At 43.6% G+C, this 57671-nt stretch carries 43 protein-coding genes and 1 tRNA gene (2 of these 44 running past the window's edge); 25 read left to right on the top strand and 19 right to left on the bottom strand.

What is annotated here, in order from left to right; all coding sequences use genetic code 11:
• From BDD43_RS09805 to BDD43_RS09790, 5 genes are all read right to left on the bottom strand, one after another.
• Nucleotides 1–264, bottom strand: partial view of an ISAs1 family transposase gene (locus BDD43_RS09805; protein WP_121195558.1) — the 5' portion only. 858 nt of this gene lie to the left of the window's left edge; 264 of the gene's 1122 nt are visible here — the first part of the coding sequence; the start codon lies at nt 262–264; its stop codon lies off the left edge, out of view.
• A 101-nt stretch (nt 265–365) separates the two neighbouring features.
• The gene (locus BDD43_RS30570; RefSeq protein WP_246001517.1) at nt 366–779 is read right to left on the bottom strand and encodes a hypothetical protein; all 414 of its coding nucleotides are present in this window, start codon (nt 777–779) and stop codon (nt 366–368) included.
• A complete protein-coding gene (locus BDD43_RS30565) occupies nt 757–1266 on the bottom strand; it encodes a nicotinamide phosphoribosyltransferase domain-containing protein (protein WP_246001515.1) in 510 nt (169 codons plus the stop codon). Before BDD43_RS30565 ends, BDD43_RS30570 begins: the two co-directional genes overlap by 23 nt.
• A gap of 4 nt (nt 1267–1270) precedes the next feature.
• Nucleotides 1271–2167, bottom strand: a complete 897-nt coding sequence (locus BDD43_RS09795) for an NUDIX domain-containing protein (protein ID WP_121197507.1) — start codon at nt 2165–2167, stop codon at nt 1271–1273.
• A gap of 86 nt (nt 2168–2253) precedes the next feature.
• Nucleotides 2254–2940, bottom strand: a complete 687-nt coding sequence (locus tag BDD43_RS09790) for an NUDIX hydrolase (protein ID WP_121197506.1) — start codon at nt 2938–2940, stop codon at nt 2254–2256.
• 178 nt (nt 2941–3118) lie between these two features.
• Between BDD43_RS09790 and BDD43_RS09785 the strand changes: the two genes are divergently transcribed.
• The 4 genes from BDD43_RS09785 (at nt 3119) to prfH (ending at nt 7334) form a co-directional block, all read left to right on the top strand.
• The gene (locus BDD43_RS09785; RefSeq protein ID WP_121195558.1) at nt 3119–4240 is read left to right on the top strand and encodes an ISAs1 family transposase; all 1122 of its coding nucleotides are present in this window, start codon (nt 3119–3121) and stop codon (nt 4238–4240) included.
• A gap of 336 nt (nt 4241–4576) precedes the next feature.
• Complete coding sequence (locus BDD43_RS09780) at nt 4577–5308, top strand: hypothetical protein (protein ID WP_121197505.1); 732 nt, start codon at nt 4577–4579, stop codon at nt 5306–5308.
• A gap of 5 nt (nt 5309–5313) precedes the next feature.
• Nucleotides 5314–6714, top strand: a complete 1401-nt coding sequence (locus tag BDD43_RS09775; protein WP_121197504.1) for an RtcB family protein — start codon at nt 5314–5316, stop codon at nt 6712–6714.
• A 2-nt stretch (nt 6715–6716) separates the two neighbouring features.
• On the top strand, nt 6717–7334 hold the full coding sequence (gene prfH, locus BDD43_RS09770) for a peptide chain release factor H (protein ID WP_121197503.1): 618 nt from the start codon (nt 6717–6719) through the stop codon (nt 7332–7334).
• A gap of 418 nt (nt 7335–7752) precedes the next feature.
• Here prfH and BDD43_RS09765 read toward each other — a convergent pair whose 3' ends face one another.
• Genes BDD43_RS09765 through BDD43_RS09755 form a run of 3 tightly spaced genes read right to left on the bottom strand, consistent with a single transcriptional unit; the run spans nt 7753 to nt 14591 of the window.
• On the bottom strand, nt 7753–10290 hold the full coding sequence (locus BDD43_RS09765) for a hypothetical protein (protein ID WP_147425600.1): 2538 nt from the start codon (nt 10288–10290) through the stop codon (nt 7753–7755).
• A gap of 47 nt (nt 10291–10337) precedes the next feature.
• On the bottom strand, nt 10338–13244 hold the full coding sequence (locus BDD43_RS09760; protein WP_121197501.1) for a DUF6493 family protein: 2907 nt from the start codon (nt 13242–13244) through the stop codon (nt 10338–10340).
• Between the two features lie 6 nt (nt 13245–13250).
• Complete coding sequence (locus tag BDD43_RS09755; protein WP_121197500.1) at nt 13251–14591, bottom strand: SWIM zinc finger family protein; 1341 nt, start codon at nt 14589–14591, stop codon at nt 13251–13253.
• Nucleotides 14592–14967: 376 nt separating this feature from the next.
• Here BDD43_RS09755 and BDD43_RS09750 point away from each other — a divergent pair, with 376 nt between their 5' ends.
• The 12 genes from BDD43_RS09750 to BDD43_RS09690 all read left to right on the top strand — a co-directional run bounded on the left by BDD43_RS09750 (nt 14968) and on the right by BDD43_RS09690 (nt 34773).
• Complete coding sequence (locus BDD43_RS09750) at nt 14968–15675, top strand: RNA ligase family protein (protein WP_121197499.1); 708 nt, start codon at nt 14968–14970, stop codon at nt 15673–15675.
• Nucleotides 15662–16768 carry an AAA family ATPase gene (locus BDD43_RS09745; RefSeq protein ID WP_121197498.1) on the top strand — a complete coding sequence of 369 codons (1107 nt, stop codon included), beginning with the start codon at nt 15662–15664 and terminating at the stop codon, nt 16766–16768. Before BDD43_RS09750 ends, BDD43_RS09745 begins: the two co-directional genes overlap by 14 nt.
• Nucleotides 16769–17009: 241 nt before the next feature.
• The gene (locus BDD43_RS09740; RefSeq protein ID WP_121197497.1) at nt 17010–17642 is read left to right on the top strand and encodes a hypothetical protein; all 633 of its coding nucleotides are present in this window, start codon (nt 17010–17012) and stop codon (nt 17640–17642) included.
• Nucleotides 17635–18786, top strand: coding sequence for an AAA family ATPase (locus BDD43_RS09735; protein WP_121197496.1), 1152 nt, complete (start codon nt 17635–17637; stop codon nt 18784–18786). The genes BDD43_RS09740 and BDD43_RS09735 overlap by 8 nt, the downstream gene beginning before the upstream one ends.
• Entirely contained in the window at nt 18786–19484 is a 699-nt protein-coding gene (locus BDD43_RS09730; protein ID WP_121197495.1) for a hypothetical protein, read from the top strand. The genes BDD43_RS09735 and BDD43_RS09730 overlap by 1 nt, the downstream gene beginning before the upstream one ends.
• Entirely contained in the window at nt 19477–21843 is a 2367-nt protein-coding gene (locus BDD43_RS09725; RefSeq protein WP_121197494.1) for a hypothetical protein, read from the top strand. Before BDD43_RS09730 ends, BDD43_RS09725 begins: the two co-directional genes overlap by 8 nt.
• Before the next feature lies 1 nt (nt 21844).
• Entirely contained in the window at nt 21845–24571 is a 2727-nt protein-coding gene (locus BDD43_RS09720) for a hypothetical protein (RefSeq protein ID WP_121197493.1), read from the top strand.
• A gap of 194 nt (nt 24572–24765) precedes the next feature.
• A complete protein-coding gene (locus BDD43_RS09715; protein ID WP_121197492.1) occupies nt 24766–26577 on the top strand; it encodes an AIPR family protein in 1812 nt (603 codons plus the stop codon).
• 393 nt (nt 26578–26970) lie between these two features.
• Nucleotides 26971–27177 carry a plasmid mobilization relaxosome protein MobC gene (locus BDD43_RS09705; protein WP_121197491.1) on the top strand — a complete coding sequence of 69 codons (207 nt, stop codon included), beginning with the start codon at nt 26971–26973 and terminating at the stop codon, nt 27175–27177.
• Nucleotides 27162–27989 (top strand): relaxase/mobilization nuclease domain-containing protein, encoded by an 828-nt coding sequence (locus BDD43_RS09700; protein WP_121197490.1) that lies wholly within the window; start codon nt 27162–27164, stop codon nt 27987–27989. Before BDD43_RS09705 ends, BDD43_RS09700 begins: the two co-directional genes overlap by 16 nt.
• Nucleotides 27986–28420, top strand: coding sequence for a hypothetical protein (locus tag BDD43_RS09695; protein ID WP_121197489.1), 435 nt, complete (start codon nt 27986–27988; stop codon nt 28418–28420). Before BDD43_RS09700 ends, BDD43_RS09695 begins: the two co-directional genes overlap by 4 nt.
• A 164-nt stretch (nt 28421–28584) precedes the next feature.
• Nucleotides 28585–34773 (top strand): alpha-2-macroglobulin family protein, encoded by a 6189-nt coding sequence (locus BDD43_RS09690; RefSeq protein WP_162847016.1) that lies wholly within the window; start codon nt 28585–28587, stop codon nt 34771–34773.
• Nucleotides 34774–34867: 94 nt separating this feature from the next.
• Here the strand turns inward: BDD43_RS09690 and BDD43_RS09685 are convergent, their stop codons facing one another.
• On the bottom strand, nt 34868–35257 hold the full coding sequence (locus BDD43_RS09685; RefSeq protein ID WP_121197487.1) for a helix-turn-helix domain-containing protein: 390 nt from the start codon (nt 35255–35257) through the stop codon (nt 34868–34870).
• A gap of 98 nt (nt 35258–35355) precedes the next feature.
• Here BDD43_RS09685 and BDD43_RS09680 point away from each other — a divergent pair, with 98 nt between their 5' ends.
• On the top strand, nt 35356–36828 hold the full coding sequence (locus BDD43_RS09680) for a HEPN domain-containing protein (RefSeq protein ID WP_147425599.1): 1473 nt from the start codon (nt 35356–35358) through the stop codon (nt 36826–36828).
• Between the two features lie 199 nt (nt 36829–37027).
• Here the strand turns inward: BDD43_RS09680 and BDD43_RS09675 are convergent, their stop codons facing one another.
• The 4 genes from BDD43_RS09675 to metG all read right to left on the bottom strand — a co-directional run bounded on the left by BDD43_RS09675 (nt 37028) and on the right by metG (nt 41261).
• Nucleotides 37028–37570: an ORF6N domain-containing protein gene (locus tag BDD43_RS09675; RefSeq protein WP_121197485.1), complete on the bottom strand. Its 543-nt coding sequence runs from the start codon at nt 37568–37570 to the stop codon at nt 37028–37030.
• Nucleotides 37548–38777, bottom strand: coding sequence for a site-specific integrase (locus BDD43_RS09670; protein WP_121197484.1), 1230 nt, complete (start codon nt 38775–38777; stop codon nt 37548–37550). The genes BDD43_RS09675 and BDD43_RS09670 overlap by 23 nt, the downstream gene beginning before the upstream one ends.
• A 252-nt stretch (nt 38778–39029) precedes the next feature.
• A tRNA-Arg gene (locus BDD43_RS09665) sits at nt 39030–39101 on the bottom strand.
• A 93-nt stretch (nt 39102–39194) separates the two neighbouring features.
• A complete protein-coding gene (metG, locus tag BDD43_RS09660) occupies nt 39195–41261 on the bottom strand; it encodes a methionine--tRNA ligase (protein ID WP_121197483.1) in 2067 nt (688 codons plus the stop codon).
• A 154-nt stretch (nt 41262–41415) separates the two neighbouring features.
• Here metG and BDD43_RS09655 point away from each other — a divergent pair, with 154 nt between their 5' ends.
• The 3 genes from BDD43_RS09655 (at nt 41416) to lnt (ending at nt 44707) form a co-directional block, all read left to right on the top strand.
• On the top strand, nt 41416–42315 hold the full coding sequence (locus BDD43_RS09655; protein WP_121197482.1) for a S66 peptidase family protein: 900 nt from the start codon (nt 41416–41418) through the stop codon (nt 42313–42315).
• Between the two features lies 1 nt (nt 42316).
• Nucleotides 42317–42724, top strand: coding sequence for a DoxX family protein (locus BDD43_RS09650; protein WP_121197481.1), 408 nt, complete (start codon nt 42317–42319; stop codon nt 42722–42724).
• 357 nt (nt 42725–43081) lie between these two features.
• Nucleotides 43082–44707, top strand: coding sequence for an apolipoprotein N-acyltransferase (gene lnt, locus BDD43_RS09645; RefSeq protein ID WP_121197480.1), 1626 nt, complete (start codon nt 43082–43084; stop codon nt 44705–44707).
• Between the two features lie 75 nt (nt 44708–44782).
• Here the strand turns inward: lnt and BDD43_RS09640 are convergent, their stop codons facing one another.
• Genes BDD43_RS09640 through BDD43_RS09615 form a run of 6 tightly spaced genes read right to left on the bottom strand, consistent with a single transcriptional unit; the run spans nt 44783 to nt 52109 of the window.
• Nucleotides 44783–45634 (bottom strand): N-acetylglucosamine kinase, encoded by an 852-nt coding sequence (locus tag BDD43_RS09640; protein WP_121197479.1) that lies wholly within the window; start codon nt 45632–45634, stop codon nt 44783–44785.
• Between the two features lies 1 nt (nt 45635).
• Nucleotides 45636–46016 carry a response regulator gene (locus BDD43_RS09635; RefSeq protein WP_121197478.1) on the bottom strand — a complete coding sequence of 127 codons (381 nt, stop codon included), beginning with the start codon at nt 46014–46016 and terminating at the stop codon, nt 45636–45638.
• 41 nt (nt 46017–46057) lie between these two features.
• Nucleotides 46058–47407: a TolC family protein gene (locus BDD43_RS09630; protein WP_246001513.1), complete on the bottom strand. Its 1350-nt coding sequence runs from the start codon at nt 47405–47407 to the stop codon at nt 46058–46060.
• 11 nt (nt 47408–47418) lie between these two features.
• Nucleotides 47419–50553: an efflux RND transporter permease subunit gene (locus tag BDD43_RS09625; protein WP_121197477.1), complete on the bottom strand. Its 3135-nt coding sequence runs from the start codon at nt 50551–50553 to the stop codon at nt 47419–47421.
• Nucleotides 50554–50559: 6 nt separating this feature from the next.
• Complete coding sequence (locus BDD43_RS09620) at nt 50560–51633, bottom strand: efflux RND transporter periplasmic adaptor subunit (RefSeq protein ID WP_121197476.1); 1074 nt, start codon at nt 51631–51633, stop codon at nt 50560–50562.
• A gap of 2 nt (nt 51634–51635) precedes the next feature.
• Nucleotides 51636–52109, bottom strand: a complete 474-nt coding sequence (locus tag BDD43_RS09615; RefSeq protein WP_121197475.1) for a MarR family winged helix-turn-helix transcriptional regulator — start codon at nt 52107–52109, stop codon at nt 51636–51638.
• A 181-nt stretch (nt 52110–52290) separates the two neighbouring features.
• Here BDD43_RS09615 and BDD43_RS09610 point away from each other — a divergent pair, with 181 nt between their 5' ends.
• From BDD43_RS09610 to BDD43_RS09590, 5 genes are all read left to right on the top strand, one after another.
• A complete protein-coding gene (locus tag BDD43_RS09610) occupies nt 52291–54042 on the top strand; it encodes a M61 family metallopeptidase (RefSeq protein ID WP_246001511.1) in 1752 nt (583 codons plus the stop codon).
• Nucleotides 54043–54166: 124 nt separating this feature from the next.
• On the top strand, nt 54167–54322 hold the full coding sequence (locus tag BDD43_RS09605; protein ID WP_121201942.1) for a lmo0937 family membrane protein: 156 nt from the start codon (nt 54167–54169) through the stop codon (nt 54320–54322).
• Nucleotides 54323–55061: 739 nt separating this feature from the next.
• Nucleotides 55062–55694 (top strand): RNA polymerase sigma-70 factor, encoded by a 633-nt coding sequence (locus tag BDD43_RS09600; RefSeq protein WP_121197473.1) that lies wholly within the window; start codon nt 55062–55064, stop codon nt 55692–55694.
• A gap of 87 nt (nt 55695–55781) precedes the next feature.
• The gene (locus tag BDD43_RS09595) at nt 55782–56972 is read left to right on the top strand and encodes a FecR family protein (protein WP_121197472.1); all 1191 of its coding nucleotides are present in this window, start codon (nt 55782–55784) and stop codon (nt 56970–56972) included.
• A 350-nt stretch (nt 56973–57322) separates the two neighbouring features.
• Nucleotides 57323–57671, top strand: the 5' end (the start) of a protein-coding gene (locus tag BDD43_RS09590; RefSeq protein WP_121197471.1) for a SusC/RagA family TonB-linked outer membrane protein. Its footprint extends 3716 nt past the window's final position; 349 of the gene's 4065 nt are visible here — the first part of the coding sequence; it begins with the start codon at nt 57323–57325; the stop codon falls past the right edge of the window.

The raw sequence follows: 57671 nt of genomic DNA, 5'->3' as shown, positions 1-57671 counted from the left end.
ACACTGTTCAAAAAGCGCCGAATCGATCAGCATAAAAACCCGGTTGATCGTGTCATGACTGGGTATGCCGTTTTCAAGAGGCAGCAACTGCTTTAAAAAATCTTCTTTCTCCTTCCCGAATTCTTCCATCTCGTACCAGCTTTCTGCACCACATAGAACGGCCAATACCGACAAAATGATAACTTCCAGTAAATTGTGTTTCTTATTATTACCTGTACGAGGATCAGGTATCCATCTAAAATGATTGTGAAGTGAAGTCGTCATATGCTTTTACAAAGAAAAAACGCTAACCCGACTCTAATCCTCCCGAAACCACAAAAGTTATACCTACGTTTCCAACACTTTGTTCATAACCATATCAACTTTTAACTATTCTTATGCGTCAGCCCTGGGGTACCCTGGCGATTTAGAATCTCTTCTTTCAGCTCACCACCCCAGTATTCTTTACAAGCTCTGAAAATGTTGAAGCTATCAGATACGCAAGCAACGGTGCCAGTTGGGAAAGTACGGATCACATGTTTAAAGATCTCCAGTTCGCCATCGCGACCTAATAAAGTACAAATGCTATGTTCGGTTGCAGGGATGCTTAGTCCGTAAACTTTGGTAGCATCGTAGTAATTAATAGTCATCCCGCTGCCGGCCAAATTATCGCTTCCGCTAAAGTTGATCAGGTGAGCCGCTCCGCCAATTTTGGCGCTTTCCACGCTGCTCACCCCACGGAAACCAAAATCATTCAGTACAAAATCAATCCCGGCTTCAGCACCTTCTGTAGCATTCATTGTAGAATCGGGTTACTACCTTTCGTATCTGATTGCTTAGGGTTGCTACTGTACAGGGGTACCATACCTGCATCAATAGGGTTTCCAAAAAATTGGTGAGCCAGTAGCATTCAGGGTCGGTATTTTCAATGGTCATCAGCACATTACTAGTTGGAACGGCAATACCCTCGGCTACGGCTTTTATTTTTACGGGCAGGTGGCCGTTGTATTTATCAAGGATGTATTGAAATTTTGATTTATCGAACACATCATCGCGGCCAAATACCTGTTGCAGAAAGCCATCGGCTTCGTCCAGGTCTTGCTGAGTAAATGCCGGACCTTGCAGGTATTCCTTTAGGAAATATTGCAGACCAAAGAAGATGGTGTCATCAAACATGCCGCCCCTGCTTTCCAAATAACTGTAAATTTGGGTGGTACCGGGGTAGTAAAATTTATGGTGAGCGTATTTGTAGGCGTCGGCCAGTAGGATCAAATTTTCGCGTTTCATGGTATTAGTTTTTAAGGTATTTGGTAATAATTACTTTAAACATATCTAAATGCTCAGGGCTAATGGTTTGGTTCTCCATCATCTTTGGCAAGTCAGCCACCGGGAACCAGTCCAGATCAATAATGTCATCCTGAGCAGCAGGCGAGCCGCTGATAAAATCGCAACTAAATAATAAAGTGATAATCTTATCAGCTTCGTTACGGTAACGCCAGTCGTTTATTTTTGCAGATATTTCGTAGCTCATTTCACCGACTTCCATGTCACCACATTCCTCCATGAGTTCACGTTTAGCCGCTGCTTCATAACTTTCATCTTCAGGGTCGGCAAAGCCACCTATAAAGCGCCATTTGTTGTTCGTAGCTTTTTTGCCTAACAGTATTTCCGTTTTGCTATTCCTGAAACAAGCAATATCAACTGTCGGATATACCTTGGTGTACTGGTTATACAAGGCATATAGGATACCTGCACGGAAATCGTTGGAATCGAATACCTTATCCGCATATTGTTTGCGTAACTCGGTGGCGTTATAATCGCCATGTTCTGGTAATTCAATCGTTTCAAACCTGCCTGAGTAGTAAGGAATGAAACTATCCCGGCTGCCAAACAGGCTAAAGTGCTCATTCGGGAAAACGCCTTTCAATAAGCTATCAATACTATCCGACCAGGTTTTATCGCTTGGATGATCGCTTATCGGTAACACAATTACTTCCGGATAATCTTTCTTGATCATCTTTTCGCGGGTATAATAATCATAAGGGTTTTTGCGGCTGCCGACCAAAGGACTTACACCTAATAAGATAATCAGTTTTACATGGTTCTCTTTAACCATACTGATCAATTGCTTGTGGCCCTCGTGCAGATATGGGGTTTGAAAGCGTGCGATGATTACTGCTGTCTTCATGACTATTTGCGTTAATTATACGCAAATATAAATATGCGTTTTAAATACGCAAATTATTTTTTTCATTTATTTTAATTTTCAAAGATTTATATCTCGAAGTTGATACCTTCTTTTTGTTGCTGGAAGTATTTTTGCTCGTTAAAGCGGAAAAGATTACCGGGGCGGCCGGCACCGTATAAGGCTTGTTTTTCGGTAGTTTCCTCTAAAAAACCAAATTTTGTTATTTTCTTTTTAAAGTTACGCCGATCAATGGGTCGGTCGAGCACAGCCATATACAGTTTTTCCAGTTCTGAGAAGGGGAATCTTTCGTCCAGCAGTTCAAAGCCCACCGGTTGGTAAAGCATTTTGCTTTTCAGACGCTCATGCGCGGCATTTAAGATTTCCTGATGATCAAAAGCCAGTGGAGGAAGCTTTTTTATATTGAACCAGCCGACGTCCGCAGCATCGGTATCGGCATGCAGTTCAAAGGCATCAGGTTTAACCAAACCATAATAAGTGATTGAGATTACCCGGTTACGCGGATCACGCCCTGGCTTGCCGAAGCTGTAAAGTTGCTCTAAGTAGTTGATGTTAACGCCTGTCTCCTCTTTCAGCTCACGCTGAATAGCGTCTTCTAATGCTTCATCGTCACCAACTAACCCTCCGGGAAGGGCCCAAGTATCTTTAAACGGCTGTATATTACGTTTGATGAGAAGTACAGACAAGCCTTCTTTGGATGTGTATCCAAATACGACGGCATCAACGGCTACTTTAATATTTTGCTTGGTGGGCATATTGCAAAGTTATCAATCTGTGTAAAGCAGGCAAGTAAAGCCTAATTGAATCAGGGCTGACGCATAAGAATAGTTAAAAGTTGATATGGTTATGAACAAAGTGTTGGAAACGTAGGTATAACTTTTGTGGTTTCGGGAGGATTAGAGTCGGGTTAGCGTTTTTTCTTTGTAAAAGCATATGACGACTTCACTTCACAATCATTTTAGATGGATACCTGATCCTCGTACAGGTAATAATAAGAAACACAATTTACTGGAAGTTATCATTTTGTCGGTATTGGCCGTTCTATGTGGTGCAGAAAGCTGGTACGAGATGGAAGAATTCGGGAAGGAGAAAGAAGATTTTTTAAAGCAGTTGCTGCCTCTTGAAAACGGCATACCCAGTCATGACACGATCAACCGGGTTTTTATGCTGATCGATTCGGCGCTTTTTGAACAGTGTTTTCGTGCCTGGACAGCGGAACTTAGCCGGGGTCTTGAGGAGTCGGGCCTGTCTGGCGAAAAGGAGTTGATCGCTATCGATGGAAAGAGCATCTGTAACAGCGCCTGCAAACACCAGGGGTTGGGGGCCTTGCATTTGGTAAGCGCCTGGTCGGGTCGTAACCAGTTGGTACTGGGGCAACAAAAAGTGGATGACAAGAGCAATGAGATTACGGCGATCCCAGCATTGTTATCGCTATTGAACATCAAAGGGGCGGTAGTAAGCATCGACGCAATGGGTACACAGAAAGCGATTGCTGAACAGATTGTCGAAAGCCAGGGCGATTATATCCTTGCTTTGAAACAGAACCAGGAAACACTTTATGAACAGGTAATCAATCAGTTCAACTTTAAAGAAGACAGTTACAGCCAGCACCTGGATAAGGGCCACGGGCGGGCGGAGATCAGAGACTGCAAAGTCATTCATGAACTTAACTGGGTTGACGAAAAGGAAAATTGGAAGGGAATAAAGACCATCATCAAAATAACCTCGGAAAGGATAATAGGTGACAGCCACTCCATACAAGACCGCTACTATATCTCCAGCCTCCGTGCTGATGCTGCCTATTTTAACCAAGCCATCCGCGCACATTGGGGCATTGAGAACCAATTGCACTGGCAGTTGGATGTCGGATTTGGCGAAGATTACAATACCACACGGAACAAACAGACCGCCCAAAACCTTGCCGTAGTCAGAAAGATAGCCCTAAATATCCTAAAAGCCGACAAAACCAGTAAGGCCAGCCTGAAAGCAAAAAGAAAAATGGCCGGGTGGAACCATAAATTTCTTCTTTCATTAATCGCTAAAACAAATTCCTAATGCGTCGGCCCTGCTAATTGAATATTTTAGGTGAATTAAATTAAAATTCTATCTTTGCATCCAATTCCTGATTTGTTAATCTTTTAAATATCGAGGAATCATGACAGAGCTACGCTACATATCGCCCCTTTCGCTCATTGCCCATTAGGTAGGCAAACACTATGCTTTTTTATTAAAAATAAGTTGAGGCCGCTTTAGCTGCCACATTGTTTGTTTTTGCCTGCCGAATTAATTTATTGGGTTTTTTGTTGAGCGCTCATAAAAAGGGTATATCCTTATTCAAGGACGAAACGGAGATCCAATAACATTTCAAAGCAAAATTAAATACCAAGTGTGATGAACACACATGAATGGCCGCGCTGTATCAAAACGGCACGGCGCAAAAGGCGGCTCGTAAAAACAGATCGTGATAAGCAACTAATCCAGCTGGACAAACGGCGCGATGAATTATGGGAGCAAAAAAGGCTTTTGCCAATGGTTCCGCTTGAACACCCGTATCAACGTGGCTGGAAACGTTTTTTTGTATTGCGGGATGACGTGAAGCATAGTCCAAGGAAGGACTTTTATGAAGCCTTGTTACCGAAAATCAATACAGTTGAATATCATCAGGACAGATCCTTCAAACGGAAGAAACGACGCAAACAACGCTACGTTTACCATGTAAAAGCGCAGATGCTGCGTGAGTTATCGCAGCATAGCTGGGATGTAAACAGGATAACTTTAACCGAAGAGGAAAAGGTTTGCTTTACCCGTGTTGAAACCTTTGATGTTAAAACCTACCGTACCGAGGTAAAATACGTGTTTGCCGAGCCCTGGCGATATGTGCTGAAGGTAGCGCCGCATATGGTAACGCATACCAAAATGTTGGATGCGGATATTGAAAGGGAGCTATCGTACATCGACGACCATATCGATAACCATAACCTGGCACCACGTATCGATTTACTGACGCGTGGCAGGGGCTATCACTGGAACGGCTGGTATTACGAGCGCGCCAAATACATTAACAAATTTAAAAACATACCCAGGAATAGCCCTAAAGAAGCTTACCTGGAATTAGAAACATAACCCACATGGGCAATTTAAGAACAAAAGATTTAAGTAAAATAGGTTACCATAACGATCAGCTGCGAAGCCTGGTTATTGGCATAGCCTCTAAAAATTTCAAACACCATAGTAAACAGCAATTGCTTGACCTGCTGGTGAGTATTAAGAACGATCCGGAAGCATTTCTGGATGATGAATTAACAAGCAAGATAGCCGAAAAGGTGATCGGCAAAACGGATGCGCCATTGTTTAAGACGTATGAACTGCGGGATGAACCGGTGTTTTGTAAAACTTATGGCGGAAAGGGTATTGAGCAATCAGCCAAAAAGCAAATGGAGCTGGCTAATCTTCTGCCCGTAAGTGTACAGGGTGCATTAATGCCCGATGCGCATATGGGGTTCGGTTTGCCTATCGGTGGCGTTTTAGCTACAGATAACGCAGTAATTCCTTACGCGGTAGGTATGGACATTGGTTGCCGCATGGCGTTGTCCATTATCGATGAGAGCGACGGCTTTTTGAAACGGTTTGAATACCAAATCAAACAAGCCATAAAAAATCACACTCATTTTGGTATGGAAGGTGGTTTAGATGTAAGACAGGAGCATGAAGTGCTGGACAGCCCTGTATTTAGCGAGATCCCATTTTTGAAACCGCTCCGAAGTAAAGCGGTTAGGCAATTGGGCACATCGGGCAATGGCAACCACTTTGTGGAGTTTGGCGAAATAGAATTATTAGCTGATAATACTTTAAGTTTACCCGCTAAAAAGTACACGGCTTTGTTAACACATTCAGGTAGTCGTGGATTAGGATCGGCAATAGCAAGGCATTATACGCAGATTGCCATGAATACTTGTAAACTGCCGCGCCATGCACAGCAATTGGCATGGCTGGATATGAACAGCGAGGCGGGTCAGGAATACTGGTTAACCATGACTTTGGCTGGCGATTATGCCAAAGCCTGTCATGAACGTATTCATGCTAACCTGCTAAAAGCATTAGGCTTGAAAGCTTTGCATGTGGTAGAGAACCATCACAACTTTGCCTGGAAAGACCAGTTGGCAGATGGCCGGGAAGTGATCATCCACCGAAAGGGAGCAACACCTGCTCATAAGGGCGAATTAGGTATTATCCCCGGTAGTATGACCACTCCCGCTTACCTGGTATCGGGCAAAGGAACCGGTGATGCTTTATATTCCGCGTCGCATGGCGCGGGGCGAGCCATGAGTAGGCAAAAGGCTAAGGACAGTATGACGGTGTCTGCTATGAAAAAAATGCTGACCAATGCCGGCGTTACCCTAATTGGCGGCACGGTCGAAGAGAACCCCTTAGCTTATAAGGATATCGAAACCGTGATAGCAGCGCAAAGCGATCTGGTTGATATCGAAGGCAAATTTTATCCACGTATTGTTAGAATGAATAAGGAGTAGTGATGAAAAAGATGATGATACAGATCACCTCAGGTAAAGGCCCTGCAGAATGCTGCCGGGTTGTAGCCTGCGTGCAAAACTTGTTGATGAAGCAGGCCAAACAGCAAGCCATTCAAATTGAAGTACTGGAAAATAAAGCCGGCGAATTAAATGGCACCTTACTATCTGCAACCATGATGGCAACCGGCCATAACCTGGATGCATTTGTAAAGGATTGGACTGGCACAGTACAATGGATAGCACAAAGCCCATATCGCAAATACCACAAGCGGAAAAACTGGTTTGTGGGCGTAGCCGCTTTTGATGTGAAGGAACTGATGCAATGGAACGTTAAAGATGTAAAGCTGGAAACCTGCCGCTCATCCGGCCCTGGTGGGCAAAATGTAAACAAGGTGGAAACTGCTGTGCGGGGAACCCATTTGCCATCGGGCTTACAAGTTATGGCGATGGACACCCGATCTCAGTTAGAAAACAAGAAACTTTGCCTGGCCAGACTGGAAGCAAAAATAAAGGTTTGGCAAACAGAACAACTGATAGCACAACAGCAGAGCCAGTGGCAGGAACATAATGCCTTAGAGCGGGGTGGTCCGATTAAAACGATAAAGCAAGATTTGTTTTAGCCAGACCTCAGTTAAGTTATTTTTAAAAACGAGAAAATGTCATTATATATTTAGATAGGCCGAAAAAAGAATAATCTTTTAGATATTACTAAGTAAGTCACTAGTCAAGAATAAATTAGAATCTATGATACAATATAGCTTTCTAGATTTACATAAGTGTAGACTTATGTAAATCTAGAAACTTAGAAATACAGATTTCTGTATTTCTAATAATTGAGTTGAAAGATAGATATGCAGGAGATTACTCTCCAAGAGCAACTAAGGTGTCAAATTGCTATTGTTTTTCTTGAGCCACGCCCAAAATTCTTATAGTACTATCTTTTTTATATACACGTATTGAGGAACTTGATGAAGAACTATTGCAAAAATTAATTAGGTTCTATTTTTAGCGTCATACATTTTGTATCCATGTTGATTTTCATTTACCGGGTTGTTGTTTTTTCTTGCTGGTGTGAGCCGAAGCTAAGAAATCACGGAAATAACTGCATTCATGCACGGCGACTTGATAAAACCGGGTTCGGGAATAGCTTTTGCGAAGCTCTGTAAAATAGGGGTTTCTTCTAATCTCATCTTGGTATGGATCGGCATGTCCCTGGAAGTATTTATGGTGCACAAATTCATCGTCCGCGCCCTTATAGCGATTTTGTTTACACTTGGCAGCCATAAAGGTGCATTGGCCTTTGAACTCTGGATCATTGCTCAGCTGTCTTGCCTTTAAGAAAAGCTTTTCGGCATCGATGGTTTTATTCAGATCTTGGTCGTAATAAAGTGGCTCCCTGCGGTTTTTTTCAATCCAGGAATCAGAATAGGCATAGGCGATCATGAACCAGGCATTGCCATAACGCGAGGTGTTGTACAAACCCGTAGCCATCGCAAATGTATACCGGGCAGCTTTTTGAGGATTACGCTTAACTGCCATTTGAAGATTATACATTGTTTTGGCAAAGCGGTATTTGGAATAGCCTCCCCGTTTTCCCTGATGATAGTTTTTAGGGTAATCATTGAGTTGCACCACAAAAGGATTGCTTTTTAGTCTTGGGCCATTATAGTATTCAAGGGGGAAGTCCTTCGGGGAATACTTTTTGATTTGGCTCAGCACCGAAACGGCCTGCTGGTAGTTATGCTCGCGCAAGTAGGCTGTTCCCAGTAAATTGTATAAGCAGTCAAAGGATGTCCGCTTTAATCCGGACGTCAGAATTTTGGCGTATGGGGTATTCTCTCCCTTTTTCTTGTATTTCTTGTAGGAAATAAGCTGGCGGAAATTAGAAGAATGCAGGTAATTCTGCCAAAAATTGATGGTCGTGTAATCATTCCAATAGTTCTGGTGATAGCATGCCAAGGTATCTTCGTGCAGCTTGGGCATGCCTTTCAGCATCGACAGCGCTGCCTTAGTTGTATCGTGCCGCGATAAATACATTGGGGCCAATAATTTTTGATAGACATCCCGTGCCGACCAGGTGAATCTTTGCAGCCTGCGCTCTCCCCCGTAGTCCTGGAATGCTTTTATCCGCTCACCGTTGGTGATGGATTCCTGTTTAACCTTTTGATCCAGCCAGGACAGGGAGGGCGCTAATTCCTGCTCAGCAGCACTATCGAGTCGCTTAATCTTTTGCGTTATCAGTAGCAGCTTAACCAGTTGCTTTTGGTCATGCATCTTGATAGCTAATCCGGCATCATCTACCTCGTTGATGGCGGTAAACCCGGCTGCATTTTTACCGGTCATCCATTCCAGGTAGGCTTTTGTGATCATCCCCAGCTGTGGATTTCTGCATTTTTTTTCTTTGGCTATCATCGTGCAGAAGCTTCCAAGCTCGCTGATGTATTTGCCCATGTTTTTGGCTTTTTTTAAGGAATCGTTCCAGCCATAATAATCACCATCCAAGTTGTCATAAGGTAGATGATCGGTTAGCTTAGGTGTCAAGTATCCGGCCTCCAGCTTGTTTACCTCGCGTGCCAGTAAAATCTCAACAAAGGGTGAGCGGGGAGCGGTTTGGTAAACCTTTTTCAAATACTTGGTGCTGAACCGGGGTGTATAAAAACCGTTCATGGCATAGACAACAGCTTTCTCGTCATTACTCCTGGCGAAAGCGATCACCTCGCTTTCGGGCACCTTATTAGCTACATAATTTTGATAGGCCTGAATGCGCCTTTCTGGGAACCCTGTGAAAAGCTTGGAGAATTGATACGCGGACTTAGCGGGATCGCCCGTTCTCCACTCTTCACCGGCCCTTAATCCAAGCGTTAAGCCTTTGATATAGTAGCTGGTTCTGGCATTGGCTATCTGTTTCTCGTAGATGTCAATCGCCCGTTTATTTTGTCCGGTGTAATGGAACAAACGCTGCGCCTGGTAATAATACCTTGTCTTTAAGAATTGATCCTTTACAGAAGACGCTTCCTTTAAAGCATAGGTCGCATTTTTGAGCAGATAGGCGGTATCCGCAGGTTCAGATCTCCAGGGATCTTTATAGCTTACGGCCGGTTCGATAATTTTAACGAACCGATAATATAGCAGGGCTGCCTTGTTTTTTCTTAATGCAGGCAGAAAAGTGTTCCGCTTGAGGCTGTCCGGTAGCCCTCTGTTTAAATTCAGGTATCCTTGCAATAAAACACTGTCCGCTGGATGATTGAGCTGATACATCACTTTCTTCACGTCGGAAGCTTTTACTCTACCTTTTAAATAGGAAGCCCATTCCCAAGCATTAACGTCCTGTTCATTGACCGGCTCATCCACATCGTATAAGGACTGGCTGCTTGTAAAATAAAAAGCGCGATACGCTTTGCCCCCGGAAATGTTATTGTGAAAGAAAGACACGCCATAGTCATAAGGATCGGGCTCGGGGCCGCAGGCCAGGATAATCATCACGGCGGAGCAGGTCAGGATTAACAAGCATAAAAAGTAAAGAAGCGCTTTTTTCCAGGGAGACATTGGTATCAATACCTGTTGGTTCAGGTTCAATAAATATAATTATTTTTAATCCTTCCGCGCAAAACAAATAAAGATAATTAGCTTTCGGTAGTTTGCAGCTTTTGAATGATTTTTTTTAGGGCCTCAGTGGCTTCCCAGGCTTTGAATCGCTTCATGACCAGTTCATTATTTACTTTATTTTTGTTGACAGATAACACTTCTGCATAGATCTCCAAGAGCTTTTTACATCCATTTATCGGAACATAACTCATCTGTTCGATGGAGCATTCTAACAGGATCTCCAATGCACGGTTATGCTTTTGGGATATCTGGAACATATGGGCTATGACAAGATCTGTAAAGCGCTTTAAAGGAGCCAGTTCTATTTGCTCGTGCTTGCCGATGATCCTGCCAAGTGCCCCGCTATCCATGCTTCCCTCTGTTACGCCTTTGATCCATGATTCAGCGGCATAAGTCCGTACGGTTTTATCACTGCTGATCATACAGGATGCTACAAATAAATCAGTAATAGAACTATTACTGTAATTTAAAGTTAATAGCACTTCAAGTGCATAAATGATTAACTTTTTATCATTCTCACCGGAAAAGTCCACATATTTTAACCCTTTGTTAATGATGTGAGCGAGCAGAATTTGCGGCTGATTTGGATTAAGGTAAAGCAGGCGTTTGATGTCATTGTGCTCAGCCGAGATGTAGTCAAATTTGAGTTCAGTATAATCATAGATAGACAAATCTGTTTCTTTTTTAGCAGGGATCTGAAGGATCTTAATTAACGCCGTTTTAAAAACTGATGTTTTTTTTTGTTTGTCACCAAAGTCGATCCTGATGATTTTTCTTTTAGCATGTACATCAATGTTTTTGCGCAGGTTATAATCATATTGCTGTGAGATGTAATTCTCCACTAATGAATTCCATGCGAAATCACCGGTAAGGTAAGCATCCGTTAAACTGGTATAGCTAGCCCATTTCGTCAAATTACCTGAATTTCTTACTACGCCAGCCACCAGCCAGGCAGATTTAAGCTTGGAGCCGTCTTTCGGTGACTGTTCTTCGCCAAAGACTACTCCTACCAATTCCCGATATTCACCGTGAAGTTTAGCATTTGCAATTTTGAGGGCCTCTGCCTGATCAATCGTAAAACAACGCGCTATCGCGACCTGAAAGTCCATGTCACCTGGAATAACATTAGCTTTCTGATAAAGACTGAGGCGCTCAATTAATGCGATTGTTGAGACCCGGCAAGGTTCATGCGTTGGCGTAGACAGTAAGGGCAGACTTTTATTTCTCTCCAGCATAAAAAAAGCATTGAGCAAGATATGCTTATGTGGTTTGTATCCTGTAGAATGTGTATAAATCTCCCATGCCTTAATGCTTCCGAGCCTTATTTGATAGCTATTCCATTTAGCCTTTTTTTCTTCCTCTGATTTGACAAAAGATTGATGCATTAAGCGAATGGGCTCAGCGGCTACAGGGTTAAGGCTAACCAGGAGCTGGCCATAGCTTGTGAAAAACTTCGCCAGCATGCTATCTAGGTAACCCATTGTGCTGGCCCAATCACTGGTGATTATTTTATAAGCCCGTTGGAAGGCGGGCATTAACTTGAGGATATTACCCGCTGTCATCTGATCTTGAAATTTCAGGATACTCGCAGGTAACAAGTCAAAATGATACGTTTCGTTTTGATCAAATGACTGGCTGGCTAAGAAGACGAATTCGTCAAAGTTTTCAGGCAACTTTATTTCCACCAGAGCTGTAGCTGCTTCCGGTAGCTGATCTTCAATTAAAGCATCGCTGCTTATATACTCCTTTGAAAAATCGGATAAGATGTGGCGCGCTTCTGAAAACAGGCTCTCATAATAAGCCTGAAGCGCTTCTTTAAGCGTTTCAGAATTGGTGTCGCCATATTTCTGAAGCAGCTTAGCCGCTCTGAGCTGCAAGTTATTGTCCTGGTGTATAAAAGCCTGGCAGGCAATCACACAGATTTGCTCCTGCTGGTCAGGATACTTTTTGGCCAGCTTATCTAAAACCATCAGAGCTGAGGAAACCGCTGTTTTAGATTCAGCCGTCAGTACCAAAGGTACATGGTCAAGGAATGGTAAGATTGCAAATTCCGGATCAACCACCAAATCCTTAAATAATTTCAAAACAACGTTATAAGGTTTGCTATTGGCGGAATTAAAAGTGTTTAACAGTTCGTTTTGGAAGTGCAGCAGTTCACCTTTGGAAGGTTCCAGAAACATAAAAAAATCCATAAACCAATTCGATGCTGATTGGTTAAAGTTCTTTGTTGCACATAAAATACTTTCATTTAACAGCCTCTCCCTGCTGATCTTTCCTTGGTTAGTGTAAAGTTTCAGCGCATTCATCCATCTACCTGGAGCGGAGTTGTCCTCGAATTGCTTGTAGTTTTCAGCGGCGTGTAAGTTGGTTTCAAATTCAAATAAATACCAGAGATGTTCTTTTAAGGTCGATTCTCTTTTTAAAAGATTTTCGGGGTGGTACTCAAATTTCCAGGTCTTTTCTTTTCTTACGAAAATAAGCTCCGGTAAGATTTTCGCGACCATTTGCCGGTTAAGCTGCAAATAGCCCTGATCGATCAGATCCAGATACCAGTTGTAATCAAAGGGCACAAACTCCTGCTGGGATAGCTTGTCTACATAAGTATTGAACCAGTCCGGACAAAACCAGGGTAAAATTGGTGTAAGTTTCTCGCGGTTAATGATCCCATAGGAAACACTTTGCTCAAAATCTTTTTGGTTGAAACAAATAAATGCGGCAGTGCTTAGAATCAAATTTTGAGCTTGCGATCCCCTGGAAGAATAAGACGAGCTTGTTCCCTGCTGTACAAACTCCGAATAGTGCTTCTGGAGCTTTTTGAGGGATGGCCCCAATTCTTTTTTTTGCGCTTTGTCCAACCCCTTCAAAAATGGAATGACTTCGGCTTCCTTCGCAACGATACTCGCAAACTCTTCGGTGACGGTCATGGCAGTCTAGTTAAGTATAAGTTTTTTAACTGCTAAAATATGCTTGCAGACACCGCGCTCTCCCTGGTTTTTACTGAACCAGGTACACGTGCACTGCTCCTTATCTCCGTTAAGTATAACGATATGTTTTACGCCGCTACCTTCCACCTGTGCTTCTACTTTATTATCATGTTTTGCAATAATTTTTACTTTACCCTCCGCCAGCAGTTTCTCGGCATCCTTTAGTCTTGGATTAAGGCTCATAATCCTGCTTAGCTTGAACGGAAGCCTTCTGTAGAAAAAATTATTTTCGTCCAGATCATAGCCCAGTAGCCCGATAGCCGATAGCCTCCCGGTTATATTTTCTACTTTTTTCAAATCTAAACCTTCATTTACGGCGAGTAGGGTCGCATTAAATTCCTGGTTGGCATAACTGTAGTTGTCTACCAGTTCTACCCATTGGTCCGGCACATCTTCAATCAAAGATTCCAACGCTGCCCCTTCACCCGAAAATCCGCGCCAGGCATCCCTGGATAAAGACAAGGTGAATCTTATCGCCCCGATATAAACCTGCCAGGTCGTTGCCTGCATAGTGGTATGCGGGAAAACTCTCAACTCATCCGCCATAGCCAGCAGGGGTTCAATCAGTTTTAACCGGTGTATGCCGCCAATTGTTATAGCATCATTAGATTTGACTGGAGAAAATATCGGCTTGCCCCCCCGAACCAGTAAATAGTAATCGGTCTTAGGTTTACCGGCTGGTATTGATTTAAATAACTGCAAAGCCTGAAGCCGGTTGAACGAGTGTACTTTCTCAGACTCTGAAAGGAACATCTGCACTGAAGTTAAACCCTTGATCCATTTTACTGGAAGCGGTACTTTACGTTCGATTACCTTTTCATTTTCGCGATGCAGGCCTACCTCTTTCTGACCGATAGAAAGTAAAACGTTTTCGTTTTTGCGAATACCGCTCAAGGCTGAAAGCATCGGTTGGTTGAAATCTACATTCGTAGTGCCGTTTTCCAGGAATTCACCATCGTGCCCGTCCCCTAAAACATCTACCCGCGCGTATACACCAGCACAATGCGAAAATCCCTCGAACCTGATTTTCTCGTTACCAGCTGTAACAATAGGGTCCTTTAACAAGGCAAGCTGAAAAGGAGATAAACTGAAACTAGACTGCACCACGTTAGATAAGGCCAGCAGGCATCGCGCAGTAGTATATGGGTCAGTCAGGCGACCCCAAAAAAAACAGGACGAATTTTTCTTTTGAACCTCACTGTATTTTGCCAAAAACAACTCATCTAAAGAGTTTGCTTTGTTCAAAGCAGATGATTTATTGTACTGATAGGTAATAGTGTCTGACATGGTGACAAGGAGTTTAATAGTAAACTAAAATAGATAGAATTTACTTGAAATACGATAAATCTATTTAACGCGAGAGAATTCAGGAAATAAAGAACATACATTGCTTTGAGATTAATCTTCAATTTACGAATCGAATTACATTTCTTTATCTTGGATAATCACCACATTCCATTAGCAGCATAAAATAGTTGAGGTTTGAGTGCTATAAGCAATCTTTAGCAACCATTAATGTATTCAGATTTAGTTTCTTACATTTGTATCACAAAAAACGCTTTAAGTTTTGAGCCATGTAATAGTCCGCGCATAAATCATTTATGATCTTTCCCATCCCGGGGAAGGAAGCGACTTTTTATTTTCTAATTTTAATCTTGAAAACATGGCTTTATCACAAAAATATGGTCGTACCTATCATTATCCGTTTTCGCCGGGCACAACCAGCGACGACCGTATAGCGCACGACTATTGGGAGCATCTACAACGCATCCCAAACTTAATACATACAGAAAAACTGGACGGCGAAAATAATTGCCTGTCTAAACTTGGCGTTTTTGCGCGCTCGCATGCGGCGCCAACTATATCACCATGGACTGAAAGTCTCAGGCGATTCTGGCAGATGGTTAAACATGACCTAGGCGATCTGGAGATCTTCGGAGAGAATCTGTATGCGATACATTCTATAGAATATCGTAAACTGGAGCATCATTTTTATGTGTTCGGCATACGAGAGCACGACCAATGGTTGAGCTGGGAGGAAACTCAGTTTTATGCCAATATGCTTGATCTGCCTACTGTTCCAATCGCTAAAACCGAAGCGACGCCGAAAGATCAACAGCGGTTTGAAGCCGAAATGCTGACATTGGTAAACGGTACGGGTGCGTTTGATCCTTATGATGTCTATGATCAAAAAGCAACTACCATGGAGGGTATTGTTAGTCGTAATGCCGACAGTTATGCTGTTGATGCTTTTGCTCAAAACGTATTTAAATATGTACGAAAGGGGCATGTTAAAACCGATGAACACTGGACTCGCAACTGGAAACGTGCACCATTAATTAACGAAAGGAGGAATTATGTGGACCTTTAGTGAACACAAAGATTGGACATATCTTGAACAGCGATTTGACTGGATAAAACGTATGAACGAAGTTCAGCAAGACCCACGCTATCACGCCGAAGGCAACGTGGCTATACATACGCAAATGGTACTGGCGGCATTGAAAGTAGAACCGGCTTTTCAGGTTTTGTCCGAAGATGATCAGGAAATATTATGGGCAGCCGCTTTATTACATGACGTTGAAAAATATAGCACTACGGTTTTTGAGACTGATGGCAGCATTACATCAAACGGTCATGCCCGTAAAGGTGCTCAGTTTGCAAGGCAATTGCTTTACATAAATGAGCCTGCGCCTTTCGTCATTCGCGAACAGATCGTTGGTTTGGTACGCCATCATGGTTTACCCATATGGTTGTTTGAAAAGCCAGACCCATTGAAGGCCTTAGTAAAAGCCAGTATGGAAGTCAATACCCAATGGTTAGCTCTGCTGGCTCGTGCCGATATGTTGGGCCGCGTTTGTGACGATCAGGAGGAAATGCTTTATCGCATCGACTGCTTTGAAGCGTTTTGTCAAGAAAATGATTGTTGGGGTAAAGCACGGGCGTTTACTTCGGGGCATGCACAAATGTATTATATGCAACATGATGATGCTTATCTGGATTATGTTCCGTTTGATGAGCCTGCGTTTGAAGTAATTTTGATGAGTGGTTTACCCGGTGCGGGCAAAGATACTTTTATTAAAAAACATTATCCGGATTGGCTGGTCATTTCGTTAGATCATATGCGTGTCGAACGGGGTATATCTCCAACAGATAAAACAGGTAACGGGCAAGTGATACAGGAAGCAAAAGAACAGGCGAGGGTTTATCTGCGCAAACAAGAATCTTTCATCTGGAACGCAACCAATACCACCAGCCAAATGCGAATGCAACTGATTGATCTGTTCACCACCTATAAAGCAAAGGTGAAGATCACCTATGTTGAAGTACCCTATGAAAACCTCCATGGACAAAATAAAAGTCGTGATGCCAGAGTACCTGCAGCGGTTTTAGACCGGTTAACTCATAAACTGGAAATACCTGCGCTGTGGGAAGCGCATGAATTAAGCTACCATGTAAGTTAAGAGCTGCTCGACCGCCTCATAAAGTTTATGAGGCGGTCTTTTTTATGCCCGACGGTTTAACGCGCACTTAATGATCTTGCATATTGACGCTTTTTTTTAGAAATGAGACTGTTTTAATATTTAGTTAAATAGTTTCATTACCAACAATATTAGAGAAACATAGCAATTAGAAATTACTGAGCCTGCATTTAGGTACCCATGTTTTTGCTAAAGCCAATATTATTCGTTTATTTTAAGGATCATGCAATTCAGCGAATTTTTAAACAGTTTATTCAGCGAAGGCCGGGTAACCGTTGCCCGCGCGTTAGCCGACTTTAACGCCGCTGACCTGGAGGCTTCGGCACGGCTGATCGCTGAGCTCGACCGGACCGAACGTCTGGAGATGCCCGCTGAATTACCTGGGCTGAACAAAGATGCCGCGCTTTGGGCGGCACAATACCTGTACCGCTCCATCCAGTTCGTGTTGTTACGGGAACTGGAAGCAGAGCTCATGGAAAACTATTTACAACCTTATACCGGAACGCTGGATGACTCGGCGATGTGGTCTGTCGATCTGCTCTTCCGCCACCTCGGGCCGCTGTTCAAATTTAGCAGCGGGATCTCGCCGGACGACCCGCTTGTTCAAAGACTGAAAGAAACAGCCGCGGCCTGGCCATTGTCCTCGGTGGGACTGAATATCCAAACCATCGCCGATACGCAACCTATTTTAAACAACGCCGCCTTGAAAACCATTTATCTTGACCGCATTATCGCACACCGGGATCTGACCCGCCTCGGTGAGCGGGAACAAGTGGCGCTGACAGAAACGATGGGCCTGTACCAGGAACAATTCTGGCCGGGGCTTGAATTCAATGAATTAACTAAACATGACTAAAAATACTACCCAAGAATTTGCGACCGTCGACAAACTCCAGGCCGTTCTGCGGCACCTGAAAGAATTATTTGTCGGCAAAGACGAGATCATCGACCTGATGGGCATTTGCCTGGTGGGTAGGGAGAACCTGTTTCTGTTGGGCCCTCCGGGCACCGCAAAGAGTGCGACCGTAAGGGAACTCTCCAAATTACTCGATGGCAAAACCTTCGAATACCTGCTGACACGATTTACCGAGCCCAATGAACTATTCGGCCCGTTCGATATCCGTAAATTGCGGGATGGAGAACTCGTGACCAATACGGAAGGGATGTTGCCAGAGGCTTCGCTGATCTTCCTGGACGAATTACTCAACGCGAATAGCGCGATCCTGAATAGTTTGCTCATGGTCCTGAACGAAAAGATCTTCCGCCGCGGCAGGGAAACCCGACAGTTGCCTGCCCTGATGGTGATCGGTGCCAGCAACCATTTACCCGAGGACGAGGCCCTTCAAGCCTTGTTCGACCGCTTTTTGATCCGGGTCCGCTGCGATAACGTCGACCCGCAACAACTGAATGCTTTACTTGACGCCGGCTGGATGCTGGAACAAAAGGCTGCCGGCGATAAGCCAAGTATAGCTACCGAAGATATCCGGCAATTGCAGGGACAAACCTCTTTGGTCGACCTGAGCGGTATCCGCAAGGACTATATTGAACTCATTCAAAAACTCCGCAATTCTGGCCTCGCAGTATCCGACCGCCGCGCGGTCAAACTGCAAAGGCTGATCGCCGCCAGCGCGTTGATCTGCAAACGGGAGAAAGCCATCGCATCAGACCTGTGGGTCCTGCGCCATATCTGGGATACGGAAGAACAGCGCGAGATCATCTGCAATATCGTGAGCGCCGTCGTGGACCTGAGCGCTAAAGAAGAAGCCAGTCACCCCAGGGCCTCCCTCAGCTCTGTTCCTAACCCGGACGAGATCTATAACGAAGTGGAGCAACTCAGCCAGCAATGGCAGGAAGAGATCTCCATGGCAGAGCGATCGGTCATCAAGGACCGGCTTGCCCACCTGAACAGCCGCTGTGGCTGGATCGGCAATGAAGAGCAACGAAATTATGTACAAAAGCCCATCGATGAGCTTTGGAAAAAGATAATGCATACCGCCTAATGGAAAAGATCCTGGTATTGGAAAATAAATACGGCGATACGCTGGGCGGTCTGCGTGGCATCCCCGGCTTAAAAGCCGCTACCGATGGGGATCTGATCTGGCTCCGGGGTATCGCTGTGGGCGGCACACCGGATAAACGCATCGCTTCCTTACCTGTTTTGCACCGCTATACCGCCGATCCGGTGGAGCGATTGTTTCCTGACCAACAGAAAACGCCGACCGGTAAACTCCCTAAATTGGACTGGCAACCGATCAAGGCCTTCGTCCCGATCGAGCTCCCGGTATCGGCAATGCCCGGGAAATTGTTCCTTCCGGTCACGATCCGTTTGTCCCGTTCAGCCGTTGTGCAGGAGGTCTTTGCCTTGATGACGGACCTGAAGAGCTGGAAAGCCTATGCGGAAACCGCGGCAGGCACACGATTGCAAACGTTAAGTTTCGCTGTTTCAGGAAAAGGTGAAGTGTTAGTGATCGGACGCCCTTTGCCGCAATTACCCGGCAAGACTTTTTGGCCCCGGGACCAAATGCTTTTGCCAAGTGGTTACGACCTCGACCCGCCTGTATTAGGCGCACTCGCCGAGGCGCCAAAAGAAACATTGATGCTGTTTGAGCCTGATGGTAACTGGCAGGCCATCCCGATCGCTCATTTTCAACCCGCACGCCGCAGCGCGGTGCGTCTAACGGAAACGGGCCATGACTGAGCATGAAATCAAAACCATCCGTTATTTCCAGGGGATGAACGGTTACTTTTGGAAATGGGCCGAAGGAGGGGATGTCCTGGAGTTTGCCAACGGCGGCACGATCTGTTACCGGGAGGACCTAGTCTTTATTTTAGATTCACTCGAGATTTCCGCCGAGATCACCATCGGAACGGTGCTGCTGCTGCTTTGCGCTTGTAAGGACAATTCCGAAACCTTATTTGAACCGGGATCATATCTGCAAAGGCTCGGATACCGATCTGATTACCAGGAGACCGAGCATATGGTCGCCAAGCAAATGATCCGACAGGCACTCGAGCTGATGAAGTTAATCAACGGCCTTCCTTTTGAATGCCGCTCAGGCATCAAACGCGTGACCTTGTGCCAGGCGGTGCTGGAAAACTCAAACAAACAAGACGGTAAACCGCTCAAGAGCATTCTGAAAACATTCCGCGGCGGTTCGCTGGATGAGCTTATTTTTAACCGAAGTCTTGATTTTGGATTTACTGCACTGCAAACCGATCTGATGCCGCTGGCCTTCGCACTGGAACAATTTAAAGATACGGCTACGCTGGAAATGAAACTGCGGACCGGGATCACGAATATCCCCGTAAAAGCAGCTATCCCCTTGCCGGCTCCGGCACCCGACGACCTGATGGCGACTTTAACCGCCGATCTGAAGACGGCCGGTTTGGCGCGTTTGGCGCACCAGATCAGCGCGGCACTGAATATCCCAATGCACCTGAGCGGTAGCAGTGACCAGTCTATCGGCGGCGTTTCCGATATCAGCAACCGGGGGCATTTTGATAAATTATTATTGAGTGAACTGGCACAGGACGACCTGCTGCTTACTGCCAGGCTTGCCAATAACGAAGCTTTGTTCCTGCAGCGTGAAGAATTACCCGATCAGGCGAACCAGGAATGGCATATTTTATTAGATACTACCCTTAAGATGTGGGGCATGCCCCGGGTATTTGGCCTGGCGGCAGCGCTGGCTTTTAGCGAAGGGCGCAAACGGGATCCTTTGGATGCCTGGGCTTTGGGGGGTAAAGTTTCCCTGCCGATGGAACTGCATACCAAGGAAGGTATTTTAACGACGTTAGAACAATTGGACCCTGCGCTTAACTGTGGGGCGCAGCTCAAAAAACTGGTATCAGATACCGTTACTGCCAAGGCAAAATATATCCTGATCACCGGGCCGCATTATCGGGAAGATCCCGCTTTTATGACCGCCTTTGCCCAGGTCAAGGAACAACTGGACTACCTGGTCGAGGTCAATCGGGACGGGCATATCGCTTTATACGAGACCCGGGGCAAACGCTATAAACTGGCGGCCACGGCCCTGATCGATCTGGAGGAAACGCTCTTTAACCGAAAACGGCCCGCGCAGCGCAACTATAACCTATCCGGCTTACCGGCCATGCTTTCCGAAACGGACTTCCCGCTGCTATTCCCTTCATCCAAGATCAAGCTGAAGCATGACAACACTTTTAAAATGAGCACAGGGCAAACAGCGATCATTACCCAGGACCGGCGGGTATTATGCTGGACAGAGAAAGACCAGGGCGCCAGGGAACTCGTCGATCAGCTTGATGCCGGAGATTACTACTGGGGACAGGTCAAAACCTACCTATTCATTTTGGTCAGAAACCTGCCCGGGGCTTATCTCAGAATCTATCAGGTGGATTTGGAAAATCCTAACCTGATGATCCATGAACTGAATAACATTAAAGCCGAAGAGGTCAAGTTTGATAACGGCTTGTTCCATATCGCACGCGTGGCCGACGTTGTCTCCGTGGACCCGCTGACCGGGCAGAGTATGCCGACGGCTATGGATAGGAAACTGTTCAAAGCCTTACCGTCGATTCCACATTTCCAGGTGCTTAACCAGATCAAGAAACTGATCAATAACGGCTACAGTGTGATCAATTCTGCCAAAAATATTTATGTGAACACGTCTGGCAGACTGTATATCGATCAGCGCGAGATCCGGCTCGACCAGCACGGTCGCAATATCAGTCTGAAGGACAATAGCCTGAACTCCCTTGAAACAGTTAAACCTGTCAAACAGGAAAATATCGAGGTAGCACACCTTCCTTATATCAAATTCACTAAATTTAGCTGGGCGGATGGCAGCGAGGCCGTACTGGACTCCAGGGGCTTTTTGCATTTAAAAAGCTCGGATGCGGATATCCCGGAGAGCAGTATCATCCTGGTGATCGAAAAGACGACCGCCTGCTGGAGCGCCGATGGTAAGATCACCGGTTCGTCGTATTTTACCGGCAACCGTCAAAGCAATGTGATGCTGGCCGCGGATTTTTACCACACCTATATCGAACCTTTTATCCGGCAATTGAAATAAGATGCAGCTCAAACTTCGCTATAACGAACACAGCAAACGGCCGCTGGCCGGTGCATTCTTGCAAGGGGCTTCGCCTGCGGGCTGGTTCCGGGAACTGGATACCTGGAAGGTCGATCTCAATGGTCTGCGTTGTTATGTCCTCCCACAGGGTATTCATGACGATAGCGGGTCCGGCCTGTTCGTCATCTTCGGAACGCAGCAGCCGCCCGCGGCTTTGGTTCGTTACCCTTATGGACGCATGACAGATAAGCTTTATTTACCCGTACAGGCAGACCTTTGGCCCGTAACCGGTGCTGATGAGCTCAAGGCTTTACTTTTATGGGATATCCAGGTCTTTCACCCCAATATCGGGCTGGTGGGCTTTGAATCCAAAGACGAAGTGAAATTAACCGACTTTGTTCATTTATCTGCACCCAGACCGTCGGACTGGAGTTTCGCGCACCCGGGTTTGACCCCGGCGCCTGTCTTACAGCAGATCGGGCTGAAGGTTGAAGACGAGCCGGAAAGCGTAATGGAAGCGATCAAAGAGGATGTCGGAAGTAAATCGCTTGACCAGATCCCTTCTGCCGATCCGGACGAAACCGCCTTACAAAAATATGGTAAACAGGCAACGAACTGGCTCGCCCAGCTGGGCCTGTATATGTTACTTCTGCTGGCGCTGATCGGCAAAATCATTTTTGCGCCACTATCTTGGTTCTTCTCTGGAGCTTTCCCCCGTTCCGGTTCCTCTGGCGGGTTGTTGCACAAGATCGAGCAATGGGTCGGGCAAAAACTGGCTGATATCGAAAAACAGCGCGATACCGAACTCAAGCGTTTAATGGACCTGTTTGATAAAAATAGCGATGAGGCGTTACAATATGCTATTCCGCTCAGCAGCCCTTATTTGAACCGCGGGAGCGCTCCGCAATCGGGTAAACTGACCCGGCGTCAGACGCAATTTAATTTGCGCAACCTGGGTGGTGGTCGCAGGGTGGACGGCTGGGACCTGAGCAATTACAACGCCCAGTTACGGGCCCGCTATATCAAAACAGCTAATGAAGCCGTCGAGCAGGGGAATTTTAAACGGGCTGCCTATATCCATGCGCATTTGCTGGGCGACTTTTATACCGCGGCCAATGTGTTGCAGCAAGGGAAAATGTACCGGGAGGCCGCGGCCTTATACCGGGATCACCTGAAGAACGAGCGTATGGCTGCCGAATGCCTGGAAAAAGGAGGCTTGCTCGAAGAGGCCATTCCGATTTATCTCCAACTGAACAACCTCGAAAAAGCAGGTGATCTTTACCTGATGATCGGCCGGGAGGAAAAAGCTGAAGCTTGTTACCGGGAAAAAGTGACCGAATTCAGGCAGGCTAAAGATTATCAAAAAGCAGCGGTCCTGACCCTGGATAAATTAAAGCAAAAGAAAGAAGCTGAATCCCTCTTATTGGAAGGCTGGGCGGATACCGGGCAGCCCGAAGCTTGCTTAAGCGCCTATCTGGAGCTACGCCATGATGATGAGCATGGGCAGCTGGCACAGGAGGTCAGGCAGGTCTATGCCCAGCATGTACCCCGGCTCAAAAAGACATCTTTCCTGACCGTGCTGGCAGAGATGAACCGGCGTTACCCAGAAGCGCAGCTGAATGAAACCTCGCTGGGCATCGCTTATGAGATCATTCACCAACAGGTTGAATCGGGTGATACCAGTGGCTTGAAGATGATGAGCAGTTTTTTGCCAGAAGACCGTTTGCTGAACGCGGATACCAATCGTTTTATCCAGCATCGCCTGCAATTGCCGCCGGTCTATACCAAGCCGGACTATATCCAGTTACGGAACAATACCAATTGGTACGCCATCATGACGTACCATGATCAGCTCATGGCGATCGGGCAGCAACAAGGAGACTTACATTATTTCAGGGGCAACTGGGAAGGAAAACAAACTTATCAATACCTGTTTAAGGTGGGATATAATGACTCGCCTTTGGCCCTGCTTGCCGACCCTGCCTTATCCGACCAGGTATTGATCGTTGGAGAAAAGATCAGCACGCATACTAACCAGCAACTCGGGGCTTATTCCTATTTTGAGCGGGAAGCAGTTTTACAAACGCTCGATTTTTTGCCGGAAGCTGCCCTTGGATGCTGCCTCAACGTGGAGAACGGGGTAAGTGTATTGCATTTTACCATCCATGGTCTGCAACTCAGCCATTTCAACAGAACGGGTGCATTATTGCGTACGATCGATATCGGCATGATGGATGAGCGGGTGAATCCCGGGCAAAATGGCTTTGACCCTTCGGCGATGGTTTGGCGCAAAGGTCATTTTTATTACGCCAAAGGGGAAATTTTATTGCGGATCAGCCCGGAAGGACAAACCGAGGCGTTGAGCATCGGTGCCCAGATCCTGAAATCGACCGTTACAGGGCCGCATACCGCGTTAAAGATCGCGTTGCTGACCACAGAGGGTTCCGTACTGGTAACCCCGACTTTGAAAGGGATAGGTGTCGCTTCTGGTTTCTTTGGGCAGGATATTGAAGGTCAGGACATCCGGCTGATGACCGATAACCGTTTGGTCGTTGCAGGGGGAAAACGCGCCGGCGTATTTGACATCAGCAAAGAAAATCCTACGCCCGAAGGTCTGATCGATACTGAAAATACGATCATCGCGATCGTGGCGATACCTAAACGGCATCATTGCGCCTTTCTGGAATATGATGGGCGAGTTTCGGTGTATCGCCTTGGCGATGTTTAAAACTACCTCAGGGGAAATAATCACCAAGTTTGGATTTAAGGATCATTATTACCCTAGTCTAAGAGAACGAGAAAATAATCTGGCCGGATGATTTACTATTATGGAAAGTGCTATCGTTATTTGGGGATTAATTCTAGGATATAGAGTATTCTATCATCAAAAAATAATATCTTAGTTAAGTAATTATAGAACCAATGGACAGGATCACAAAATCGTTGCTTGAAGAGTTTGTTAAACAGAACGATCTTGTGTCTCTTCCAGAAGAGACAGCATTTGAACATTTTACCGGATATTTGGTTACGTCCAACCATTATACTGAAACATTTTCAACTGAAGATATTCATATAGGCGCTGGCGGAGATGGTGGCATTGATACGATATCAATCATCGTCAACGGTTGTTTGGTGACTGATTATGTTGAAATCGAAGATCTTGCTGAAACAAATGGATATCTTGATGTTACTTTAATATTTAATCAGGCGGAAAGGTCAAGTAGCTTTGAAACTGCAAAAATTGGACAATTCAGTTTTGGAGTATTAGACTTTCTTTCTACTGAACCCGCTCTCCCACAGAACAAAGACCTTAAGGTAAAATATAAGATAGTTAGCGAGATATTTAACAGAAGCAGCAAATTTAAGAAAGGTAATCCTCAATGTTTTCTCTATTATTCAACGACTGGGAAGTGGGTTATTGATGCTAATTTAGTGGCAAGAAGGAACGCGGCGTTAGATGACTTGCGGGGATTGACTTTATTCCGGCGGGTTGAATTAGAATTTGTAGATGCGGAACGTATCCAAAAACTTTTTCGTGAATCCAAAAACGCGATATCAACTGAGATTAATTTCCCTCAGAAAACTGCTTTACCTGAATTACCAAATATTGAACAGGCTTATATTGGCTTACTAAGTTCTATTGAATATCTGAAACTGATTCAAAACAGTAACGAGGAAGTTATTACATCATTGTTTTACGACAATGTTAGACATTGGCAAGAATGGAATGCTGTCAATAAAGAAATTAAAGAAACTCTCGAAGATCCGATTTCTAAAATTTATTTCCCTCTTTTAAATAATGGTGTTACAATTATCGCACGACGGATAACCCCAACAGGGAACAAATTCGTTTTGGAAGATTATCAAATTGTAAACGGGTGTCAAACAAGTTTTGTTTTGTATGAATCACGCGCGTACCTAAATGCGGATGTACTTGTTCCTGTTAGAATCGTTGCTACGGAGGACGTTGAGGTGCGAAATTCTATTATAAAGGCCACTAATCGTCAGACTGAAGTGACACAAGAACAATTGTTTGCTTTAGCCGACTTTCCTAAAAAACTCGAAACGTACTTTCCTACATATGAGGGATCAAAACGTTTGTATTATGAAAGAAGATCACGTCAATATAATTCAGACGAGACCGTTGAAAAGGTTAGAATCATCAATATGACCACGTTAGTTCGCGCATTTGCTTCGGTTTTTTTGGAGGTTCCTCACAGAACAACACGGAACTATAAAGCGCTTTTAAAGTCAGTAGGCACCGATATATTTAATCTTGAACACAAATTGGAGATGTATTATGTTTCAGCATATTCATATTACAAGCTTGATTATTTATTTCGAGTTGGAGCAATCCCTCCCACGTTTAAACCAGCGAGGTATCATTTACTTTTTGTATTCCGTTGTTTGGCGCTAAACGATTATAGTTCTTTACCAAGGCCAAACTCAAAAGATATGGTTAAATACTGTGACAATTTGCTGAAAGTACTTTGGGACGATACATTAGTCAAACAAACCTTTCAGGAAGCAGCAAAAATCGTTAATCACGTTGCAAATGGAGATTTAGATAGAGACTCCATTAGAACTGAGCCATTCACCGAACAAATTAAAATTGTATTATACCAACTACTGCCACAAAGCCCTGACAAAGAACCAATTAAAATGATAGAATTCGAGATCACCAATCCAGACAATCTTGAAATTGACGACAGAGGTCAGATGGGATTATTCTAATCGAGTTTAATAAGAATTTGTTATTAGAGTGTAACTCCGAAAATTATTTTAAGCGACTGTCTTCGGCCAATCATCAAAAAATCCATTTATTAATTAGATAGATCGTCATTTTAATTATTGTTTAAAAATAATTTTCTGGGAAAAGAAAGGACGGAAGGTGTCTCCTCAGTAAAGCTGCCTGAACTCTAAAGCCCCTTTTATCCAATTCCATTAAAAAAAAAGGCCAAGGCGGAATATTACTTCTATAGCCATTTCCGACTGCGGTTGATAGCCCCCCTCCAATTGCCGTAGATAAGCCGCCATAGAGGGCCGTTGACAAACCTCCATATAACGATGTAGAAAGCCCACCATCCGCTTTTTTTGCGCGACTTGGGTTTAAATGGTCGGATAAATATGAAAGTTAAAAGCCTGCCGAAATCTGTTTTACAACTGATCGGGACGCTAAATCATACCGCTGCGAATTTGAACCAGATCGCCAAGAAAAGGAACCGGGGTGATGATCTGGACCCTGTAGAAAGAGCCCTATTAAATCAGGAGGTTCGAGGCTTGCAACAAATTGTTCAGGAAATCAAAAAGTATGTATCATGGTCGGAAAAATAGGAACCGGTAAGAGTTTCCGGGGATGCCTGAACTATTTGTTTCAGGGGCGATTGCAGGGAACCAAAGAAGAGCAGCAAATAACTGCCAGGCAAAAGCAGGTCGAAGTCATTGCTCATAACCAATGCTTCGGAGACCGTTTGCAATTGACAAGGGAGTTTATCGAAGTAAGTAAGCTGAATCCTAAAGTCAGTAAACCGGTATTTCACATATCGGTCAGCTTTGCTCATGCTGATGCCGGTAAATTGAACGCACAGGATAAAGCTGATATGGTAGAACGATTAGCCAAAGACTTTGGGTTTCACAACAACCAGTATGTGGTGATCGCTCATCGTGACACCGGCCATGAGCATTTACATGTGGTAGCCAACCGCATCGGTTATGATGGCAAGACCGCCAGCGATAGCAATAGCTACAAAAGGATAGCTGCCTATTGCCGGGCAATGGAACTCGAATATGGGTTGACGAAAGTGTTAAGCCCTAATAAGTTTTTAAGACCGGAACGACGGGTTGCACAAAGCCAGCGGGTCGATCAACGGAAGGAAACATTAAAGCGGCACTTATCACAAGCGGTCCAGCAATGTGGATCTGTTACTGATGTCAAGCGATATATGGAACAGCAAGGTTATGAAGTTGAATTGGGCCGGGGTATCGCTTTTACTGATGTCCAACAGGTACGGTTCAAAGGTAGCCAGGTTGGTTATGCTTTACTGGATATTGAGAGGAAGTTGAAACAACAGCAGCAACAAAAACAGGCGCAGCCGGTGAGGGAAAAAGAACAAACAATTAAACCATCGAAAGGAGTAAGAATATGAGTAATCAGGAAATGCAAATGGATGAGATCACTTTAACAGAGATGTTAAAGGAGATATTTGAACACAATAAGCAGGTGCAGGAGTTTATAGAAAAACAACAAGAAAAGGACAAGATCATTAATGCATACCAGCAACAAACGGAATTGTTGATCGAAAGCTTTAATACCAAGTTTAGTAATATTAAGGTGGATGCACCTAAGCCTGACATCAGTAGTGTTAATCAGGCGTTGACCAATGGGTTACAAGTAATTAATCAGACGATTGCCAAAGGGCCTAAACCTGTAGAGCGAGTTTTCAGGTTGACGCTATTTCCCGAACAGGTCAGGAATGCGGAATATTATGGGATCATGTTGACCAGGTTGATCCTTGGGGTGCTAGGGATAATGGCCTTAATATTGGGGTACATGCTGCTCAATAAAATGATCAGGTAGTATTTAATTCTTTTTTCAGATTGTCTGAGGAAAAGGATAATTGTATATTCAAACTGTAATTGATACCTGAAATAAATTTCCGCATCGGTTATGGAAATCAGGTATCATTAGCATTCTACCACTAAACCTGGAATATGCAGCTATCCCGTTATGTCATAAAATTCTTGGCGATCACCCTTTTGTTATGTTTTTTCAAAACCGGTTATTGTCAAACCCAAACAGATTCTCTCAGCCTGGCTAACCTAAAAAGGCTGGAGAGCGGTATTTTAGAAAAAGCAATGTTGGTTCAAACCCAGCGCGAACTGGAGCTGATCCGGAAGCAGGCTGTGAAATCAAATAATAATATATTATTGGCCCGAAGTCTTTTTGACCTCATGCAAGTACGTGATCAGCGAACAGAGGACACCTTGTATTTTCGCAACAGCGCTTTTATAGATACATTATTGGCTGGTTCCGTTTCGTCTGAATTGAGAGCTTTGCTCTTTCTGATGCGGGCGCAGCGGATCAGTCGCTTTGATAGCCGGCCTCTCCGTTTTAATTATGCAGCGTACCGTACAAAGGCGTTAAAAATAGATTACGCGGCATTCGATCGCAGACAAAGGGATAGTGTGGTTGCCAAAGACCTTGACTCGGCACTCAGCTACCATGTTTTTAAAGGAAAGGGAAAACAATTACTTTGGTTATCCTCAAATCCTGATGTATTCCTTTTCGATCCCAAATTCGAAGATATCGTTTTTTCGGAGCGGATAAATCTGCTGGCTATAAAAGGATATTACAGTGGCACCCCATGGACACCTTTCGGCGATTGGCTGTCTTTGCCTTCGCCAGCCTTCAGAAAGAGCCTTGATACACTTGCTGCCGGGCGCAGCAATAAGAATGAGCGGTTGACCGCTTACCAGCGTTGGCTTTCGTTCCATAAAACAGAACCCGAAACCGCCGCTTTTATTGAGTCGCTTGCGCGGAAATCGATTTATTTATCTGTTTCGTCGGATACGCTAATCCGCCGAATCTACATCGATTACCTGCAGGACCTTATCAAGACACCTTATCCTGCGGCAAAGGCTCATGCGGTTTACCAGCTTTGCCTGATGTGGAATGAGGATGGCAATAAGTACTCCAACTTAAGCGACAGGTACAGCTATCGTTACGCTTATCAGCCCAGGCCAACCTTCGATCCCAAGTACCGGAACTTCCCCGCTATGGCGCTTTCTCTTTATGAACAAAATGCCAGCCTGATGCAACAATACCCAGTGTTTAATACGGTTTTGGCCACCATGGCACAACAGATCAAGGCAGTGGGCCTGCGTGTTGAAATGACAGGACCTTATCTGCCGGACGAGGCCATACCACTAAAAGTCATGTACAAAAACGCAGATACCTTATTTTACCGTGTCATTCGCATCAAAGCAGATGAACATGCAGGATCAGGGACAGTGATCGCTACCGACGAATTATTAGGGCGTAAAACCGAACAGGCCGGGAGCTTTAAACTGCCGCTGCCTCCCGATCATAACAAACATACCGTTTACCTCGAGTTAGGAGCCTTGCCATTAGGGCACTACAGATTGCTGTTCAATAATGCACCGATTAGAACCGGAGGGGCCACATTAAATAATATGGGTTTTGAGGTGACCAAGATCACGGCGGTCAACACAGATGAGCAGCTATTCGTCCTCGACCGGAAAACCGGATTCCCGCTTGCTGGTGCGCAAATACAAGGTTTCAAAAAAGGGATCGAAGCTAACAAGGGACTGGTGACCAGCCTTGTTCCCCAAAACGGGTGTATCAAAATAAGTAGTGATGTTACAGATAGCATCCATATTATTTATAAACGAGATACCAGTGGGTATAGTTTTTCCGTACGTGAAAACGAAGTGAGCGACGATGTTTACGATAAAGACAGCTATGATGACCTCGATGAATTTTTTGATGACAAGGTCAGCATGAACATTTTTACCGACAGGGCCATTTACAGGCCGGGGCAAACGGTCCATTATAAAATTATCTTCCTGACAAAAGATCCCGACAACGGCAGCACCATCCTGTTTAACAGCAAAAACGTTGATGGCTTTTTCAAAAAGCGCTTGAAAAAATGGCTGAATGACGCCAATGACAAGATCTTGTTAAAAGACCCCTTCAATAAACAAATAGATTCGGCGGTGCTGAAGATAAACGACTTTGGCAGTTTCGCGGGCACGTTCGTGCTCCCAAAAACAGCTGCAACGGGATCATGGAGCATTGATGGCAAGGCAAAAACGGAGTACCGCAACAATGGTGAATTTCAGGTGGAAGAATATAAAAGGCCCACTATTGAACTCAGCATGGAAAAGCAAAAGAAGATGCTGTTGCCGGGTGCGCCCTTTATCATCAAGCTAAAATTGCGTTCGCTCAGCGGCACCGATCTCGGCCATATCCCGATCGAGTATACCATTGACCGCAGTGGCAGCATGCCTTCAAAAAAGGGCGGTCTTAATGATCTTTACAATAATTATGTCAACACGGAGCTGATCCATAAAACCGGTTTTACCGACGACAAGGGTGAGTTACTTATACCCGTGAAGGATGCGCTGCTCGCAAAGACCGCGTTAAGCGATTCGATCGTTTGGAATTATAATTACACCATGAATGCAAAAGCAGTTGATGCAACGGGTGAAAGTACTGAACTCAAAGAAAACGTGGATATCTCGTCGCGTCCTGTTAAGATCAATATCCAAGTCGCCAAAACGTATGACAGGCAGGCTTTACCGATATTGAATATCAGTACGACGGCCGATTTTGAGGGCACCATCGGCAGGAAAGTAAATATCAAACTATACAGAACAAATAACCCCGATCAACCCAAAACAGAAAATAACGCTGTTGACCAATGGTATTATCCCGAAAAGGATTGGAACAACTGGTTCCCCGACCTCGCATCGGCTGTGCCCGGCATTGACCAACGGGTATTGGTATTGGATACTGTGATCAATACGGCAAACTATGAGAAACTGACATTGGCGAAGGACCGCTTAACAACAGGATTTTATCAAATGATCGCCAACTACAAAGAAAATGACAGGACCATCGGCCAGTCGCTCTACAGTTTTAAAGTATTTGATAGTAAAACCGGCGAAAGCCCGGTAGACGATATTGACCATATGCCCGTAAACAGCGCAAAGCCGGGCGACCTGTTAACCTGGTACAGTACGGCTAAAAATGATAATTATACCATATACCAGGTGCTTTACACCTCAAATAACAAAAAAAGGAAAGTCGAAAATATCTATTCTCCTATCACTGAAAGGTCCGGCCTCAGGACCTGGCACTACCGTATTCCGCCTAATGCCATCGGCGAAATATTATTGAACAGGATCTATGTCAGGAATAACGATGTTCGCAAATTTCAACATCGTGTTTACTTATATGCCACTGTAGCGATGCCTCCGGGCATTATTATTGAACGTTACCGTAAGGTAATGGCACCTGGAGCACAGGAAACCTTTAGCTTATCGATCAAAACAAAAAACGAAAACACTGCCGCCGAACTAATGACGACTTTGTACGATGCATCACTCGATAAACTGGAAAAGCAGATTTGGGAATTACCCAATACCGAACAAAGGCGGGTTAATTTATATACCGATTGGAACTATTCTTTGGTTGCGTCCCGTATAGCCGGTGAATTTAAAGATGCGCCGCAGGATATCGAAAACTCGTTGCAATTTGGCTATACAGGAACTCCCGGAGCAGCGTATGCTTTGCAGGGAAGGTTAGCAGGTGTCAGCATTACCAACGCCAGTGGTCTAAATGAAGTCGTGGTCACTGTTGGTTACGGGACGGAACGGAGAATGGATCTGACGGGTAGCGTTAGTTCCGTTACTGTGCGCGGAATAAGTAGCTTACAGGATTATAGCCAGCCTCTTATCATACTCGATGGACAGATCTTTACCGGCGATCTGAAAACATTCAACGCAACGTCCATTACGCAGGCTATAGTGCTGAAGGGGGCCGATGCAAGTGCCATCTATGGATCGAGAGCAGCGCAGGGTGTGCTCGTCATTAGCACGAAAGGACCTATCGTGTTCCCCGAACCTGAAGAGCCGGTCGTTAAGGTGCGAAAAAACTTTAACGAAACCGCATTCTTCTTTCCTCAGGTACATGCCGGTGCCGATGGCTTTTATACCTTCAGTTTTACCATGCCCGAAACCGCCACCGAATGGAAATGGAAGATGCTGGCCCACACCCGCGACGCGCAATTTACTTACCTCGAACGCACGCTGCAAACCCAGCTGAACTTAATGGTACAGCCAAATATGCCACGCCTGTTATACCAGGGCGATAGAATACGGCTCCAAAGCCGGATCAGCAACCTGGATACCTTGGCCGTTACGGGCAGGGCAAGTTGTAAAATAGAGGATGCTGTCACCGGGCAGGACCTGACGGCCGTGTTAACGGCTGCGAGTACTCAGGCATTCAGCCTGGATAAAAAGAGCTCGGGCGCGGTTTCTTTTTTTCTGCAAGTTCCCGCCGGGCAGCTCAATCCACTTAAAATCATTATTACCGCAACAGGCGAAAAAACAGCCGATGCCGAAGAGCATATCCTACCGGTATTATCATCAAAGGTATTTATCAGGCAAAGCCAATCCGTTCAATTTAATAACAATGCGTCCATAAACCTGGCACCGGTTAAAATGCCGGCTAATGCTGAGCTGTATGGCATAGGTATATCTATTAACCAAAAGCCACAGGCTGCATTGATATATGCGCTGCCCTGGCTGGCCAATTATTCGTACGACTGCGCGGAACAAACCTTTAATAAGTTAAGGGCGCATGCAACGGCGCTGCGCTTGATGCAAAGAGATACCAATGCGCAGCAGGCGTTTAGAAAGGCAAAAGGTTTTATCGAAAAGCAAAAACCCGCAAGTGATGAACTACCGGACGAACTGGCGGAGCAGGCCATGCCCTGGCTTCACATTGGCAACCATGCCGCTCTCCAACAAAAACAACTATTCTACCTGCTGGATACCTCGGTTACCAAGAGCCATATCAATGTGCATCTGGAGCGCTTATTCAAGTTACAGCAGCCCGATGGCGGCCTTGCCTGGTTTGATGGCGGAAAAAGCAGCGATTACATTTCAGCTTATGTTTTGGCGGGCTTCGGTCAATTATGGCAACAGGGTTGGCGCCCTGTCCCGCAGGTTGCAAACCGCCAACAGGAATTCATAAACCAGTTATGTGTATACAACCAGGCGACGCTATCGACAGCATCAATGAGGACGTATGATTTTTTCCAGTTGTACGCATTGTCTTATTGGCGTAAGCGGCATGATCTGCCTGGCCCGCTGGTTCAAAAGATCAACCTGCTATTAGACAGTGGTTGGCGTAATGTGAATAGCCGCAGCATTGAGCAGCAGGCCTTACTGATTATCAATACACTGCGATTTACGCAACCGGAAAACGCTTTGTATAAAAAAGCAGTTGATCAGCTTGAAAATATCAGCCAGTTGGCCATCAATGATGAAGTAAACGGGATCAGGTGGAAAGATATCGCAGATGCAGAAGAAATGGGCAGTTCGCGTGAGGAAACGGTGGCCATCCTATCGGAAGCCTTCAAGTTGAGCGGGAAATATGCCAATATACCCTCGGGAATAGTCAAATGGTTCTTAACGACAAAGCAGGATGAGCATTGGGAAACCACAAAAGGAACGGCAGCGGCGATAGACCTGCTGCAACAGGAAAAAGGAAGTGTTTTCGGGGAAAGTAAAGCTTTTTCAGCGTCGATAGCGGGACGGAACTTAGCGGTATCGGATGGCTTACTCAACGGCATTCCTGCTTCTTTCACCGCCATAAAACAACAACCTGCATCGCTTACCTTACAGCAGCAGGGGACAGGTGCGGGCGGTGCGTTGACCTGGTACTATTTTGCAACGCCCGACCGGCTCGATACGCTGAACAAGGCCGTCAAGATCAGTAAAACTTTTTACAGTTACGATAAGGACAAAGGCTGGGTAATATTGACTGCAAGAACGGCATTAAAAGCCGGCGATGCTGTTAAGGTGAGACTGGTGATCGAAACTGCGTCAAGGTTGAAATTTGTTCATATCAGCGATCCACGGGCAGCCGCCTTTGAGCCAAAAGAAAATAACAGCGGATATAGATATGGGAACGGATTTAGCTATTATCAATCAGTTAAAGACTATGGATCAGATCTGTTTACGGAATCCCTGCCTAAAGGAATTACTGAGCTGAGCTACGAAATGGTTGTAGCCCACGATGGGGAATTCACGAGCGGACCGGCAAGAATACAGTGTATGTACAGCCCTGCGGTTACCGCGTATAGTGGTACGGAAAAGATCAGGGCAGATAGTAAATAGGCGTTGGTTTGATTTTGGAGCGTTCAATTTAACATAGAAACTTAGAAATCTATAATTTTGTATTTCTAATAATTGAAGCCAAAGACTATCCGTGTTATTTTGAGTTCTTAAGAATGTCAACTTTTTCGCGCTCGCTTTTTAGAAGTTGCTCATAAAGCTTTTTATTTTCTTCGTAAACCTCTATGAGCTTATCGATTGGATTGAAAGTACATTGGTATTGAACAGAACTTGAATTATCATGGTAGTTATTTCCAATAATATTGAAAACCGCTTCCTCATTGAAATTCTTTATTCCTTCGGCAGTTACACCGAGAGCTTGCGCGATTTTTTCAAGAGCCAAGTCTTCAACTTCATCGCTTTGCTCAATTTTAGAAATGGCTTGCTGGCTAACGCCCATAAGTTGGGCCAGTGCCTCTTGCTTCATGCCTCGCAATTCCCTAATGCGACTGATCTTTCTTCCGATATGTAATTTAGGTTCTGCCATAGTTCAAAGGTAATCGATTAATGTAAATGTACGAAACAACAGACGAATTGTAAAATACACCTCGGTGTGGTTCGGTACGGAACATTTGGCCTATTCTTTTGTGTTGCCGGTCAATGGTGAGCGGTGATAATCGTAAAATGATGTATATCGGACCTTATACCCCATGGGAGCATTATCCCAAACTGCTACGCTATGATGAAGTGCAGCACCCCATTGATGTTTTGGAGGATTTTTTTAGCGTGAGCGATCTTGACGGGCACCGGCGGTTATTGAAAGAATGGCGGGATTTTGTGATCTCGGAGAAATACTATGCACATAAACGCTTTGGACCAGGAAGTTTGTTGTTTACACATGAGGTCAATCTTAAACTATTGGAAGCGGCTTATCTGTTATTGTTGAACCATGAACACCATTGGCCCCGGTCGGAGCCGTTGACCGATGAAGCGTTAACGGAAGAAAAAGCGGATTGGGACGAGCAACCTGCAAGCCTTTCCCATAAAGAGTTATTAAACCCTTACAAAGCCATCAAAAAGGTATTCAAACATTACAGCCTGCCCGCGTACAGGGATCATCTTGGAGAATGGCTAAGCTTCGCGCTAAGTATTAAAACGAATGAAGAAGAGATCAGGGCGCATGAGTTTATCCCTGTTTATGAGAAACTGCTGAAACTGTACGACGCCGCTTGGTTAATTCATATCAGATCAAAATTGAAGAAACGTCAGTCTCCTAAAACAATAGCGGCCAATCCTGAGGTTCCCCAAGTGACGATCAAAGCGATAGCTCCCACGTTATCGGCAGCGGAGCAATTGAGACTGAATGAAGTGATCACTTTGATCACCGAGCGGATGACATCAGTGAAGTCGATCACCTTATTGGGTATACACCCTACGCCTTTTACCTATTATCTGCTGATCTTGATCGATGACAAGCATAGCATTGCTGAACACGTGGCAGCCAATAAGGTCGAGGACCTGTGCAGGCAATTGGTATCGCTGATCACCATTGTACATAAGGTCAGCGTCGCGAGACAAGGGTTAAATAATGGCAGGCGCTTCTGGAACAATATCATGAGCAGCGGTATCGAAGTTTACCGGGCGCCTGAATTTTCACTTCCGGAATACCAGCCTGTTACCAAAGAAGTTTTTGTCAATCGGGCAAAAGTGGACTGGGAAAGATGGGGCACCCAAGGGAAAGCATTCTTTCAGGGCGCGAAGCGTTATATTGAAGAGGAAAATTATACCTTGGGTATCTTCCTACTGCATCAAGCTGCCGAAAGTACCTTGATCGGACTGATCCGTGTATTGATGGGTTATCGTATATCGGCCCATAATTTGTCCAGGATGCTGAGAACGACCTTACTGTTTACCGATGCACTACAGGATATTTTTGAATTAGGCAGCGATGAAGGTCAACGCTTGTTCAAGCTCTTACAGGAAGCGTATGCCGAAGCACGTTATCGAACAATTTACATGGTGGAAGAAGAGGATGTAAAGCAATTGGTGCCTAAAGTGGAACTGTTTTTAAATACAGCGCAGGCTGTTTTTGACGGGTTTGTGAAAAATGGCAATTAGGCCGCGCTGCGGCAGGTGCCTCCATGCTTACAGCACCAGCCTCGCTGGCCGCGCAAACAGCAATTCCGGCTGGTCGTTGCCGTTTGCCTCCCCCCACGCATAAAAAGGTGTGGAAATATGGAAAACTCTATCGAGTTTACCACATTCCCACACCCCAACAACAATTTTTATTTTTGATATTGTTATAGGATTGGGGCGATTATAAATTCTCGGGTTTATAACCAATTCCTTTTCTTGGAGATGACTTATTGGAAACAATTATTTTTGAAGATAACTCATCTAAGTACTGGAAGATCAGTTCAATGTTTTTGTCCTGGCTCCCTAACTTGCCTTTTATCTTTTCGATCTGCAGCCAAAGCTCTGTTTGATTGGACAGTGTATCCCTTAATTTAACGAATACATCAATGATCAAGAAGCTCACTTTGATGGCCTTTGGGCTTTTAAGCACATTGGAGAGTTGTAGAATTCCATGTTCGGTAAAACAGAAAGGCGCATAACGAAGGCCTTGTTTATCTTCATTGGAGGTCGCAAAATGCGACCTCCAATCTGAAAACTCCTGATCATTCATTTCGAACATATATTGTTCGGGGAATCGTTCGATATTTCTCCTCACCTGTTCTTTCAGACGTTTGGTTTCGACACCATACAATTCCGCAAGGTCCCGATCCAACATGACCTTCTGTTCCCTGATCAGATAGATCTTATCAGCGATGATCTTATCAAGCATTAGTTGATCTCTCATAATATTTCTTTTTTAACTGCGCCATGTCATCGCTCACTTTAAGATCCAGGATCTTTGCATAATGCTGCGTGGTCTTGATATTGGTATGACCCAGCATCTTGCTCACGCTTTCAATAGGTACGCCATTAGATAAGGTAACCGTTGTCGCAAACGTGTGGCGGGCGGTATGAAATGTTACCGGTTTGGTAACCCCACAGATCGTTGCTACCTCTTTCAGATAAGCATTTATCTTTTGATTGGAGCAAACAGGTAATACCAGGCCTTTATCTTCACAAATGGGGTGATCTTTATACCTTTCCATAATTGCCAGTGCCGGGGGTAACATCGGTATGCGGGTCGCTGTCCCTGTCTTTTTCCGCTGGGTAAACACCCATTGCTCATGATCGACACCTCTCACGATCTCTGATCTTTTAAGCTTTTGGATATCGATATAAGCCAAACCGGTATAGCAGCAAAACAGGAAAATGTCCCTGACCTGGGCCAGCCTTTCCAAATGCAGATCCTTATTCATCATCTTATCGAGATCATCCTGGTTGAGATAAGTCTTTTCAGTGGGCTTTGCTTTTGACCGGTAGTGTGCGAAGGGGTCATGTGTTATCCAACGATAAGCGAGACATTCATTGGTTATCTTTTTCAGGTGTTTCAGGTACTTGGCACATGTGGTCGCGCTGCACTTACAACGGGTGCGTAGGTAAAATTCATAAGCGGTCACGAACTGGTAGTCCACCCGGCTCAATTCAATGTCACTAATGTTGAACTTATGTTTGAGGAACTTCCTCAAATGGTTCAAAGAGCTTCTGTAACCTTTTAGGGTGCTGTACTCAAAGCCATTATTTAACAGGGCCTCGACCTTCCGGTTGTGCTCCTCAAACACGTGGAGCAGGAACTTGGGTTTTTCGGCTTTCCCTAAAAATTTATTCCGAAGGCTTTCAGCGCAAATGGGTTCATTTGTCTCCGAAAGGAGGTAATGCGCATCCTTGATCTTGGACTGTAAACTGTCAAGGTAAGCGTTGAGGACCCGCGCGTCTTCCTTGTTCCCCATGACCCTGCCGGCATAAACGTTCCACGTTTCAGGCTCGCAACTGCGTCCGGTGGTCACTTCTGAACGCTTGCCTTCGACAGTGATCCGAAGATAAATGGGGACCTCGCCGGACTGATAATTTTTTGGTCTTTTCAAATAGAAAAGCACATTGAAGTTGATTTTCATGATTTTTTACTCACTAAATGGTTAAACAAATATCGGTTTGCAGCCATTTTAAATCAAGATGTTCACTAATTGAACACCTTGCAAATCAACAAGTTAAGTCGATTTGGTGAGTCGCGCTGATTTTCAAAATGACTCACCGAATCACTCACCAGAATGGTGAGTTTTAATGAATATTTTGACATCACATAAAAATAAAAAACCCTGTAAATCAGTGATTTGCAGGGTTTTGATTCGTTTTGATATTGTAAAATGTGGTCCCGACGAGAATCGAACTCATATCTAGAGTTTAGGAAACTCCTATTCTATCCGTTGAACTACGGGACCTTTATTGTTTTGCAAATGTGCGAATTATTGATGAATGTGTGAATTTTAAAATCAAATTCATTTGCACATACGCACATTTACTCATCTGCCCATTTATCGCACTACCGATCCGTTCGGCATCCAGTTAAGGGGCGAAATAAAGTTGAGCTTGCCTTCGGCATTTTCGGCCATTAGTATCATCCCTTGCGACATAATGCCCTTTATTTCCCTTGGTTCCAGGTTTACCAATATGCTTACCTGCTGGCCAATAATCCCCTCGGGTTCAAAATGTTCGGCTATGCCCGATACTACTGTGCGTTGGTCTATCCCGGTATCTATTGTTAGTTTCAGCAGTTTTTTTGTTTTGGCAACTTTTTCGGCTGTGAGTATGGTGCCTACGCGCACGTCCATAGCGGCAAACTGGTCGAACGAAATATTTTCCTTTGCCGGTATAACCCCTTGCTCAACAATAACAGCCGGCCCTTCAATGGCGGCTTTTTTATCTACCAGTTTTTGTATCTGGCGGGCTATTAAATCGTCCTCTATTTTTTCAAATAAAAGCGATGACGGGTTTAATTGGTGCCCATTAGCAAAAACAATTTCCTCATCAAAAGCAACTTCCGTTTTAGGTATATTCAACATGTAAAATATCTTTTTAGCCGCTCCCGGTAAAAAAGGTTGCAGGCAGGTAGCCAGGTGGCCAATCAATATCAAACAATTATGTAACGCGGCTTTGGCCTCTTCGGGATTGGTCTTGATGCTTTTCCAAGGCTCTTTCTCGGTAAGGTAGCGGTTACCCAGGCGGGCAATTTCCATCATGGTTTGCTGTGCCTGCCTAAATTTATAGCCTTCAAAATTAGCTTTCAATTCATCATAAAACTTGCCTATTTCGTTGCTTAGGTTTTCGTCAGTAAAGCTTATGGAAGCTGTTTCGGTTTCAACCTTGCCATCGTAAAATTTGTGCATCAGTATCATCACACGGTTTACAAAGTTACCCAGTATGGCTACCAACTCGTTATTTACGCGTGCCTGGTAATCTTTCCAGGTAAATTCGCTGTCGCTGGTTTCGGGGGCAATGGCGGTTAGGTAATAGCGCAGTTCGTCAACCTTGCCGGGTAAATCTTCCAGGTACTCGTGCATTTCAACGCTCCAGCCTCGGCTGGTACTCATTTTATCGCCCTCAAGGTTCATAAACTCGTTGGCGGGTACATTATCGGGCAGCACAAAATCGCCGTGAGCCTGTAGCATTACCGGGAACACAATGCAATGGAAAACAATATTATCCTTACCAATAAAATGTACCAGTTTGCTTTCCTTATCCTGCCAATACAGTTTCCAATCCTTATCGTTATCAATGGCCCATTGTTTGGTTGCCGATATATAGCCTATTGGCGCATCAAACCAAACATATAAAACCTTGCCGTCGGCACCTTGTACGGGTACTTTAATACCCCAATCCAAATCGCGGGTTACGGCACGTGGGTGCAGGCCACCATCAATCCAGCTTTTGCACTGGCCGTAAACGGTAGCGCGCCAGTCTTTAGCGTGGCCTTTCAATATCCATTCCTTCAGCCAGTCTTCGTATTTATCCAATGGCAAATACCAATGTTTGGTTGGCTTTAAAACAGGTTTGTTACCGCTCAAGGTTGAACGTGGGTTAATCAACTCTTCCGGACTAAGCGATGTGCCGCATTTTTCGCATTGGTCGCCGTAGGCATTTTCGTTACCGCAATTGGGGCAGGTTCCAATAATATAGCGGTCGGCCAAAAAGGCACCGGCCTGTTCATCGTAATATTGATCTTCTTCCTTTTCAACAAAAATACCCTTATCATTCAGGTTGGTAAAAAAGTCTTGTGCGGTTTGGTGGTGTAGCGGGTCGCTCGTTCTGTGATAAATATCAAACGACATTCCAATTTGCTCAAACGAAGTTTTGATTAGCGCATGGTATTTATCAACAATTTGGCGCGGAGTGGTATGCTCTTTCATAGCCTGGTTGGCTATGGCGGTGCCATGCTCGTCGCTACCGCAAACAAAAACAACATCGCGTTTTTGCAGGCGCAGGTAACGCACATATAAATCCGCAGGTATGTAGGCACCAGCTAAATGGCCAAGGTGTTTGGGGCCGTTAGCGTAGGGCAATGCTGCAGTAACAGTATATCTTTTATAAGTTTTCGCTTCCAATTATTTTAACAGTAATTTTATAATTTGGCAAAGATAATTATTTTGAGTAGTCGGGAAGTCCGAAAACAATGAACACCGAAAGAAAAAACACTGTATATTAAATAAATCATCGCACGGGGTGAATATTTTTCCCCCACGGTACCACTAAATAATAATGAGTATAAGCCCACCCTATTTAAAAAAAGGCGATAAAGTTGCCATTACCTGCCCGGCAAAAAAACTCCCGGCACCCATGACGGATGCCATTGCCCTGCTTGAATTGTGGGGCCTTGAAGTTGTTTTAGGCGAAACTATAAATGCATCGTACCACCAATTTGCCGGCGACGATAATTTGCGTGCCCGCGATATGCAGCGCTTTTTAGATGACGAAGATATTAAAGCTATTATTGCCGCGCGCGGCGGCTACGGTACCGTTAGGATGATAGACAAGCTTGACTTTACCAAATTTGCACAAAACCCAAAGTGGGTGGTAGGCTTTAGCGACATCACAGTTTTGCACACGCATATATGGGCAAATTACGGCGTGCAAACCATTCATGGGCAAATGCCTGTTAATGTTAAGGATGGGTCGGAAAAATCGTTAGAAACTTTACGGATGGCCCTGTTTGGCGAAGCTGGTGATTACGAATTTAAAACGCACGCAGTTAACCGCCCCGGCGAAGCCAGCGGACAGCTTATTGGTGGTAATTTAAGTTTACTGGCGGCAGTATCAGGTTCCGTATCGGATATTGATTACCAAGGGAAGATACTTTTTATTGAAGATGTTGGCGAATACTTATATGCCATTGACAGGATGATGTATACCTTAAAACGAGCCGGTAGATTAAAAAACCTGGCCGGTTTAGTGGTAGGCGGTTTTACTGAAATTAAAGATAACGACATACCATTTGGACAAACCGTGCCCGAAATAATTATGGCTGTAGTTAGTGAATACAATTACCCGGTGTGTTTTGATTTCCCGGCAGGGCACCTGCCCGATAACCGGGCCTTAATATTAGGTAAAACAGTTAATTTGTTGGTAAACCAAAATCACGCACACATCAAATACATTTAGCATGGCAATGTTATCAAATTTAGGGAGTTATAAAAGTACCGGTTTGCTTATTATGCGGCTTGGCCTGGGCATTATGTTTATTTATCATGGCTACCCCAAGTTATTGGGCGGGCCAAACGAATGGTCTAAAATTGGTTCGGCAACAAAATACGCAGGTATTCATTTTTATCCTGCCTTTTGGGGATTTATGGCTGCCTGTACCGAAACCTTTGGCGGCTTTTTGTTGGTAATAGGCTTGGCCTTTAGGCCGGTTTGCCTGCTATTGGCAATTGAACTTACCATAGCTGCACTAATGCATTTGGGCACCGGAGGCGGTTTAATGGATGCCTCGCACGCCATTGAAGATGCAGTTGTATTTGCGGGCCTGCTATTTGTTGGCCCCGGCAGGTTTAGTGTGGATAAAAAATAGTCTGAAAAAGAAAACACTCACCTTGCTGAGCTTAAAAGTAAAGTTCTTTTTTTGACACATCCCCCCAATGAAAAATTCAAATTCCATATCTTTACACTGTTTATGTTAGTAAACAGTTAACGGTTTAAACCACATCAATACCTTACTCATGAGCCTTCGAAACTCCAATTTCTATTTGATGCCACAGTTTAAAACAAGCGGCGAGGGATTTAATGGAGCCATAGGCCTTTAAGCCCGGCAATAACGCTAATGCACCTTACGGCATTAACCTCATCGATAAAAAACAATAATAACTTACACTATTTTATTGATGCCAATTTATAACACGCTTTGATATAATATACAATAGAACATAAAGTGAAAAAAAATATACTGTTAGCCCTTTTATCAGGTTTGTTACTTTGGTTGGCTTGGCCGCCAATGCATTATACTACGTTTTTTTTGTTTTTCGGCCTGGTGCCAATGCTGGTGGCTATAGAAAGCATCATCAAATCGCACTCGCCCCGTAAGGGGGCTCTCATATTCAGGATTACTTTTTTAGGCTTTTTTGTATGGAACACACTTTGCATTTACTGGGTTTATAATTCGCTTAAAATTGTTGGCGAATTTGTGGCGGTGCCCATCTCAATGATACCGTTTTCGTTAGGGCCCTTGTTAATGGCTACAGCCTGTTGGTTATACTACCGCTTGCGAGTACAGGTTAACCGGGCTTTAAGCCTGGCCCTACTGGTTTGCCTGTGGATGGCTTACGAATATTTGCACCAAACCTGGGACCTTAAATTCCCCTGGATGACGCTGGGTAACGGTTTTGCCGTGAGCCACCAATGGGTGCAATGGTATGAATACACGGGTGTTTACGGCGGCACACTATGGATTTGGCTATCAAACATTTTTATTTTTTTAGTATACATTGGCTTGCGCGAGGCTCAACCTGCCAAGGCGCGTTTGCAGCAAATTAGTATCTGGGTAGCAATTATAATTTTGCCTTTAAGTTTTTCGCTATATAGGTATAATACTTATGTTGAAAACACCAACCCAGCCAATATTGTGGTGGCGCAACCCAATGTAGATCCCTATGCAAAAATATCGTCGGTGCCGCCAATGGATCAGGTGAACAGCCTAATCCATTTATCCGATTCAGTTGCGCAGCCCAATACCGAGTTTTTTATATGGCCCGAAACTGCCGTTTATGATGATAATGCGGTTAACGAAGATAAGATACGCCGCAACATTTACTTTTTGCAAATTCAGCACTTTTTAGCCAAGTACAAAAACGGCAACGTGCTTACCGGCATGGAAACCACCAAACTTTACGATAGCGATTTAACGCCATCGGCAAGCCGCTTACCTGGCAGCAACCAGTATTACGATGTTTTTAATGCTGCCGTAAATATTGAAAACTCTGCCGAAGTACAGTTTTACCACAAATCGAAACTGGTACCGGGGGCCGAATCGTTGCCTTTTGGGAACGCACTATCATTTTTAAAACCGGTATTTGAACATTTGGGTGGTGCAACAGGCAGTTACGGCAGCCAAAAAGAACCAACAGTATTTTATTCGCAAAGCGGTATTGGCGTTGCGCCGGTAATTTGCTACGAATCGATATGGGGAGGTTACGTAGCCGATTATGTTAAAAAGGGTGCGCAATTTATAGCCATTATTACCAACGATGGCTGGTGGGAAAACACATCCGGAAAAGACCAGCACCTTGATTACGCTAAACTTAGGGCCATTGAAACCCGGCGCTGGGTTTGCCGCTCGGCCAATACAGGTATATCAGCTTTTATTAATCAACGCGGCGATATTGTAAAGCAAAGTGGGTGGTGGGTAAAAACAGCAATTAAGCAAGATATTAACTTAAATTCGGACGTAACCTTATACGTTCACTATGGCGATTATATCCCGGTAACGGCAAGTTTTATAGCTTTACTATGCATTTTGTTTATTGTGCTTAAACATTTCTGGCGCAGAAAAGTACACTGAATTGCCTGGCGTTTGTAGGGTATATAAAAGTATTGTTTATTTCAGGACAATACCAATGAACCAATGGCCAATGAACTATAAATCGCGTGTTTTAACAAAGGCCAGCAATTCGTTTATGGGGCGCTTTATAATTTTGCCTAGATGTACTCCGTTTTCTTCGCAAAGGGTTTTTAATTCGTTGCGGAAATAGTAGGCGATAGAGCCCACAAAGTGGCAATTATAATCGTTATAGTCGGGGTAGGTTTTAATACATTGGTCAATAAACTCCAGCAAACCGCGCTTTATAACATCCTGGCTATAGGCCGATGATTTTATTTCGCTTAAAAATTTGGTAAAAGATGCCAGGTACGAGTTAGGTGCTGCTTTTTGATAAACGTGAGTTATAACAACATCTTTATCAATTTTGTAAGTATTGTAAAACAGGTCGCTTATATCGGCAGGCATATTGCCGTATAAATAATCGGTAATTAGTACCTTGCCAAACCAATTGCCCGATCCTTCATCGCCTAAAACATAACCAAGGCCGTGCTTGCCGTCGTAAATGTTTTCGCCATCAAAAAACGATATGTTTGAGCCCGTGCCCAGTACACAACAAAAGCCTTTGGCGTGGCCGCAGGTAGCATAGGCCGAGCCTAACAAATCGCTATCTACACTAACAAAAGCTTTGGGGAAAATATGGCTCAATGCGTTGGATACAATTTCGCGCCTATCCGGACTGGAGCAACCTGCACCAAAAAAATAAATTTCGGTTACCTCGGCCCACCTTTTTACAATGGCACCAGCTTGCGACTGGATAACCTTGATGATTTCTTTTTCGTTTAAAAAATATGGATTTAGGCCAGCCGTTTTATATTCTTCGGGTTCGGCCCCGGGCGACTCAATTAACCAATCTGTTTTTGAAGAACCACTATCAGCAACAATTATCATATTAAAGGTCTTCCAGTACTTTTTTTGTAATAGGCTTGTGTATAAACTGGGTAATATGCTTGTTTTGAGTTGATAGCTGAAAGTCGCCAGGGTCTAAAGATGACGAAAGCATAAATATTTTCACTCTTTTCCCTTCGCCGTGGTTTAGGCTATCGTATTCTTTTAAAAACTGAAACCCATCCATTAATGGCATGCGGATATCCAAAAATATCACATCGGGCTCAATTGCTTTGGCTTGTAGCTGGGCAATTGCCTCCACCGCAGACTGTATAACCACAATTGTTTCGGCAAAAAAGCTGGTTTCTAAAATTTTGCGCGTAACAAAGTTATCGATAAAATTATCATCGATAAGAAGGCATAGTTTATAGCGGTAGGGTTCCATTAGTCTTTCAAAAATACTGCTTTATATTAAAAAAGAGAAAACTATTCAATCTTAATATTATTTGTAATTTCCTTCAAAGTAATTTCTGCCGATTTAGCCTGATATTGCGATTGAAAGTACCTTGATTGAGCGTCGAGATAGTTTTTTTGCGCCTCTCTAATTTCCAACGGCGTGATATTGCCGAGCTTATATTTTTCGAGCGATATATCTAAATTGCGTTTTGCTATCCCAACATTGTATTGATTTAGCTTTACCTGATCGAGCCCGGATATATAGTTGATGTAAAAGGTATTAATTTGGGCTTCAATGGCTTGTTTGCTTTTGGTTAAATTGATGGCCGCATTATCAATTTGTATCCGCGCGTTACGTTCCTTACGCGATTGATTAAAGCCATCAAAAATATTGATAGATGCGGTAAGGCCGTAGTTTAAGCCTTTAACGTCTTGCTGCCTAAGCGGGTACCCGGCGGGTGTTTTGCTGTTTGTAAAACCATAACCGGTTGTAAAGCCAAGCGAAGGGTAGCGGGTTGCCTTAACCTGCCTTAAATTAATTTCGGCAAGGCTGCGGTTTATTTGCGATGCCAATATGGTAGGATTGGCCGTTTGGGCCTGGTTAATAATATCGGCCAGCATTATTTTTTGATCAATTATAATCGTATCCGTAACCGAAAAATCTGTTCGCAGGTCGCGCACCATCAATTGGTTCATCCTAATCTGGATTGATTTGTATTGCTGTATTTGCGCAAGCAAGCTCGATGTATCAGTATTTACATTAACCTCGGCATTTAAAACATCTAAGCGCGATGCCCGGCCTACCTCAAACTTATCGTTTGCATAGCGTAACTGCGTGCGGGATATTTCTATGGCGCCTTTTAATGCCTTAACCTGCTCATCCTGGTTTACCAGGTTATAATAGGTGTCTATCACATCGGCAATGGTGCTTTGTATGGTATCGCGGGCGGTTATCTGCGTTAACTGGTTAAGTGCCTTTAACTGATCTAAGTTGGCAAACATGGCAAAGCCATCAAAAAGCGTCCAGTTTAAGTTAAGGCCATAGTTAAGTGTATTGTTATGTACCCCGTTAGTTTGCGTAACGGTATAATTGCCGTTGGCATCAACCCTGGTTTGCTTATTATCTTGCACGCTGCTGGTTGTGGAGGCATCGCCTGTTAACTGGGGCAGTATACCGGCATTGCCAAGTGTAACATTATTTTGTGCAATGGTGGTATTGTTGGCAGATAGCTTAATGTTATAATTGTTTTTAAGCGCAAGCTCGATGGCTTCTTTTAAGGTAAGCAACGGAGCTTTAGGCACGGTTGTAACCTGTGCTTTTGCAGCAAACGCCATTAAAGCACAGGTAGTAAACACCAAATATATTTTTATCAATCTCATTGTTGTTTTAATTATGAAGTATGCTCTTCTAAAAGCTTTACTTCGTGCTTGGTTTCGGTTTCTTCTTCCGGTTCGTCATCGGGGTTGCGTTTTACATTGGGAGCCAAATACACATACATCATTGGTATAACGTACAGCGTAAGCACCAGCGAGAATAACATACCCCCCATAATAACAATACCCAATGATACACGGCTTTTTGCGCCAGCACCTAAGGCAAATGCTATTGGTACCGAACCTAATACTACAGCCAAACTCGTCATTAAAATTGGTCTTAAACGGGATGTGGCCGCTTCAATAACGGCGTCGTATTTTTTGAGGCCATGCTCCATTCGCTGGTTGGCAAACTCAACAATTAAGATACCGTTTTTAGTTACCAGGCCTACCAGGGTTATCATCCCTATTTCGCTAAAAATATTAAGGGTTTGGTTAAATAACCATAACGATAAAAATGCACCTGCAATAGCCAATGGTACGGTTAGCATTACCACCAACGGGTCAACAAAGCTTTCAAACTGGGCTGCCAGTACCAGGTAAATAAGCAATAATGCAAAAGCGAAGGCGTAGATGATATTTGATGAGCTTTCGGCATAATCGCGCGAAGGACCGGCCAAATCAGAACTGAAGGATGGATCTTTAATTACCTCTTTGGCAATGCGCTGCATTTCGGCAATACCATCGCCAATAGTGTAGCCAGGTGCCAAACCCGCGGATATGGTTGCCGATTTAAACCTGTTGAAGTGATAAATTGACGGCGGTGTAGAGTTTTCGGTCATTTTAACCACGTTATCCAACTGTACCAACTTACCGTTTGAATTACGCACATAAACAGAAGTAAGATCGAGCGGCTGATCGCGGTTGGCACGATCAACCTGGGCAATAACCTGGTATTGTTTACCACTAATTAAAAAATAATCCAATCGGCCGGCGCTATAGTAAAGTTGCAGCGTTTGGGCAATATCGCTTACGGCAATACCTAAATCGCGGGCACGGTCGCGGTCGGTAACTATAGATAGTTGTGGCTTGGTAAATTTAAGGTTTACGTCCACTCCCGAAAATACAGCGCTTTTATTAGCCTCGGCTAAAAACTGAGGCAGTAATTTGCGCAACTTTTCAAAATCCTGGTTCTGTATTACATACTGTACCGGTAATGCTGTTTTTGCGCCGCTACCCCCACCGCTAATAGTTTGCTCCTGAATAACAAAGGTACGGGCGTTAGGTAACTTGCCTAATTGGCGCGTTAGGTAATCGGCAAGTTGCTGTTGTGTTCTGGTTCGTTCATCGGGGTTTACTAGGCCAACCCTGCCAAAACCGGTATTAACTGCGCCTGCGCTGCCTTGCCCCGGTGCAACGTATGATATATTTACCTTTTTTTCGGGGATAGAATCTTCAATCAATTTAGATAGGCGGTCCATATAACGGCTCATATATTCGTATGATGTGCCTTCGGGAGCCGTTACAGATAAACGAAGTAAGCTACGATCGTCTAAGGGGGCCAACTCCGATGGTATGCCTTTGTAAGTTAACCAGATGATAAAAAGGGAGGCAACCAATACTACAATAGAAACCCATTTCCATTTCATGAATTTGCTGAGCGATTCGGTATACGAATTGGTCATGTTTTCAAAGAAAGGTTCGGTTTTCTCGTAAAATTTCGATTTCTTTTGATCCTTACGTATCAGTTTAACGTTAAGCATGGGTGTTAACGAAAGCGACACAAAAGCCGATATTAATACCGACCCTGCTACCACAACCGCAAATTCGCGGAATAAACGGCCCGTAAAGCCTGGTAAAAATACAATGGGTAAAAATACCGCTGCCAATGTTACCGAGGTTGATATGACGGCGAAAAATATTTCGGCCGAGCCTTCAAACGCGGCTTTGCGTATGGGCATGCCCGCTTCAACCTTTTTATAAATATTCTCGGTTACCACAATACCATCATCCACCACAAGGCCGGTTGCCAACACAATTCCCAGCAGGGTTAATATGTTAATGGAAAAGCCAAAAACATACATGATGAAGAAGGTGCCTATAAGCGATACCGGAATATCAATTAACGGCCTGAATGCAATGAGCCAATCGCGGAAGAAGAGGTAGATGATAATTACCACCAGCACAAAAGATATAGCCAATGTTTCTTCCACCTCGGTAATTGATTGGTTGATGAATTTGGTATTATCCAACGCTACTTCAACCTTAATATCGGGCGGTAAATCTTTTTTAACCTGTTCAAGCTTTTTGTAAAAATCTTTAGCTATTTGCACGTAGTTGGCACCTGGCTGCGGTACAATGGCCAAACCAACCTCGGGTATGCCCGATTCGCGTAAGCCTGTCTCTTCGTTTGACGCACCTAAAACCGCATAGCCAACATCGCTCAAATGCACAACGTGGGCACTATCGGCACGTATTATCAGGTTGTTAAAATCTTTTTCGGTAACCAGCTTGCCCAGGGCGCGTATGGTTAACTCGGTAGTATTGCCTTCAATTTTACCGGCTGGTAGCTCCACGTTTTCTTTCGCCAGCGCGGCGCTAATATCGCTTGCCGCTAAACCGTATGATGTTAGCTTATTAGGGTCTATCCATAAACGCATGGCGTATTGGCGCTGGCCCTGCACGTTAACGGCACTAACACCGGGTATGGTTTGCAAGGCTTGTTGCAATACGTTTTCGGCGTAATCGTCAATTTGCAAAATATTACGGGTATTACTACCTACTGTTAAGGTGATAATTTGATCGGAATTAGCATCGGCCTTGGTTACAACCGGCGGCGCATCAATATCCTGGGGTAGCTGGCGCTGTGCCTGGCCAACTTTATCGCGCACGTCGTTAGCGGCAGTTTCCAAATCGGCATCAAGGTTAAACTCAACCGTGATGTTGCTTGAACCTACCGAACTTGTTGACGATATATTACGAATACCGGGAATACCATTAATTACTTTTTCGAGCGGCTCCGTGATTTGCGATTCGATAACATCTGAGTTGGCGCCCGAGTAACTTGTGGTTACGGTGATGATAGGCGGATCGACAGAAGGGAAATCGCGAACCCCCAAAAAGTTATAGCCTATTATCCCGAATACTACAATAACGATGGATAATACGGTGGCCAAAACCGGCCTTTTTATACTGACAGAGGATAAACTCATAAGTTTTTACTTAATAACTTTTATAATTTTAATTGCAACCTTAGGGCGCATTTGTATAATGCCGGTAACAATAAGGCTATCGCCGGCTTTTAGGCCGCTTACCACTTGTATTTTAGCATCGGTACGGGTATCTGTTTTAATGGCGCGTTGTACGGCTACACCTTTTTGCGTTATAAACACGTTGCTGCCTTTAATATCGGGTGTTACCACCTCGGTTGGTATCATAATGGTTTTAGGTATGTTATCTAACGTAAAGTGTATTTTAGCAAAACCTCCGGCCTTCAACAATCCCTTTTTATTTTCGGCTTTGGCCCTAAGGGTAATAGAGCGCGAGTTAACATCAATATTTGGCTCAATGGCATACACCGTAGCGGTAAACACATCGCGCGAGCTTTCTACATTAAAATTAATTTTACTGTTAACATGTACCAGGCCCTGGTAGCGCTCAGGGATAGAGAAAGTTATTTTAGCCGGATCGATATTTACCAAGGTGGCTATTGAGCCTTGCGGCGATAAATAACCGCCAGGGCTAATATTACGCAACCCAATTGTTCCGGAAAATGGTGCCCTAACTTCGGTTTTTGCTATTTGAGCTTTAGCTAAATCGGCCTGCGCCTTGTACGAGTTTAGCGAAGTGAGCGATATATCGTACTCCTCTTTACTTATCGCTTCTTTACTGTACAATACTTTGTTGCGGTATTCGGTTTGCTGGGCAAGCAATATTTGTACCTGTATTTGTTTTAGCGAGGCTTGCAAATCTTTATCATACACCTTAACCAGCAACTGGCCCTTTTCAACATGGCCACCCTCTTTAAAATATATACCGGTAATATTACCGGCGGTTTCGCTGCGCAGCTCTACTTGCTCGTTAGCATCAATACTGCCTGTTACGTCAATGGCGTTGCTAAAGGCGGTGTCCTTTACAATCATCACGTTAACCGGTATTGCTGGCTTTTTCCCTTTTTTGCCCGGAGCGGTTTGTGCATTGGCCTCTTTTGCCCTGGCACCCCAAAGTTTGTTGTAAAACAAATATCCGATCAATAAAATTAATAGGGGATAAATAATATACTTAAGCTTCATGATTATTGTTTAGTATTGGTTTTCTTTATTTTTTTTCTGAACGATACGAGATACGAATCAAGCGGTTTTAAATTAACAGCCATTTGGTTTAATACGTCATTAAATATATCTAATTTTTGAGGGCTGATGCCTTCTGTTGCTTTATTATTTAATAGCGCAAATGATTGTTTTATAGCCGGTATATCTTGCCGGGCCTTATCTGTTAATTTAATTAACTGCTCGCGCCTGTCGTAAGGGTTAATTTCGCGGTACACGTAGCCTTTGGTGCTCAGCAAATCAACAATGCTTACCATTGCCGACTTGTCTTTGCCCGTAATTTGAGCCAACTTTTTTTGAGTTGGCTGGCCCTCGTATTCCGCTATGAGCAATAAAATATAATGGTAACGGGTAATATCCATATACTCCACCTGCTTTGAAAAAGCGCCGAGGTATATTTTAGCCAGTTGCATCAATCTGCGCGATATAGGTTCGTCCAAGTATATATTGTTTAATTAAACACAAAACTATTTAGTTTGTAAATGAAATAGTTATATGTATCAACCATATTACAGTTTTAACATGACTTATAAGTCTGTTTTTTATCTCTCTCTATTTTTGTAAACTTGTTGTTGTATGAGAAAAATTTTACTTCTAACTTTTTACCTAACCCTGCTTAGTATGAATTTGAACGCAACTGATGTTGTTAAACCACCCCTAATCAGCTATAAGCTTACTTTCCCCGAAGCCCAGGCACATTACGTGACTATTGAAATGACCATAAGCGGACTAAAACAGCAAACAGTTGATGTTAAAATGCCCGTGTGGACGCCCGGCTCATACCTTGTAAGAGAATTTGCCAAAAATGTAGAAGGCTTTACCGCCCAGGCAAATGGTAAGCCAATTAAAGCCTATAAAACCAATAAAAATACCTGGCATATTGTAAACGGCAACGCAACAGTAGTTAACTTAAGATATAGTGTTTATTGTTTTGAGGCATCTGTACGTACAAGCTTAGTTGATGTTTCGGCAGCATTTTTATCCACATCGGGTTTGTTTATGTATCCGGATGGGATGTTGAACGAGCCATCTACCATACATATTGTTCCGTTTGCGGGTTGGAAAACAGTATCAACAAGCCTTACAGCTGTAAACGGCGATCAGTTTACTTTGCACTCCCCCAATTATGATATTTTGTTTGATTCGCCAATACAGGTTGGTAACCAGGATGTTTTTGGCTTTGAAACAGGCGGTGTAAAATATGAAATTGCAATGTGCAGCGGCGGCAACTACGATAAAGAACGCTTAAAGAACGACTTTACCAAAATAATTGAAGAAGAAACGGCAGTTTATGGCGAAAACCCTAATAAACGCTATGTATTTATAGTACACAATTACTTAAAAGGCAGCGGTGGTTTAGAACACCTGAGCAGTACCGTTTTAGGAGCTACGCGAAATGGTTATAGCAACGAAGCTATATATCACAATTTTTTAGGATTGGTGGCGCATGAGCATTTTCATTTATGGAACGTAAAGCGTTTGCGGCCAATAGCCCTTGGCCCGTTTAATTACGAAGCCGAAAACTACACAACCGATTTGTGGATTGCCGAGGGCTTTACAACTTATTACCAGGCGGTTATTGTACGGCGTACCAATTTGTACCCCACCCGCGACTTTTTGACCATCATGGCTGCCGATATGAGCATGGTTGATAACCAACCCGGCACAAAAATACAATCGCTTGTTGATGCGAGCTTTGATGCCTGGATTAAGTATTACCGGCCTAACGAGAATTCGGTTAATACAACCATGTCATACTACAACAAAGGCGCGGTAATAGCGATGTTGCTTGATTTGGAAATTATTAACAACAGCAAAGCACAAAAAAGCCTTGACGATGTGATGAAGCACATGTATAATGACTTTTATAAGGTAAAAAAACGAGGTTATACCGATACGGAATTTAAGGCCGGGCTTGAAAACTTTACAGGTAAAAACCTTGACGATTTTTACAAAAAATATATTTACGGTGTTGACAGTATTGATTACAGCCATTACCTGGGCTACGCTGGTTATAAAGTTACAAATGAGTTAAATGCAAACAGTAATGCTTATTTAGGCATTAAAACCATGCCCGGAAACGGCAATAATATGGTGGCCGCTGTTATACGTAACAGCCCTGCATGGGTGGCAGGCCTTAGTGCTTTTGACGAAATAATAACAATTGACGGCAACAGCGTGGCCGACGTTGATAAATACCTTACCACCAAAAAACCGGGTGATAGCGTTGAGATTTCCCTTTTACGTGATGGCCAGCCCATGACATTTAAAATTGTTTTAAACAACAACCCACAGGTTAAGTATGTAGTAGAAGAGTTACCCAACCCTACAGTTGAACAGCTTGCGGTACGTAAAAAGTGGATGAAGCTATAAGGCATAGCAATTAGAGTTGGTATTATCTTTAAAATTAAAAATAATTGAAACAATTTCTTTTCTATTAACTTTTTATATATAGAAAAACAAATTGTATTATTTTTTAACTTTTAAACAAACTACCATGAACTCATTATTGTATATTATTGCCGTCATCCTCATTATTGGTTGGGCTCTCGGCGTATTTATGTATTCGGCCACCGGGTTAATTCACGTGCTGTTGGTGATAGCTGTAATATCGCTGATATTAGGATTTATAAGAAGGCCAACCATTGTTTAGGCTACAAGTAAGCATTAATTATTTTGATAAGATAAACCCTGGCCAATAGCGACCAGGGTTTTTTAATAAACAAATATTAAAGCAAAAAAATAGAATGAGGTGCTTGGGTATAGCTAATGTTTAGCATATTTAACTTGTAGGCACAAAAAACGATAAAACCATTGTTTATATATTGGAGCTTACTGAGCTATCTTCAACCAATAAAAGGTGTTAGGAATACTTAGCTGCTCAAAAATGAAAAGTGCTTTCAAATTATCAATTAGCCTAAACAACAAAAGAAAATAGCTATATGCCTACCTCTACAGGCTATAATTTATTATTGGGGATTGTTATTTGCCCAAAAAAAGACCTATCTGGAAATAAAACCAGATGCCGTTTTTTATAGTATAGAAATTAAAGTACCAAAGGTTCCTGGGTTTATAGCAATCATCGGGGAATAAAAATCCTGTACTTTCAGAGGCAACGTAGCTTCAAATTTAACTTTTGACGAATTTCAATATCGAAACATCACAAAAAATTTCTAGTCAATTGAATTGATTAACAATTAATTATAAATTTATAAACACTACACAAGATTAAATTATCTTACTCGTTAAGTATGGTGGCACCAATGCACCAATCTCGAAGTATTTCTTGTCGGATTTGGTACTGCTCACACCACGCATCCAAATTCCGAGATTTAGTTGGGCTCGGTTTTTAATAGAACAAGAAAATAGATTAGTATTTTCTACAAAACCGCGTGCATTTTATTAACTTTAATGTTTTAAAAAAAGTGGCCCTAACTCCTGTAAAAAACGAAGCGCAATTACTTGCATTGGTTGCAAAAGGGGAACAGCGTGCTTTTACCGAACTTTTTGATGCCTATTATAAGCAACTTGGTGAATACGTAAATAACCTTACGGAATCAATTGAGGTAACTGAAGAAATTGTACAAGATGTTTTTATAAAAATTTGGCTCAAAAAGGAGACGCTTATTGAACTCGACAATTTTAGTTATTACTTATTTATTCTTTGCAAAAACCAAACCTTAAATCACCTTCGGAAAAAAGCTAATGATAAAGTGCGGCAATCCGAATGGCTAAAACACATCGAAGAAGAGATTTATACCACTGATAATTCTGCTGTAACTGAAGAATACCGGGTACTTATCGATCATGCGATTAACAAACTCCCCCCCCAACAGCAAAAAATTTACAGGCTAAGCAGAGAAGAACGCCTAAAGCACGATGAAATAGCCAAACTTTTGAATATTTCTCCACAAACAGTAAAAAAACACATTAAACTGGCACTCCGTTTTATTAAAAATGATGTTAATATTAAAAAAGATGCCATTATTATCATGATTTTATCTACTCCATTGCTTTTTTTATAAAAAAAACATAATTCTATTACCCCCTTTTGCATATCAATGTGTCTTTAGTATTAAAATAGCATCAATTTAAAGTGCTATCATGATACAATGACAAAAAACAACCGTATAACTGATTTATTTAAAAAATATTTTGACAAAACGGCTACTGCTACAGAGCGGAAGGAGCTAATGCTTTTGATCAGTGAAGCAAATTCGGATGAGGAGTTGCTACAACTGATGGAAGAAGCCTACCAAGCTTTTGTTCCTCAAAAAAACCCTTTTATGCTGGGTAAAAGGGAAAAAATGTTGCAACAGATTCAGGCCGGTATAGCCGATGCGGAAACAAAAGAAGCAGCTCCAAAGCTACAACGCAAAAAAACATGGCTTAGATATGCCGTTGCCGCGGCGATATTGATATTTATAACTACAGGTACCTATTTATTAGTTTATAAGCAAACGGCCAGGCAAATTGCAAAGGCCGACTTTACTCCCGGCGGTAATAAGGCGGTGCTAACGCTAAGCAATGGATCAATCATCATTCTGAATGATGCTAAAAATGGAAAATTAGCTAGCCAGGGTGGCATAGCGATTAATAAGACCCACGACGGCGAGGTAAATTATGATGCTTCAAAATCAGCAGAGATTGAAACCGCCGCGGCTCTGTCTTACAACACCATTACTACGCCAAAAGGCGGCCAATACCAGGTTGTATTAGCCGATGGCACTAAGGTATGGCTCAATTCGGTTTCTTCAATCAGTTTCCCTACCGCGTTTACCGGGAAGGAACGGCATGTAGAAATTACAGGAGAGGTATATTTTGAAGTGGCTAAAAATAAAGCCAAGCCTTTCTTTGTTAAATCGGGCAACCAGGAGGTTGAAGTTTTGGGTACGCATTTCAACATCAACAACTACACGGATGAGCCCGATGCTAAAACAACCTTACTTGAAGGATCGGTTAAAATTAAACAACTAAACAATGGTATTACTGCAACTCTTCAACCAGGGCAGCAAGCTATCTATAAATCATCGGGGTTCATTATTGTTAAGGATGCGGATATTGAACGGATAGTAGCCTGGAAAAACGGCATGTTCCAGATTAATGATGCCAGCATTGAAACCATTATGCGCCAGGCCGCCAGATGGTACGATGTGGATATTGAATATGAAGGAAAAGTTCCGCAGAGACAATTTTCCGGAAAGATTAAACGCGATGTTAAAGCCTCAGAATTTTTGCAAATGATCTCTTATTTCAATGTGCATTTTAGCATTGAGGGGCGGAAGATCATCGTTAAAAACTAAGTAAAAAAGTACAACAACCCAATTAATAGAATTATTAACTCAAAAACTCAAAAAATGAAAAAACAATTTACCCTCAAGTAAAGATCATGCAGATCACAATCAAACGGTTTACCATAAAAAAACCGGGAAGTGTTAGCGCACTTACCCGGTCAATGCCAAGGTTAACCATTAAAAAAGCTGTTTAACAATCGAGTATTAACGTTCAACCTAACACTACAAAAGTATGTATTTAAATGGTTTATCTAAACCCTTGCCAGGGGTATTGCATTTACTGGCAAAAAAAACATTTTCTGTGTCGTATCAGTCCATAAACTCACTTTTAAATTTTAAACTTAAAACGGAGGAATATTATGCGTATTAATTTTAGAGCTATAATTATTACCATAATTTCTGTTTTGGTATACGCCAAAGGTTATAGTCAAATCACTATTCACGAGAAGAATGTTGAAGTTCAAAAGATATTCAAATCAATTGAGCAACAATCAAAGCTTACTTTTTTATATGATAGTCAGGATATTAAGGGCATACCCAAAGTAACCGTTAATATTGATAACGGCACCATTCAGGAAGCATTGAATCAAGCCTTTAAGGGCCAGCCACTAACCTATAAGGTAATTGCTCAAACCATATTGGTTAAAAAAGAACAGCCAAAGGTTACGCCCGAAAAAAAGGCGATTGTACCGCTCAAGGGCCGGGTGG

The sequence above is a fragment of the Mucilaginibacter gracilis genome (assembly GCF_003633615.1).
Classification (GTDB): Bacteria; Bacteroidota; Bacteroidia; order Sphingobacteriales; family Sphingobacteriaceae; genus Mucilaginibacter; species Mucilaginibacter gracilis.
The sequence above is the reverse complement of the archived record's forward strand: the minus strand, read 5'-3'. Positions and strand labels throughout refer to the sequence as shown.

Excerpts from the sequence above, each read along its gene's own strand:
- BDD43_RS30570 (WP_246001517.1), bottom strand. The coding sequence starts at position 779 with ATGAATGCTACAGAAGGTGCTGAAGCCGGGATTGATTTTGTACTGAAT.
- BDD43_RS30565 (WP_246001515.1), bottom strand. The coding sequence starts at position 1,266 with ATGAAACGCGAAAATTTGATCCTACTGGCCGACGCCTACAAATACGCT.
- BDD43_RS09795 (WP_121197507.1), bottom strand. The coding sequence starts at position 2,167 with ATGAAGACAGCAGTAATCATCGCACGCTTTCAAACCCCATATCTGCAC.
- BDD43_RS09790 (WP_121197506.1), bottom strand. The coding sequence starts at position 2,940 with ATGCCCACCAAGCAAAATATTAAAGTAGCCGTTGATGCCGTCGTATTT.
- BDD43_RS09785 (WP_121195558.1), top strand. The coding sequence starts at position 3,119 with ATGACGACTTCACTTCACAATCATTTTAGATGGATACCTGATCCTCGT.
- BDD43_RS09780 (WP_121197505.1), top strand. The coding sequence starts at position 4,577 with ATGAACACACATGAATGGCCGCGCTGTATCAAAACGGCACGGCGCAAA.
- BDD43_RS09775 (WP_121197504.1), top strand. The coding sequence starts at position 5,314 with ATGGGCAATTTAAGAACAAAAGATTTAAGTAAAATAGGTTACCATAAC.
- prfH (WP_121197503.1), top strand. The coding sequence starts at position 6,717 with ATGAAAAAGATGATGATACAGATCACCTCAGGTAAAGGCCCTGCAGAA.
- BDD43_RS09760 (WP_121197501.1), bottom strand. The coding sequence starts at position 13,244 with ATGACCGTCACCGAAGAGTTTGCGAGTATCGTTGCGAAGGAAGCCGAA.
- BDD43_RS09755 (WP_121197500.1), bottom strand. The coding sequence starts at position 14,591 with ATGTCAGACACTATTACCTATCAGTACAATAAATCATCTGCTTTGAAC.
- BDD43_RS09750 (WP_121197499.1), top strand. The coding sequence starts at position 14,968 with ATGGCTTTATCACAAAAATATGGTCGTACCTATCATTATCCGTTTTCG.
- BDD43_RS09745 (WP_121197498.1), top strand. The coding sequence starts at position 15,662 with ATGTGGACCTTTAGTGAACACAAAGATTGGACATATCTTGAACAGCGA.
- BDD43_RS09740 (WP_121197497.1), top strand. The coding sequence starts at position 17,010 with ATGCAATTCAGCGAATTTTTAAACAGTTTATTCAGCGAAGGCCGGGTA.
- BDD43_RS09735 (WP_121197496.1), top strand. The coding sequence starts at position 17,635 with ATGACTAAAAATACTACCCAAGAATTTGCGACCGTCGACAAACTCCAG.
- BDD43_RS09730 (WP_121197495.1), top strand. The coding sequence starts at position 18,786 with ATGGAAAAGATCCTGGTATTGGAAAATAAATACGGCGATACGCTGGGC.
- BDD43_RS09725 (WP_121197494.1), top strand. The coding sequence starts at position 19,477 with ATGACTGAGCATGAAATCAAAACCATCCGTTATTTCCAGGGGATGAAC.
- BDD43_RS09720 (WP_121197493.1), top strand. The coding sequence starts at position 21,845 with ATGCAGCTCAAACTTCGCTATAACGAACACAGCAAACGGCCGCTGGCC.
- BDD43_RS09715 (WP_121197492.1), top strand. The coding sequence starts at position 24,766 with ATGGACAGGATCACAAAATCGTTGCTTGAAGAGTTTGTTAAACAGAAC.
- BDD43_RS09705 (WP_121197491.1), top strand. The coding sequence starts at position 26,971 with ATGAAAGTTAAAAGCCTGCCGAAATCTGTTTTACAACTGATCGGGACG.
- BDD43_RS09700 (WP_121197490.1), top strand. The coding sequence starts at position 27,162 with ATGGTCGGAAAAATAGGAACCGGTAAGAGTTTCCGGGGATGCCTGAAC.
- BDD43_RS09695 (WP_121197489.1), top strand. The coding sequence starts at position 27,986 with ATGAGTAATCAGGAAATGCAAATGGATGAGATCACTTTAACAGAGATG.
- BDD43_RS09685 (WP_121197487.1), bottom strand. The coding sequence starts at position 35,257 with ATGGCAGAACCTAAATTACATATCGGAAGAAAGATCAGTCGCATTAGG.
- BDD43_RS09675 (WP_121197485.1), bottom strand. The coding sequence starts at position 37,570 with ATGAGAGATCAACTAATGCTTGATAAGATCATCGCTGATAAGATCTAT.
- BDD43_RS09670 (WP_121197484.1), bottom strand. The coding sequence starts at position 38,777 with ATGAAAATCAACTTCAATGTGCTTTTCTATTTGAAAAGACCAAAAAAT.
- BDD43_RS09655 (WP_121197482.1), top strand. The coding sequence starts at position 41,416 with ATGAGTATAAGCCCACCCTATTTAAAAAAAGGCGATAAAGTTGCCATT.
- BDD43_RS09650 (WP_121197481.1), top strand. The coding sequence starts at position 42,317 with ATGGCAATGTTATCAAATTTAGGGAGTTATAAAAGTACCGGTTTGCTT.
- BDD43_RS09640 (WP_121197479.1), bottom strand. The coding sequence starts at position 45,634 with ATGATAATTGTTGCTGATAGTGGTTCTTCAAAAACAGATTGGTTAATT.
- BDD43_RS09635 (WP_121197478.1), bottom strand. The coding sequence starts at position 46,016 with ATGGAACCCTACCGCTATAAACTATGCCTTCTTATCGATGATAATTTT.
- BDD43_RS09630 (WP_246001513.1), bottom strand. The coding sequence starts at position 47,407 with ATGAGATTGATAAAAATATATTTGGTGTTTACTACCTGTGCTTTAATG.
- BDD43_RS09625 (WP_121197477.1), bottom strand. The coding sequence starts at position 50,553 with ATGAGTTTATCCTCTGTCAGTATAAAAAGGCCGGTTTTGGCCACCGTA.
- BDD43_RS09620 (WP_121197476.1), bottom strand. The coding sequence starts at position 51,633 with ATGAAGCTTAAGTATATTATTTATCCCCTATTAATTTTATTGATCGGA.
- BDD43_RS09610 (WP_246001511.1), top strand. The coding sequence starts at position 52,291 with ATGAATTTGAACGCAACTGATGTTGTTAAACCACCCCTAATCAGCTAT.
- BDD43_RS09605 (WP_121201942.1), top strand. The coding sequence starts at position 54,167 with ATGAACTCATTATTGTATATTATTGCCGTCATCCTCATTATTGGTTGG.
- BDD43_RS09595 (WP_121197472.1), top strand. The coding sequence starts at position 55,782 with ATGACAAAAAACAACCGTATAACTGATTTATTTAAAAAATATTTTGAC.